The 56,654-nt window shown below is 62.8% G+C and carries 50 protein-coding genes (2 of these 50 only partly in view); 28 read left to right on the top strand and 22 right to left on the bottom strand.

The window, feature by feature from the left end; genetic code table 11:
• The 4 genes from yghU to AC1RT2_RS01505 form a co-directional block, all read right to left on the bottom strand.
• Positions 1 to 839 carry the 5' portion of a glutathione-dependent disulfide-bond oxidoreductase gene (yghU, locus tag AC1RT2_RS01520; RefSeq protein WP_493098813.1) on the bottom strand. It extends 73 nt beyond the left edge of the window, so 839 of the gene's 912 nt are visible here — the first part of the coding sequence; its start codon is at positions 837 to 839; its stop codon lies beyond the left edge, outside the window.
• A gap of 235 nt (positions 840 to 1,074) precedes the next feature.
• A complete protein-coding gene (locus AC1RT2_RS01515; protein ID WP_493098811.1) occupies positions 1,075 to 2,160 on the bottom strand; it encodes an extracellular solute-binding protein in 1,086 nt (361 codons plus the stop codon).
• 26 nt (positions 2,161 to 2,186) lie between these two features.
• Positions 2,187 to 3,185, bottom strand: a complete 999-nt coding sequence (locus AC1RT2_RS01510; protein WP_493098809.1) for an agmatine deiminase family protein — start codon at positions 3,183 to 3,185, stop codon at positions 2,187 to 2,189.
• 104 nt (positions 3,186 to 3,289) lie between these two features.
• Positions 3,290 to 4,312, bottom strand: a complete 1,023-nt coding sequence (locus tag AC1RT2_RS01505; RefSeq protein WP_493098807.1) for an agmatine deiminase family protein — start codon at positions 4,310 to 4,312, stop codon at positions 3,290 to 3,292.
• A gap of 96 nt (positions 4,313 to 4,408) precedes the next feature.
• Here AC1RT2_RS01505 and AC1RT2_RS01500 point away from each other — a divergent pair, with 96 nt between their 5' ends.
• Together AC1RT2_RS01500 and AC1RT2_RS01495 are read left to right on the top strand one after the other, a co-directional pair.
• Positions 4,409 to 5,302, top strand: coding sequence for a LysR substrate-binding domain-containing protein (locus tag AC1RT2_RS01500; RefSeq protein ID WP_493098805.1), 894 nt, complete (start codon positions 4,409 to 4,411; stop codon positions 5,300 to 5,302).
• 147 nt (positions 5,303 to 5,449) lie between these two features.
• A complete protein-coding gene (locus AC1RT2_RS01495) occupies positions 5,450 to 8,593 on the top strand; it encodes a CHAT domain-containing protein (protein WP_493098803.1) in 3,144 nt (1,047 codons plus the stop codon).
• A gap of 59 nt (positions 8,594 to 8,652) precedes the next feature.
• Here the strand turns inward: AC1RT2_RS01495 and AC1RT2_RS01490 are convergent, their stop codons facing one another.
• On the bottom strand, positions 8,653 to 9,234 hold the full coding sequence (locus AC1RT2_RS01490; RefSeq protein WP_493098801.1) for a tyrosine phosphatase family protein: 582 nt from the start codon (positions 9,232 to 9,234) through the stop codon (positions 8,653 to 8,655).
• Positions 9,235 to 9,335: 101 nt separating this feature from the next.
• Positions 9,336 to 10,256 (bottom strand): LysR family transcriptional regulator, encoded by a 921-nt coding sequence (locus AC1RT2_RS01485; protein ID WP_493098799.1) that lies wholly within the window; start codon positions 10,254 to 10,256, stop codon positions 9,336 to 9,338.
• A gap of 140 nt (positions 10,257 to 10,396) precedes the next feature.
• Between AC1RT2_RS01485 and AC1RT2_RS01480 the strand changes: the two genes are divergently transcribed.
• The 9 genes from AC1RT2_RS01480 (at position 10,397) to AC1RT2_RS01440 (ending at position 21,990) form a co-directional block, all read left to right on the top strand.
• Positions 10,397 to 11,170 (top strand): SDR family oxidoreductase, encoded by a 774-nt coding sequence (locus AC1RT2_RS01480; RefSeq protein ID WP_493098797.1) that lies wholly within the window; start codon positions 10,397 to 10,399, stop codon positions 11,168 to 11,170.
• A 301-nt stretch (positions 11,171 to 11,471) separates the two neighbouring features.
• Complete coding sequence (locus AC1RT2_RS01475) at positions 11,472 to 13,049, top strand: adenylate/guanylate cyclase domain-containing protein (protein ID WP_493098795.1); 1,578 nt, start codon at positions 11,472 to 11,474, stop codon at positions 13,047 to 13,049.
• A 372-nt stretch (positions 13,050 to 13,421) separates the two neighbouring features.
• Complete coding sequence (gene kdpF / locus AC1RT2_RS01470) at positions 13,422 to 13,511, top strand: K(+)-transporting ATPase subunit F (protein ID WP_069062776.1); 90 nt, start codon at positions 13,422 to 13,424, stop codon at positions 13,509 to 13,511.
• Between the two features lie 31 nt (positions 13,512 to 13,542).
• Complete coding sequence (gene kdpA, locus AC1RT2_RS01465; protein WP_493098792.1) at positions 13,543 to 15,246, top strand: potassium-transporting ATPase subunit KdpA; 1,704 nt, start codon at positions 13,543 to 13,545, stop codon at positions 15,244 to 15,246.
• Between the two features lie 199 nt (positions 15,247 to 15,445).
• Positions 15,446 to 17,494 (top strand): potassium-transporting ATPase subunit KdpB, encoded by a 2,049-nt coding sequence (gene kdpB / locus AC1RT2_RS01460; RefSeq protein ID WP_493098790.1) that lies wholly within the window; start codon positions 15,446 to 15,448, stop codon positions 17,492 to 17,494.
• 11 nt (positions 17,495 to 17,505) lie between these two features.
• Positions 17,506 to 18,072 (top strand): potassium-transporting ATPase subunit KdpC, encoded by a 567-nt coding sequence (gene kdpC / locus AC1RT2_RS01455; RefSeq protein WP_493098788.1) that lies wholly within the window; start codon positions 17,506 to 17,508, stop codon positions 18,070 to 18,072.
• 59 nt (positions 18,073 to 18,131) lie between these two features.
• Positions 18,132 to 20,837, top strand: coding sequence for a DUF4118 domain-containing protein (locus tag AC1RT2_RS01450; protein ID WP_493098786.1), 2,706 nt, complete (start codon positions 18,132 to 18,134; stop codon positions 20,835 to 20,837).
• Entirely contained in the window at positions 20,834 to 21,526 is a 693-nt protein-coding gene (locus tag AC1RT2_RS01445; RefSeq protein WP_069062781.1) for a response regulator transcription factor, read from the top strand. Before AC1RT2_RS01450 ends, AC1RT2_RS01445 begins: the two co-directional genes overlap by 4 nt.
• A gap of 23 nt (positions 21,527 to 21,549) precedes the next feature.
• Positions 21,550 to 21,990 (top strand): PTS sugar transporter subunit IIA, encoded by a 441-nt coding sequence (locus tag AC1RT2_RS01440; protein ID WP_493098784.1) that lies wholly within the window; start codon positions 21,550 to 21,552, stop codon positions 21,988 to 21,990.
• Positions 21,991 to 22,171: 181 nt separating this feature from the next.
• On the opposite strand, the gene AC1RT2_RS01435 is transcribed toward AC1RT2_RS01440, so the two are convergent.
• On the bottom strand, positions 22,172 to 22,330 hold the full coding sequence (locus AC1RT2_RS01435) for a hypothetical protein (protein WP_493098782.1): 159 nt from the start codon (positions 22,328 to 22,330) through the stop codon (positions 22,172 to 22,174).
• Between AC1RT2_RS01435 and AC1RT2_RS01430 the strand changes: the two genes are divergently transcribed.
• The 4 genes from AC1RT2_RS01430 to AC1RT2_RS01415 are packed head-to-tail and all read left to right on the top strand — an operon-like array spanning position 22,329 to position 24,129.
• Positions 22,329 to 22,748 carry a hypothetical protein gene (locus AC1RT2_RS01430; protein ID WP_493098780.1) on the top strand — a complete coding sequence of 140 codons (420 nt, stop codon included), beginning with the start codon at positions 22,329 to 22,331 and terminating at the stop codon, positions 22,746 to 22,748. The genes AC1RT2_RS01435 and AC1RT2_RS01430 overlap by 2 nt on opposite strands.
• Before the next feature lie 14 nt (positions 22,749 to 22,762).
• The gene (locus AC1RT2_RS01425; RefSeq protein ID WP_493098778.1) at positions 22,763 to 23,683 is read left to right on the top strand and encodes a dihydrodipicolinate synthase family protein; all 921 of its coding nucleotides are present in this window, start codon (positions 22,763 to 22,765) and stop codon (positions 23,681 to 23,683) included.
• An 11-nt stretch (positions 23,684 to 23,694) separates the two neighbouring features.
• Positions 23,695 to 23,847, top strand: a complete 153-nt coding sequence (locus AC1RT2_RS01420; RefSeq protein WP_488718563.1) for a hypothetical protein — start codon at positions 23,695 to 23,697, stop codon at positions 23,845 to 23,847.
• Positions 23,848 to 23,883: 36 nt separating this feature from the next.
• Positions 23,884 to 24,129, top strand: coding sequence for a hypothetical protein (locus AC1RT2_RS01415; protein ID WP_083243134.1), 246 nt, complete (start codon positions 23,884 to 23,886; stop codon positions 24,127 to 24,129).
• A gap of 19 nt (positions 24,130 to 24,148) precedes the next feature.
• Here AC1RT2_RS01415 and AC1RT2_RS01410 read toward each other — a convergent pair whose 3' ends face one another.
• Positions 24,149 to 26,044 carry a potassium transporter Kup gene (locus AC1RT2_RS01410; RefSeq protein ID WP_493098776.1) on the bottom strand — a complete coding sequence of 632 codons (1,896 nt, stop codon included), beginning with the start codon at positions 26,042 to 26,044 and terminating at the stop codon, positions 24,149 to 24,151.
• A gap of 248 nt (positions 26,045 to 26,292) precedes the next feature.
• Between AC1RT2_RS01410 and AC1RT2_RS01405 the strand changes: the two genes are divergently transcribed.
• Positions 26,293 to 26,739: a VOC family protein gene (locus tag AC1RT2_RS01405; RefSeq protein ID WP_493098774.1), complete on the top strand. Its 447-nt coding sequence runs from the start codon at positions 26,293 to 26,295 to the stop codon at positions 26,737 to 26,739.
• 90 nt (positions 26,740 to 26,829) lie between these two features.
• On the opposite strand, the gene AC1RT2_RS01400 is transcribed toward AC1RT2_RS01405, so the two are convergent.
• From AC1RT2_RS01400 to AC1RT2_RS01385, 4 genes are read right to left on the bottom strand one after another with little or no spacing between them, the layout of a single operon-like run.
• A complete protein-coding gene (locus AC1RT2_RS01400; RefSeq protein WP_493098773.1) occupies positions 26,830 to 27,948 on the bottom strand; it encodes an ABC transporter permease in 1,119 nt (372 codons plus the stop codon).
• Complete coding sequence (locus AC1RT2_RS01395; RefSeq protein ID WP_493098771.1) at positions 27,949 to 29,097, bottom strand: ABC transporter permease; 1,149 nt, start codon at positions 29,095 to 29,097, stop codon at positions 27,949 to 27,951.
• Complete coding sequence (locus AC1RT2_RS01390) at positions 29,094 to 30,857, bottom strand: ATP-binding cassette domain-containing protein (RefSeq protein ID WP_493098769.1); 1,764 nt, start codon at positions 30,855 to 30,857, stop codon at positions 29,094 to 29,096. Before AC1RT2_RS01390 ends, AC1RT2_RS01395 begins: the two co-directional genes overlap by 4 nt.
• A gap of 4 nt (positions 30,858 to 30,861) precedes the next feature.
• Positions 30,862 to 31,863 carry an HlyD family secretion protein gene (locus AC1RT2_RS01385; protein ID WP_493098767.1) on the bottom strand — a complete coding sequence of 334 codons (1,002 nt, stop codon included), beginning with the start codon at positions 31,861 to 31,863 and terminating at the stop codon, positions 30,862 to 30,864.
• A gap of 109 nt (positions 31,864 to 31,972) precedes the next feature.
• Here AC1RT2_RS01385 and AC1RT2_RS01380 point away from each other — a divergent pair, with 109 nt between their 5' ends.
• The 4 genes from AC1RT2_RS01380 (at position 31,973) to AC1RT2_RS01365 (ending at position 35,169) form a co-directional block, all read left to right on the top strand.
• On the top strand, positions 31,973 to 32,650 hold the full coding sequence (locus tag AC1RT2_RS01380; protein WP_493098765.1) for a TetR/AcrR family transcriptional regulator: 678 nt from the start codon (positions 31,973 to 31,975) through the stop codon (positions 32,648 to 32,650).
• 146 nt (positions 32,651 to 32,796) lie between these two features.
• Positions 32,797 to 33,030 (top strand): PPC domain-containing DNA-binding protein, encoded by a 234-nt coding sequence (locus AC1RT2_RS01375; protein WP_493098763.1) that lies wholly within the window; start codon positions 32,797 to 32,799, stop codon positions 33,028 to 33,030.
• 444 nt (positions 33,031 to 33,474) lie between these two features.
• The gene (locus AC1RT2_RS01370) at positions 33,475 to 33,693 is read left to right on the top strand and encodes a hypothetical protein (RefSeq protein ID WP_493098761.1); all 219 of its coding nucleotides are present in this window, start codon (positions 33,475 to 33,477) and stop codon (positions 33,691 to 33,693) included.
• A 1,179-nt stretch (positions 33,694 to 34,872) separates the two neighbouring features.
• The gene (locus AC1RT2_RS01365) at positions 34,873 to 35,169 is read left to right on the top strand and encodes a putative quinol monooxygenase (protein WP_493098759.1); all 297 of its coding nucleotides are present in this window, start codon (positions 34,873 to 34,875) and stop codon (positions 35,167 to 35,169) included.
• 13 nt (positions 35,170 to 35,182) lie between these two features.
• Here AC1RT2_RS01365 and recX read toward each other — a convergent pair whose 3' ends face one another.
• Positions 35,183 to 35,737: a recombination regulator RecX gene (gene recX, locus AC1RT2_RS01360; RefSeq protein WP_493099545.1), complete on the bottom strand. Its 555-nt coding sequence runs from the start codon at positions 35,735 to 35,737 to the stop codon at positions 35,183 to 35,185.
• Between the two features lie 213 nt (positions 35,738 to 35,950).
• On the opposite strand from recX, the gene AC1RT2_RS01355 reads away from it, so the two are divergent.
• A complete protein-coding gene (locus AC1RT2_RS01355) occupies positions 35,951 to 36,841 on the top strand; it encodes a dihydrodipicolinate synthase family protein (RefSeq protein ID WP_493098757.1) in 891 nt (296 codons plus the stop codon).
• Positions 36,842 to 37,230: 389 nt separating this feature from the next.
• On the top strand, positions 37,231 to 39,255 hold the full coding sequence (locus tag AC1RT2_RS01350; protein WP_493098755.1) for a methyl-accepting chemotaxis protein: 2,025 nt from the start codon (positions 37,231 to 37,233) through the stop codon (positions 39,253 to 39,255).
• Positions 39,256 to 39,352: 97 nt separating this feature from the next.
• Here AC1RT2_RS01350 and AC1RT2_RS01345 read toward each other — a convergent pair whose 3' ends face one another.
• A complete protein-coding gene (locus AC1RT2_RS01345; protein WP_493098753.1) occupies positions 39,353 to 40,258 on the bottom strand; it encodes a LysR family transcriptional regulator in 906 nt (301 codons plus the stop codon).
• Positions 40,259 to 40,367: 109 nt separating this feature from the next.
• Here AC1RT2_RS01345 and AC1RT2_RS01340 point away from each other — a divergent pair, with 109 nt between their 5' ends.
• Positions 40,368 to 41,117: an SDR family oxidoreductase gene (locus AC1RT2_RS01340; protein ID WP_069062798.1), complete on the top strand. Its 750-nt coding sequence runs from the start codon at positions 40,368 to 40,370 to the stop codon at positions 41,115 to 41,117.
• A 272-nt stretch (positions 41,118 to 41,389) separates the two neighbouring features.
• The gene (locus AC1RT2_RS01335) at positions 41,390 to 43,720 is read left to right on the top strand and encodes a mechanosensitive ion channel family protein (RefSeq protein ID WP_493098751.1); all 2,331 of its coding nucleotides are present in this window, start codon (positions 41,390 to 41,392) and stop codon (positions 43,718 to 43,720) included.
• Positions 43,721 to 43,884: 164 nt separating this feature from the next.
• Here the strand turns inward: AC1RT2_RS01335 and AC1RT2_RS01330 are convergent, their stop codons facing one another.
• From AC1RT2_RS01330 to AC1RT2_RS01315, 4 genes are all read right to left on the bottom strand, one after another.
• Positions 43,885 to 44,163, bottom strand: a complete 279-nt coding sequence (locus tag AC1RT2_RS01330; RefSeq protein WP_493098749.1) for an amphi-Trp domain-containing protein — start codon at positions 44,161 to 44,163, stop codon at positions 43,885 to 43,887.
• Between the two features lie 133 nt (positions 44,164 to 44,296).
• On the bottom strand, positions 44,297 to 45,469 hold the full coding sequence (locus tag AC1RT2_RS01325; RefSeq protein WP_493098746.1) for a patatin-like phospholipase family protein: 1,173 nt from the start codon (positions 45,467 to 45,469) through the stop codon (positions 44,297 to 44,299).
• Positions 45,470 to 45,480: 11 nt separating this feature from the next.
• Positions 45,481 to 46,224 carry an acetoacetate decarboxylase gene (locus AC1RT2_RS01320; RefSeq protein WP_493098744.1) on the bottom strand — a complete coding sequence of 248 codons (744 nt, stop codon included), beginning with the start codon at positions 46,222 to 46,224 and terminating at the stop codon, positions 45,481 to 45,483.
• A 40-nt stretch (positions 46,225 to 46,264) separates the two neighbouring features.
• A complete protein-coding gene (locus AC1RT2_RS01315) occupies positions 46,265 to 47,071 on the bottom strand; it encodes a 3-hydroxybutyrate dehydrogenase (RefSeq protein WP_493098742.1) in 807 nt (268 codons plus the stop codon).
• Positions 47,072 to 47,335: 264 nt separating this feature from the next.
• Here AC1RT2_RS01315 and pstS point away from each other — a divergent pair, with 264 nt between their 5' ends.
• From pstS to AC1RT2_RS01295, 4 genes are all read left to right on the top strand, one after another.
• Positions 47,336 to 48,412 (top strand): phosphate ABC transporter substrate-binding protein PstS, encoded by a 1,077-nt coding sequence (gene pstS, locus AC1RT2_RS01310; RefSeq protein WP_493098740.1) that lies wholly within the window; start codon positions 47,336 to 47,338, stop codon positions 48,410 to 48,412.
• Positions 48,413 to 48,454: 42 nt separating this feature from the next.
• Positions 48,455 to 50,185 (top strand): Na/Pi cotransporter family protein, encoded by a 1,731-nt coding sequence (locus AC1RT2_RS01305; RefSeq protein ID WP_493098738.1) that lies wholly within the window; start codon positions 48,455 to 48,457, stop codon positions 50,183 to 50,185.
• Positions 50,186 to 50,306: 121 nt separating this feature from the next.
• Positions 50,307 to 51,764: a CYTH and CHAD domain-containing protein gene (locus tag AC1RT2_RS01300; protein ID WP_493098736.1), complete on the top strand. Its 1,458-nt coding sequence runs from the start codon at positions 50,307 to 50,309 to the stop codon at positions 51,762 to 51,764.
• A gap of 27 nt (positions 51,765 to 51,791) precedes the next feature.
• Positions 51,792 to 52,757: a magnesium and cobalt transport protein CorA gene (locus AC1RT2_RS01295; RefSeq protein ID WP_493098734.1), complete on the top strand. Its 966-nt coding sequence runs from the start codon at positions 51,792 to 51,794 to the stop codon at positions 52,755 to 52,757.
• A 12-nt stretch (positions 52,758 to 52,769) separates the two neighbouring features.
• Here AC1RT2_RS01295 and AC1RT2_RS01290 read toward each other — a convergent pair whose 3' ends face one another.
• The 4 genes from AC1RT2_RS01290 to AC1RT2_RS01275 form a co-directional block, all read right to left on the bottom strand.
• The gene (locus AC1RT2_RS01290) at positions 52,770 to 54,050 is read right to left on the bottom strand and encodes an ABC transporter permease (protein WP_493098732.1); all 1,281 of its coding nucleotides are present in this window, start codon (positions 54,048 to 54,050) and stop codon (positions 52,770 to 52,772) included.
• Positions 54,047 to 54,733, bottom strand: coding sequence for an ABC transporter ATP-binding protein (locus tag AC1RT2_RS01285; RefSeq protein WP_493098730.1), 687 nt, complete (start codon positions 54,731 to 54,733; stop codon positions 54,047 to 54,049). The genes AC1RT2_RS01290 and AC1RT2_RS01285 overlap by 4 nt, the downstream gene beginning before the upstream one ends.
• Positions 54,734 to 54,735: 2 nt before the next feature.
• Positions 54,736 to 55,200, bottom strand: a complete 465-nt coding sequence (locus AC1RT2_RS01280; RefSeq protein ID WP_493098728.1) for a hypothetical protein — start codon at positions 55,198 to 55,200, stop codon at positions 54,736 to 54,738.
• A gap of 70 nt (positions 55,201 to 55,270) precedes the next feature.
• On the bottom strand, positions 55,271 to 56,654 hold the 3' portion of the coding sequence (locus tag AC1RT2_RS01275) for an alkaline phosphatase (protein WP_493098726.1). The gene runs 371 nt beyond the window's last position; 1,384 of the gene's 1,755 nt are visible here — the last part of the coding sequence; its start codon lies beyond the right edge, outside the window; its stop codon occupies positions 55,271 to 55,273.

Genomic DNA, 56,654 nt, shown 5'->3' with positions numbered 1-56,654 from the left:
TGTTCGGATGGATCGCCGTTCAGCCGGGTGACCATGCGGCCGCGCTTGACGGCCGGTCGGGCGGCGATTTCGGCCGTCCAGCGCTGGACGTTCTTGTAGCTGTCGACATCGAGGAAGGTGCCGGCGTCGCCATATTGCTTGTGTTGCGCAAGGCCACCGTACCAGGGCCAGATCGCCATGTCGGCGATGGTATAGGCAGTACCCGCCATGAACTGGTTTTCGGCCAGATGCCGGTCGAGCACGTCGAGCTGGCGCTTCACCTCCATCGCGTAGCGGTCGATGGCGTATTGGATATGGATCGGCGCATAGGCGTAGAAATGGCCGAAGCCGCCGCCGAGGAAGGGTGCCGAGCCCATCTGCCAGAACAGCCAGTTGAAGGTCTCGGTCCGGGCGCGCAGGTCGTCCGGCAGGAAGGCGCCGAATTTTTCGGAGAGATAGAGCAGTATGGAGGCCGATTCGAAGATGCGCACCGGTGCCCCGCCGCCCTTCGGCGCGTGATCGAACAGCGCCGGGATCTTGGAGTTCGGGTTGACATCGACGAAGCCGGAACCGAACTGGTCGCCGTCCCCGATGCGGATCGGCCAGGCGTCGTACTCGGCGCCCGCGTGTCCCGCCGCCAGAAGCTCCTCCAACAGGATGCCCACCTTCACGCCGTTCGGCGTGGCAAGCGAATAGAGCTGCAGTGGATGTTTCCCGACCGGCAAGGCCTTGTCATGGGTCGGACCGGCGATGGGGCGGTTGATATTGGCGAAGGTGCCGCCATTGCCCTTTTCCCATGTCCAGACTTTCGCAGGTTCGTAGCCGGCGGGGAAATTATCGGCTGGGGATTTCTCAGTCATGCAAATATCCTTGTTCTGAAGGAGCATATCCAATTTGCGAGCGCAGCGTCACCCGGCACGAGGCGGCGCGCTGCATCTCTGCACAGTTCTATCGTGCCCGCATGCCCGGGCATCCTTCAGATGGGGATGGTTTTGACAAACTGCGACAGCCGCCTCCCGACATTGTCAGACAGAAGGCGGCTTTTTACGCGGCTGGCTCGAAGGTGAAGCGAAGCGAATGCGACGCCGCTGAGGGCTATCGCAATCCTTTCGCGCGGTCCCAGGCTTGCGACCACATTTTCAGGGCTTTCTGGCTCAGCGCCTTCGGCAGATGCAGGCGCTTCTGCGCCTCATCGGAAGGATAGAGGTTGGGATTTTCCCGCAGATTTTCGTCGAGCAGGGCGAGTGCTGCCTTGTTCGCTATCGAGAAGCCGGTCTCCGTCGCGGCCGCGGCCGCAATCTCAGGGCGCATGAAGAAGTCGATGAAGGCGTGCGCGGCTTGCGGGTGAGATGCGTCGGCCGGTATGGCGAGCACGTCGGTCCAGACCAGGTTGCCCTCCTTCGACAGGCGATAGGTAACGGTGAACGGCTTGCCGGCTTCCTTGGCGCGGCTGCTGGCGATCAGCATGTCGCCCGAAAAGCCGATGGCGAGGCAGAGGCTACCGTCGGCGAGATCGTTGACATAGCTGGAGCTATGAAACTTGCGCACATAGGGCCGGACCTTGGTGACGACTTCCACTGCCTTTTCGAGTCCGGCTTTGTCGGTCGTGTCCGGGTTGAGCCCGAGATAGATGAGCGCCAGGCCCAGCACCTGTTCGGCATCGTCGAGCATGCCAACGCCGCAGGAGGCGAATTTTTCAACGATCTGCGGATCGAAGACCATGCGGAGCGAATCGACCGGCGCGTCGGGCATGATCGCCGTCACCTTCTCGACATTGTAGCCGACCCCGGTCGTGCCCCACATCCAGGGCACATTGTGGGCATTGCCGGCATCGACGCTTTCGCCGCGGGTCAGAACGGCGGGATCGAGATTGCCGAGGTTGGAAAGACGGGTGCGATCCAGCGGCGCCCAGACCCCGACCGGAAGCTGGCGCAGCAGGTGGGGGGAAAGGTTGACGGTCACAAGGTCGTAACCGGATTTGCCCGTCAGCATCTTGGTCTCGACCATGTCGTTGGAATCGAACAGGTCGTAGGAAACCTTGATGCCTGTCTCCTTCTCGAACTCGGCAATCGATTGGGCGCTGAAGTAGGATTCCCAGGAATAGAGGTAGAGAACCTTCTCTTCGGCCTCGACCGAGGTGGCGAAAAGGCATGCCGTCGCAAGTGCCAGCCAGCGTTTCATCGTCGTTCTCCGTTTCTGATGGCGGGTCATCGGGGTTGCTGCTGCGTGACACAGTGGATGCCGCCGCCGTTTTCGTAGATGCGGTCGGCGTCGATCTGGACGATGCGGCGGCCGGGATGCAGCCGGCCGAGAACATTCTTCGCCAGCGCATCCGCTTTCCTGTCGCCGAATTGCGGCGTGTAGAGTGCGCCGTTGCCGACATAATAGTTCGCGTAGCTGCTCAAAAAGTCCTCGCTCGTCGAACGACCCTCGGTTGCCGAGGGAATGGAAGCGATCTCGAAGGTACGGCCGCGGGCGTCATGCGCTTTCGCCAGGATGGCAAGCGCCTCGTCATGGGCGTGCGCCCATTCCGACGTATCGCCGGGATAGCTGCTGGCCACGATGAGACCCGGTGCCACGAAGCGTAGCGAACCGTCGATATGCCCGTCCGTGATGTCGAGCCCGCGCACGCCCGGAACCCAGATGACGGTTTCGACACCGAGGGCGGCCTTCAGGCGCTGCTCGATGTCGGTGCGCGTCATGCCGGGATTGCGATTGTCGTTCACCCAGCAGCTTTCGGTGAGGAGAAGCGTGCCGTCGCCGTCATATTCGATACCGCCGCCTTCGCCACAGAGGTCCGCATCGTGACGGTCGACGCCCGCCAGCGCTGCAATCCGTGCGGCAAGCTTGCCGTCGCGCGCATGAGCCTGCTTGTTGCCCCAGCCGTTGAAGCCGAAATCGACGGCGGCGACGCCGCCATCTGCCTTGCGGACGAAGACAGGGCCGCTGTCGCGCGCCCACATGTCGTCGGTCGGGATATCGACAAGCTGAACCTTCGGCCCGCAGAGACGGGCAGCCAAACCATGCTGGTCCGCCGGGGTGGCCATGGAAACAGGCTCGTTTTCAGCGATCGCCGCGGCAAGCCGGCCGAGCGTTTCCTGAACGCTTTCGAAATAGGCGCCGGGGCCGCCGTAGAGGCTTGGGGTCGACGGCCAGGCCATCCATGTTCTCTCGTGTGGCTCGGCTTCGGCGGGAACGGCTATCATCCCGATATTCTCCTCTTCGGCACGGCTGCGCGCTGCTGGCATCAATGCCAATCCTGCGGTTGCCAGAACAAAGCTACGGCGTGACAGGGCAGTGTATTGTCCGGTCACAGGGGCTGTTCCTGCGTGATGCAGTGGATCGCGCCGCCGGCGGGCACGACGGCGCCGACATCGACGGTGACGATCCGGCGGTCCGGGAAGGCGACGGAAACGGCTGCCCTGGCCTCCTCGCCGGAGGGGCAGCCAAACGTCGGCATCACCACGCCGCCATTGGTCAGCGCAAAATTGATGTAGGAGCGCGCAAAGATCTCGCTGGTCGCCTCGACGTCGTAGGCTTCCGGTATGGGAATGACCTCGAAGCTGCGGCCGCGCGCATCCGTCTGGCTGCGCAGGGCGGCGAGATTGTCGGCGAGAATGCGTCCGTGCAGATCGGTCGGATCGGGATTGTATTCGAACATCACGACGCCCGGGCGCACGAAACAGCACATGCCGTCGACATGACCATCCGTCTCCAGGTCCAGCGGATCACCCGGCAGCCAGACGACCTTTTCAAGGCCGAGCATGCGCAGGAGTTCCTGCTCCACCCAGGCTTTCGAAAGGCCCGGATTGCGGTTGGGATGAAGCAGGCTCGTTTCCGTGGCGATGAGCGTGCCATCGCCATCGCAGGTCAGCGAACCGCCTTCGCAATGAATGAACGATTGCGCGATCTCCGCCCCTTCATGCGCCAGCACGCGGCCGGCCAAAGCATCGTCGGCGTCGAAAGGCTTGTGTTTGCCGCCCCAGGCATTGAAGCGCCAGGAAACGCCGGCAAGACCGCCATCGTCCCGCTTCATGAAGGTCGGACCGGAATCGCGAATCCAGCAATCGTCGATCGGCATCGGGACCACCTCGATACCGTCACCGAGATAGGCACGGGCATCTGCGGCGTGCGCTGGATGCGCCACCATGCTGACGGGCTCGAAACCAGCGATGGCGTGCGCGACGTCGGCATAGGCCCGCTGCATGGCCGGCAGGCGCTCGCCATAGAGATCCTTGCGGTGCGGCCAGGCCATCCAGGTCTTGGCATGCGGTTCGAATTCACCCGGCCGGCGCAGCTTCACCTGTGGTTGCGGCGATACTCTCGTATCCATTCTTGACTCCTGTTCATTTGCTGCGCTCATTATTCGCCGAACGAATGCGGCGTACAAACGAGAAGCATTCCTGCTTGAAATGAATGGAATTCATGAATGGTGAAGTTCCGGCATATTCCGCCGACCCAGTTCCTGAAGGGGTTCGAGGCTGCTGCCCGCCTTGAAAGTTTCAGCCGAGCGGCAGAAGAAGTAGGCCTCACCCAATCGGCCATCAGCCACCAGATGCGGCTGCTCGAAGGCCAGATCGGACAGCCGCTGTTCCTGCGCATCGGCCGGGAGGTGCGCCTCACGGATGCCGGGCGCGACTATCACCGCACGGTACGGCGCTGCCTTGACATGATGGAGGAGGGCTACCGGCGCCTCGAGCCTTATCGCAAGCCCGGCAGCGTCGTCATCTATGCGCCGCAGGATTTTGCCCGGCGCTGGCTCCTGTCGCGTTTGCCGGCACTGAGGGCGGCTGCGCCGGCCTGCGAACCCTGGCTGGACACGAGCGGCGCGGCTGTCGATTTCGAGACGATGGAAGTGGATATCGCCCTCATCCACGCCCAAGAGCCGCCGCCCGGTTGCGAAAGCCTTCTGATCGCGCGCGACCGCCTGTCGCCCGTTGCCAATCCGGGACTTGCAGTGGGGCTGACCCATCCGTCCGACCTGCTGCACGCGCCCTTGATCCACGAGGAGGGGCCGATCGGTTGGGCCGAGTGGCTGGACCATGTCGGCGCCGAAGCCGGCAAAGTCTGGAAGGGAACGAATTTCAGCGATAGCGACATTGCCCTTGCGGCTGCGGAGTTGGGGCAGGGTATTGCGCTGGCGAGCCTGTTCCTGGCTGGAGACGCTCTTGCCGCCGGTATCCTGGTCCGGCCCTTCGTCGAGACAGTCGATTCGGGCCGCGCCTGGTATGCGTTTTCCAGCCCGGAGCGGCTCAAGGATGGCGACGTGCGGGACGTCTGGTCCTGGTTGGAGAAGCAGGCGATGGAAAGGGAAACGGATTAACCGGCACCGCGTCACGGCGTCGCCGTGCGGGCACCTCTGGTCTTGATTTTTGAATAAGGGTCTTATGTTGACCGTCGAAGCTGTAGCAGTGGCGCTTCTCGATCAGGCGCGCCGATAGATCCTTTCAAAGCCTCGAGAAGTGTCTTTATGTCTTTGTTTTCTCGCTTTCATCGCCTTGCTGTTTCCTTAATTCTTTTCGTTTTCCTGACCGCACCGGGTTTTGCCCATGCGCCGACGCAGGAGGCCATCCGGCAATCGGATGCGATTGCGGTGGAGATGAAGGCGCTCGCCGAGCAGGGCGACACGGACGGTGCCCGCCGCAAGGCGCAGGAGGCGAGCGTGCGGTTCAAGGCGCAAGGCGAGGCCTGGCTTGCCGCCAGCTACGCCGTTTCAGCCGCCGATTACGCCATGCGCGCGGGGGATGCCGCGGGCGTCGACGCGGAATATTACCCCCGAATGCAGGAACTGCTGGCGACCCTCGATCCGGTCGAGGAGACGCGCGCCAATCTGCTGCTCGAACTGCTGATGGATGCCAAGGGCAAGCTTGGCGATAAGGACCGGCAGGATGCGCTCGGGGAACTCTATGAAGAGCGAATCCGCAAGGTGCGTGGCAAAAACAGCGAGCAGGATATCGACGGCCGGGTGCGCACATCCTACAGCCTGCTCGAAAACGGCCGTCTGGAGGATGGCCTAAAGAAGATCCGGGCGGCGCTCGTGACCTCGCAGAAGACCGAACTGCATGCTGTGACGCTGCGGCATTACACGCAGATCGCCCGCAGCCTTCATGCAAGCGGCCTCAACGACGAGGCGGCCGCCTTCTTCCACGAGGCCGAGCAGACGCGGGCGATCCGGGCCGATGCGAAGGAGCTGGCCGATTTCTATCTCGCCTATGCGGAATTCCGCACGGCGGTGCCGGATACCCAGCAGCATTTCGTGCCGCTCTATTCGATGGCGACCAATCTCTACGCCCGTTTCTACGGCCACGAATCCCCCGAACTGATCCACGCCACGGACAAGCTGGCGACAGCCCTGTCGGATGTCGGGCAATACGGCACCGCGATCGACCTCGAACGGCGCAATTACGAGATCGCCCAGAAAGCGCTCGGTGAAGACGACACCGTTACATGGCGCATCGCCAACAATCTGGCCGACATGCTGCGCGGTCTTGGTTCGCCGTCGCGCGCATTGGAATACGACCTCAAGGTGCTGGAAAATCGAACCCGCCACTACGGGCAGAATCACTTCAACACGCTGGTGAGCGCCAACAACACCGCGCAGAACTATCTCGATCTTGGCAACTATGGCGAAGCACGGCGCTATTTCGCTCTCTGCCTCGACATCTCCAAGGCGCTCGGCGATCCCGTGACGATTGCCGGCATGGAGGCCTGGCTTGCCTATACCGATCTCCTTTCGGGTGCTGCGCCGCTGGATGCGGCCGCCATCAGCCGCATGGATGCGCTCATCACCGATTCCAACTACCCGGCCATATTGAGCATGAAAGCGGCCGATCTTCTTGCCGGTCATTTTGGACTGAAAGGCGATACGGAGCGCCAGATCAAACATCTGCAGCAGGCCTACAGCATTGCCGGCGGTGAAATGGGCATGGCCCATCCGCTCGCCTTTGCCGGGCGCATTGCCATCGCGAATGCCAAAGCCGCGACGGACAAGGCGACCGCCGCGCAGGAGTTTGCGGGCATCGACCGCGACATGCTTGGCTGGGTGAATCTCCAGGTCTCGGTCGCCGGCGGGCGCGATGTCGGCGAAGCGGTGCGCGCCATGGCCGATGGCATGCTCTACGACTATGCGCGCTTTGCCGAGCACAATCCCGCGGCGGTGCCGGCCTTTGCCGATGCGACGCGGCGCTGGCCGTCGCTGGCGACCGCCGATGCCGACAATATCCTGAAACTCGCCCGCACGATCGACCCGTCGGATGGTGAAACCGCCCGCCTGCTAGAACGCATCTCGCGCCTTTCACGCATCGCCCGCGAGACGTTTGCGGCGGATGTCGAACAAGACCTCGCCTACGAATACCTGGCGGAGACCAAGACGCTTGAAAAGCAGCTCAACGACCGGATCGTTGCGCGCTATCATCTCGATCGCGAAACGGTGCTGAACCAGGCGCTGCCGACATCGGCGGATCTGCTTGGGCAAGATCAGGCGCTCGTCCAGTATTTCACGACCCGCAAATGGCGGGCGGACAGGGAGGGCGCCGATCCGATCGCGGATACCAGGCTCTACGCCATCATCTGGCGCAAAGGCGCAGGCCCGGTGCTGAAAGCGCTCGGTGATCCGCGGGAACTGTTGTCGAACGACGAGGAGATTGTCGCGGCCCTCCAGACGCGTGAGCGCAGTGGAGATGACAACAGAGGATTGCGCATAGACGCGAGCAAACGTGCCTTCTCAAGCCTGCACGACCGGTTGGTCGCGCCGCTCGAAAAGGAAATATCAAGTGCGAAGACGCTCTTCATAGTGCCGGACGGGCGATTGTTCGCCTTGCCCTTTTCGCTGCTGGAGGATGCCGGCGGCAAATTGCTCGAAGAGCGCTTCACGCTGCGGCTCCTGACGGAGCCGGAAGCGCTCTACCGCGCTGTCGACGATCGTGTGCTGCCCGCAAAGGGCCGGGTCGTGCTGGCGGGTGGCATCGACTATGCCAGGGGAGAGGAGGGCGGTGCCATGCCCTTGCCGGGCACCCTGCGCGAGGTGGAAGCCATCGGCAAGGTCCTGTCCCGCCCCGGCCTGAAAATCGAAACCCTCACGGGAACGGATGTCGGCGAAACAGTGCTCCGCGAGCGCATGACGGGAGCCGCCATTGCCCATCTGGCCACACACGGAGCCTATGGTAGCCCGAAGAACGGCGGCGCCAGCAATGTCGACACGCTCTGGCAGAGCGAGGTCATCCTGGCGCAATCCGGCGACAGTCGTGCCATGCGCCGCGACGAGAAGGACGGGCGGCTCTATGCCTTCGAGCTGATGGGCTGGGACCTTTCCGGCCTCGACCTGCTGGTTCTGTCCGCCTGTGAGACAGGCCGTGGCGACGAGGCCTTCGTGGGCGGCGTGCGAGGTCTGCCGACCGCGGTGGGCCTTGCCGGTGCAAAGCGCTCCCTGCTGACGCTCTGGCCCGTCGCCGACGACGGGACAGCGGATTTCATGGTGCGCTTCTACGAACACCTGAAGGCCGGCCAGACCTATGCAGCCGCGTTGCGCAGCACGCGGCGCGATGCCATCGAAGGGCGGATCCCGACGGCAAGGGATCCGCTGGTCTGGGCCGCGTTCGTGCTGTTCGAGAACTAGAGCAATTCCAGCAAAAGTGGGTGCCGATTTTGCGTCCGGAATTGCGTAAAAGCAAAGCTCTAGGCGTTGTCGAAGATTGCCATGTCGAGTTCGGCCTTGCGGCCCAACGTCGTCATCCATTCGGTGAACTGCGGACGGTTCCGGATCTGGCGACCGTAATGGCGGCCGAGGGCTGCCGTGAGGTCACCCTTTCGGCCGAGCTGTTCGTCGGCAAAGCTCACCATCTGCGAGTTCGGCCAGGCTTGCGGACGAATGCCGACAAGACGGGTGAACAAGGCTTCGCCCGGTTCGTCCGGATTGGCCTGTGCCATCAGCGTCAGCATGGCAGCCGTCGAGCGCGATATGCCCATATGGCAATGCACGAGCAGATGGCTCGCCCCCTGTCGCCCGTGGAAGTCCGCGCCGAATTGCAGGATCGCTTCGACATGGTCGGGATGCGGCATGGTCCGTTCCGGCGCCGCGGCAATGATGTCGTGGAAGCGCAACGTGGTGCGGTGGTGCTGGCCGTAGGTCTGGAACACGTCCAACTCCGGGTATTCCGGGTCGATAATCGACAGCACGTGGGTCACGTTCCGGGCTTGCTGGCCCGGCAGTTCCTCGATCCCGCAAACCGAGAGCTCTGGAGAGAAGACGACGTCCATTTTCGAATCAGTCCTTAGTCGATGGGTGGTTTTCGGGACGATAGAGATACAGCAGGGGGAAACGAAGGCATTTTCGTTTCGCCGGTGACGCGTGCCGGTCCTCAGGGGACGCTTGATGGTTGGGGCAGTACGGCTTGTCTCAGCACATGCTCCAGCCAATCGGCAAAGACCTGCAGGCGGCGAGAAAGATGCTGGCGGTGCGGGTAAAGCAGCGTCATCGGCAACGGTTCGGCGCGTTGCTGCGGCATGACCTCGACGAGGTCGCCCGCGTCGAGATGCTGGCGAACGTCGTAGGCGGGGATCTGGATCAGGCCGAGGCCGGCGAGGCAGCAGGCGATATAGGCTTCGGCGCTGTTGGCGGTGACGCGTCCACGCATCGGCAGGGTGCGCAGCACGCCGTCCTCCAGCCATTCCCAAGGCTCGACCCGGCCGGTGGACGGCGAGGCGTAGTTGACCGCCCAATGCGTGCCGAGATCGTCGGGTGTTTGCGGTGCGCCGTGCCGGGCAATGTAGCCGGTGCTGGCGACATTGATCAGCGGCAGATGCCCGATCGAACGGGCAATCAGCCCGGAATCGGTCAACGGGCCGACGCGCAGCACGCAATCAACGCTATCCTCCACCAGGTTGATCGCCCGGTCCGTCACGCCGAGATCGATGTCAATTGCCGGGAACCGGTCGAGGAAATCCGGCAGCGCAGGCGCGATGATGAGCCGTCCAATCCGCCCCGGCACGTCGATACGCAGCCGACCGGCGGGTGCGGCGCTGTTGTCACCGAACAGTCCTTCCGCTTCCTCGACGGCGGCGACGAGGTGCAGGCAGCGCTGGTAGAAGGCCAAACCATCCTGGGTGGGGGAAACGCGTCGCGTCGTGCGGTGCAGCAGGCGGGCGCCAAGCCTGCCCTCCAGGGTCGCTATCGCCGCCGAGACCGATGAGCGCGGAAGGCCGAGCGTATCCGCCGCCCGGGTGAAGCTCGCGCTTTCGACGACGCGGGTGAAGATGCGAAAGAGGTCGATGCGATCCAAGCGGCCCCGCCATTGTTCGTTGATCCTGACATATGATGTCAGACTGTCCGGCTTTATTGCAACATTCCAGTCGATAAGTTTGCTCCGGCGTCAGGCGGGCACCATGCCCGGCCAAAGGATTGCTCAAGGAGAACCACACCATGACCGACCATTCCATCAAGGGTAAGACCGTCATCATCGCCGGCGGTGCAAAAAACCTCGGCGGCCTGATCGCCCGCGACTTCGCTGCCCATGGCGCCAAGGCCGTTGCCATCCACTACAACAGCGCCGCCACGAAGGCGGATGCCGATGCCACGGTTGCCGCGGTCAAGGCCGCGGGTGCCGAGGCGGCCGCTTTCCAGGCCGATCTGACGACCGCCGGTGCTGTTGAAAAGCTGTTTGCCGATGTCGTGACCGCGCTCGGCCATCCTGACATCGCGATCAACACCGTCGGCAAGGTGCTGAAGAAGCCGATTGTCGACATTTCCGAGGCCGAATATGACGAGATGAGCGCCGTCAACGCGAAGTCCGCCTTCTTTTTCCTCAAGGAGGCCGGCAAGGCGCTGAACGACAACGGCAAGATCTGCACGCTCGTCACATCGCTGCTCGGCGCTTACACGCCGTTCTATTCCAGCTATGCCGGCACCAAGGCGCCGGTCGAACACTTTACGCGCGCGGCATCCAAGGAGTTCGGCGAGCGCGGCATCTCGGTGACGGCGATCGGCCCCGGCCCGATGGATACGCCCTTCTTCTATCCCGCCGAAGGGGCCGATGCGGTCGCCTATCACAAGACAGCGGCCGCGCTGTCGGGTTTCTCAAAGACCGGCCTTACCGATATCGAGGACATCGTTCCCTATATCCGCTTCCTCGTTTCGGAGGGCTGGTGGATGACCGGCCAGACCATTTTGGTCAACGGTGGCTACACCACAAAGTAAACCTGAGAGGAACCGTTCGGGATCGTCAATCCCGAACGGTTCACGACTTCGTGGGTCGATTGCCCTGGAAGCGGCCACGGATTGACGCTGCCCGGTCAAATCATGTTTATCCGGTGGCGTACCGCGATTCCGATCCTGTAAGATGGGGCCGCGCGATGAGAAGCGCGACTGCAGGAGGCCGAACATCACCAGTCCTTCCTTTTCGACGCGGCAGGTTCGGTTGGCGTCGGGGCTTGTGCTCTTTTCCTTCGTTGCGACCCATCTTGCAAACCATGCCCTTGGGCTCGTTTCTCTCGACGCCATGGAAGCCGGGCGAGGCGTTTTTCTTACGATCTGGCGAAGCACACCGGGCACCGTTGCGCTGTATGGCGCTTTTCTCGTTCATTTTGCGCTGGCTCTCCGGGCCATCTATTCGCGCCGGGCGTGGCGCATGCCCCTTGGCGAGTTTGCCCAGATTGCTTTCGGTTTGTTGCTGCCGTTCCTGCTGGTCGATCATGTCTTCGGCACCAGGGTGCTCCATGAAACCACCGGCGTCAGGGACCAGTATGCCCGCGTCATCTACAATCTATGGGTCGTGTCTCCTGTCGGTGGCGTGAAGCAGTCCTTCGTGCTCGTCGTCGCCTGGGCGCACGGCTGTCTCGGGCTGTATTTCTGGCTGCGGCAGCGATCCTGGTTCGCGCGGCACCAGCCCGTCTTCCTTGCCGTCGCGGTGCTGCTTCCGTCCCTGGCATTGCTTGGATTTGTCGATGCCGGCCAGACGATCGCTAGACTGGCTGCGAAAGGCGGCCTTGATCCCTCGGTAACGGCTATGCCGCCCGAGAGTGCGAGCACCGCGTTTGCCGACACCGCGCGCACGATCGTCTATTCGGTTTTGGTGGCGCTGGTCGGCGGCCTCTTCGCCTTTCGTCTCCTTCGCTATCTGCGCCTGCGCCGGAACATGGTGGAAATCCGCTATGGCGCGGGACACACCGTCCGGGTGCCGCGTGGCTTCAGCGTCCTCGAGGCGAGCCGCCGGCACGGCATACCCCATAACTCCACATGTGGCGGCAAGGGGCGGTGCTCGACGTGCCGTGTCCGTGTCACCGAGGGCTTGCACCGATTGTCGCCGCCAACGGAGACCGAGCAGAAGACGCTCGCGAGGATCAATGCCGGCAAGGATGTCAGGCTGGCCTGCCAATTGCGCGCGATGAGCGATCTCACGGTCATTCCGCTGTTGTCGACCGCGGTCACTGCTGCCGAGGTGGTGCCGCGTTTGAGTGTCGCGCCGGGCAGGGAGCAGGAGGTCGTGGTCCTGTTCTGCGATATCCGCGGCTTCACCAAACTCGTCGAGGCGCGCTTGCCCTTTGACGTCGTCTTCCTGCTCAACCGCTATTTTGCCGTGGTTGGGCGCGCCGTAGAGGCGGAAGGGGGCAAGCTGGACAAGTTCGTCGGCGACGGGGTCATGGCACTGTTCGGTGTCACGCCCAGTGCGCTTGATCCCTGCCGTGGCGCGTTTGCGGCGGCCGTTGCAATCGGCGAGGGCATCCGCGAACTCAATCAGGAGCTTGCCGAGGAACTGAGGGCTCCTCTCCGGCTGGCGATCGGCATCCATGTCGGCCCCGCCGTCGTGGGCGCCATCGGCTACGGATCGGCAATCGGCATCACGGCGATTGGCGATACGGTCAATATTGCAAGCAGACTGGAGGGGGCAGCAAAGGAACTCGACGCTTATCTCGTCGCATCCGAACGGGCTGCCCGCCGCGCGGGCCTCGATCTGTCGGCAGCGAGCCAGCGTACGATCGATGTGCGCGGGCGTTCCTTGGCCCTGAACGTCGTTGCGTTCGACGATATGCACGATTTGTCCAGAAGCCTTGATGGCGAGATCGAACCTCTCTCATAAGGGTTTGCCTGTTGCGGACAGGTCTTGATGGTTGGTTTCGCGCGGCGCGCCGGCCGTAGCCTTCGCCCTGTCTTCGAGCGGCATCCGCCAAAATTCCTATAGGATTCCTATTTTTTCGCCGCCCGGTTGCTCTCGAATGCCTATCCGGTTTGGCCACATATCAGAGCGTGAGAGATCGAAGGATGCTCTCCACGCTAGAAAGCTTTCTCGGTGTCGCCCGTCCGGACGGCGCCTTTTGGCTTGTCTCGCTCCGCCCAAACCAAAGGAGTCCGAATGATGATCGACGTCATTCTTATCGGCACAGCGGTCGTCTTCTTCGCCCTCTGCTTTGCCTACACGCAAGCCTGCGACAGGCTGTGAGGAGAGCATACGATGTTGTTCGACTATGTCTTTAGCGGTGCCGTCACCGTCTTTCTCACCATTTACCTGACCTACGCTCTCATTCGGCCAGAACGCTTCTGATGAAGCTGCCGGGTATTGAAAGTTTCCTCCCATGACCCTCAACGGATGGCTACAGATCCTGCTCTTCTGCGGGATCGTCCTTGCCCTCGTCAAACCGCTCGGCGCCTATATGACGCGCGTTTTTGCCGGGGAACGTACATTTCTTTCTCCCGTCCTCGTTCCGATCGAACGGGGGCTATACGCCCTGGCCGGCACCAGCGATCGCGAAGAGCAGCGCTGGACGAGCTACGCCTTCGCCATGCTCGCATTCAACCTTGCCGGCCTGCTGCTGCTTTATGGATTGCAGCGCATGCAGGGCATGCTGCCGCTCAATCCTGCCGGTATGACCGCGGTCGGGCCGGAACTGTCGTTCAACACCGCCATCAGCTTCGTCGCCAATACCAACTGGCAGAACTATGGCGGTGAAAGCACCATGTCCTATCTGACGCAGATGGCCGGGCTGACGGTGCAGAACTTCGTTTCCGCCGCCACCGGCATGGCGATCGCCGTCGCCCTGATCCGCGCGTTCTCGCGCGCCTCGGGCAAGGCGCTCGGCAACTTCTGGGTCGATATGACCCGCGCCACGCTCTACATATTGCTACCGATCTGCATCGTGCTGACGCTTGTCTATGTCGCGCTCGGCGTGCCGCAGACCTTCGGCCCCTATGTGACGGCGACGACCCTAGAAGGGGCGCAGCAGACCATCGCGCTCGGCCCGGTCGCCTCGCAGCTCGCCATCAAGATGCTCGGCACGAATGGCGGCGGCTTCTTCAACGCCAACTCGGCCCATCCGTTCGAGAACCCCGACGCCATCTCGAATATGATCCAGATGGTCTCGATCTTCGCGATCGGCGCGGCCTTCACCAATGTCTTCGGTCGCATGGTTGGCAACCAGCGCCAGGGCTGGGCGATCCTCGCCGCCATGGGCGTGCTGTTCGTCGCCGGTGTCGCCGTTACCTACTGGGCGGAAGCCTCCGGCAACTCGCTGATGCATGCCTTCGGCCTGCAGGGCGGGAACATGGAGGGCAAGGAAGCCCGCTTCGGCATCGTCATGTCCTCGCTCTTCGCAGTGGTCACGACGGCAGCCTCGTGCGGCGCGGTCAATGCCATGCATGGCAGCTTCACGGCGCTCGGCGGCCTCATCCCGCTCATCAACATGCAGCTCGGCGAGGTCATCGTCGGCGGCGTCGGCGCAGGCTTCTACGGCATCGTCCTCTTCATCATCGTCGCCGTCTTCGTGGCAGGCCTGATGGTCGGACGCACGCCGGAATATCTCGGCAAGAAGATCGAGGCGAAGGAGATGAAGATGGCCGTGCTCGCCATCCTTTGCCTGCCGCTCGCCATGCTGGTCTTCACGGCCATCTCGAGCGTCATGCCCTCGGCGGTCGCATCGATCGGTACGGCCGGCCCGCACGGCTTCTCCGAGATCCTCTACGCCTATACGTCGGCTGCGGCCAACAACGGCTCGGCCTTCGGCGGCCTGACCGGCAACACGCCCTGGTACAATGTCACTCTCGGCCTCGGCATGCTGATGGGGCGCTTCCTGGTCATCGTTCCCGCGCTGGCGATTGCCGGTTCGCTGATCGCCAAGAAGACGGTTCCTGCCTCGGCCGGCACCTTCCCGACGGACGGGCCGCTCTTCGTCGGTCTGCTCGTCGGTACGATCCTCATCGTTGGCGGTCTTACCTTCTTCCCGGCGCTGGCGCTCGGCCCGGTCGTCGAACACCTGGCCATGCTGGCCGGGCAGACCTTCTGAGGAGCGGCCACGATGCGTCGCGTGACAAGACCTTCCGTCTCCACCCCGGTTCGCCGGGGTGGAGAAAGCAGCCGGTGGTGTGCGTCCAATGCCATTCTGGCGATGTTGGGCGCCCTCTTCGCCATCGCCTGCATCATCGAATTCCTTCGCGGTTGACCGGTCACCGGTTCCGCATTTTGTTTCAAAGCTGGAGTCTCTTATGAGCCAGGCAAAATCCGCGAGCGTCCTGGATTCTCGCATTCTCATCCCGGCGATCGGCGCTGCGTTCACCAAGCTCAATCCGCGCACGCTTGCCCGCAATCCGGTCATGTTCGTCGTGGCGACCGTCTCGGTCCTCACCACCGTCCTCTTCCTGCGCGACGTTGCTACCGGTGGCGGTGATCTCGGCTTCTCCTTCCAGATCAACCTCTGGCTCTGGTTCACCGTGCTCTTCGCCAACTTCGCAGAAGGCGTCGCCGAAGGCCGTGGCAAGGCCCAGGCCGATTCCCTGCGCAAGGCGCGCAGCGAAACCCAGGCCAAGCTGCTCGCCGCTGGCAGCACCACCGATTATAAGATGGTGCCGGGCACCAGTCTCAAGGTCGGCGACGTCGTGCTCGTCGAGGCGGGCGACATCATCCCGTCCGACGGTGAGGTCATCGAAGGCGTAGCCTCGGTCAACGAGGCGGCGATCACCGGTGAATCCGCGCCCGTCATCCGTGAATCCGGCGGCGACCGCTCGGCCGTCACCGGCGGCACGCAGGTCCTGTCCGACTGGATCCGGGTGCGCATCACGGCGGCTGCCGGTTCCACCTTCCTCGACCGCATGATCTCGCTCGTCGAAGGTGCGGAACGCCAGAAGACGCCGAACGAGATCGCGCTCAACATCCTGCTTGCCGGCATGACGCTGATCTTCGTGCTTGCGACCGCCACCATTCCGAGCTTCGCCTCCTATGCCGGCGGCTCGATCCCGGTCATCGTTCTCGTCGCGCTGTTCGTGACGCTGATCCCGACGACCATCGGTGCGCTGCTTTCGGCCATCGGCATTGCCGGCATGGACCGCCTCGTGCGCTTCAACGTGCTGGCCATGTCGGGGCGTGCGGTAGAAGCTGCCGGTGACGTCGATACGCTGCTGCTCGACAAGACCGGCACGATCACGCTCGGCAACCGCCAGGCGACGGCCTTCAAGCCGGTGCGCGGCGTCACCGTGCAGGAACTTGCCGACGCTGCCCAGCTCGCCTCGCTTGCCGACGAGACGCCGGAAGGCCGCTCTATCGTCGTGCTCGCCAAGGAGAAGTACGACATCCGTGGACGCGACATGGCGAGCCTCAAGGCGTCCTTCGTGCCCTTCACCGCGCAGACCCGCATGAGCGGCGTCGATCTTGAAGGCTCGCAGATCCGCAAGGGCGCGGTCGATGCAGTGCTTGCCTCCGCTGCCAGCGTTGCGCAGTCGGATGTGGTGCGTGAGCTCCAGGCTTCCGCCGACGAGATCGCCAAGGCCGGCGGTACGCCGCTTGCGGTTGCGCGCGATGGCAAGCTGCTCGGCGTCATTCAGCTGAAGGATATCGTCAAGGGCGGCATTCGCGAACGTTTCGCGGAACTGCGCCGCATGGGCATCCGCACCGTGATGATCACCGGCGACAACCCGATGACGGCGGCGGCAATCGCTGCGGAGGCGGGCGTCGATGACTTCCTCGCCCAGGCGACACCGGAAAACAAGCTCCAGCTCATCCGTGAGGAACAGGCCAAGGGCAAGCTGGTCGCCATGTGCGGTGACGGCACCAACGATGCGCCGGCACTTGCCCAGGCGGATGTCGGCGTCGCCATGAACACCGGCACTGTCGCCGCCCGCGAGGCCGGCAACATGGTCGATCTCGACAGCGACCCGACCAAGCTCATCGAGATCGTCGAGATCGGCAAGCAGCTCCTGATGACCCGCGGCGCGCTCACGACCTTCTCCATCGCCAACGACATCGCGAAGTACTTTGCGATCATCCCGGCCATGTTCCTCGCCTTCTATCCGCAGCTTGGCGTGCTGAACATCATGGGCCTCACGAACCCGCAGTCGGCGATCCTCTCGGCGATCATCTTCAACGCGCTGATCATCATCGCGCTGATCCCGCTGTCGCTGAAGGGCGTCAAGTACCGCGCCGTCGGCGCCGGTGCGCTGCTCTCCCGCAACCTCTTGATCTACGGCCTCGGCGGTATCGTCGTGCCCTTCATCGGCATCAAGGCGATCGACATGGCCATTACGGCCCTCGGCCTCGTCTAAGGAGCAAAACCATGTTCAAGCAACTCCGTCCGGCCATCGTCATGATCGTGGCCACCACGGCAATCACCGGCCTTCTGTATCCGGCCGCGATGACCGGCATCGCGCAGGCCGTCTTCCCCGGTCAGGCAAATGGCAGTCTGATCGAGAAGAATGGCCAGGTCGTCGGTTCGACCCTCATCGGCCAGGCCTTCGCCGGTGAGCAATACTTCCACGGTCGTCCCTCGGCAGCGGGCGACGGCTACAACGCCGCCGGCTCCTCCGGTTCCAACCTCGGCCCGACCAGCCAGAAGCTGATCGACCGGGTAAAGACGGACTACGAGGCGGCAAAGGCGACAAATCTGGGTGCCGAAGTGCCGATCGACCTCGTCACGGCCTCGGGCAGTGGTCTCGACCCGCATATCTCGCCGGACGCCGCTTATTTCCAGGTGCCGCGCGTGGCCAAGGCGAGGGCGATGGACGAGGCCGCCGTGCGCGCCCTTGTTGATCGGCAGATCGAGGGCCGAGAGCTTGGTTTCCTTGGCGAACCTGTGGTGAATGTACTGCGCCTCAATATGGCGCTTGACGAGGCCCGTTCGTAAACTGAAATGGGCGTCTCCGACCGGCCTTCCGGCCGGTCGGGGGAAGTGGGTGGATATTCATGCCGGATGACCGTCGCGAGATTGAGAACAGGCCGTCGCCGGACGCCCTGCTGGAGCATGCGCAGCGGGAGACGCGCGGGCGCCTGAAAATCTTCCTCGGTGCGGCGCCGGGCGTCGGCAAGACCTATGAGATGCTGATGTCCGGCCGCGCCCGGCAGGCCGACGGTGTCGATGTCGTCATCGGTGTCGTCGAGACGCACGGTCGCAAGGAAACGGAAGCGCTCGTCGAGGGCTTCGAAGTCATCGCCCGCCGGACGATCGACTATCGCGGCCAGACACTCGAGGAAATGGATCTCGATGCGATCCTCGAACGCCGGCCGGCGCTCGTTCTCGTCGACGAACTCGCCCATACCAATGCCGTTGGCAGCCGTCATCCCAAGCGCTATCTCGACGTGCAGGAGCTGCTTTCGCGCGGCATCGACGTCTATTCAACGCTCAACATCCAGCATGTGGAAAGCCTCAACGACGTGGTGGCGCAGATCACCCGCATCCGCGTGCGTGAAACGGTGCCGGATTCCATCGTCGACCGGGCCGACGACATCGAGATCATCGACATCACGCCGGAAGACCTGATCAAGCGGCTGGCGGACGGTAAGGTCTACGTGCCGAAGACGGCCAAGCGGGCGGTCGAGAACTATTTTTCACCGGGCAACCTGACGGCGCTGCGTGAACTGGCGCTGCGCCGTACCGCCCAGCGCGTCGACGAGCAGCTGCTCAACCACATGCAGGCCCATGCCATTTCGGGGCCGTGGGCGGCCGGCGAGCGCCTGCTGGTTTGCCTCGGCCATGGCAGCAATGGCGCCAGCCTCGTGCGTTACGCCCGGCGCCAGGCCGACCGGTTGCGCGCGCCCTGGGCGGTGCTGCATCTCGACACGCCACAGGCGGTCAGCTTGCCGGAGGAGGACAAGGACCGGCTCGCCGCCAATATGCGGCTTGCCGAACAACTTGGCGCCGAAACCGTGACATTGCCGGCGCTCTCGCTATCACGCGACATCATCGCCTATGCCAATGCCAACAACTTCACGCATATCGTCGTCGGCCGCCCCAGCGGCTCGCGCTGGCGGCAGCTCTGGCAAGGCTCGGTCACCCACGATCTGATCCGCTATGCCGGCAATATCAGCGTCCACGTCATTTCCGGCGATGACAAGGAAGGGCAGCCGACGCGTGGCGTGAAGGCCGCCCAGGCGCCAAAACCCTTTCGCATCAAGCCCTATCTGCTGAGCGTCATTTTCATCCTGCTCGCCATTCTTGCCGGCATCGCGCTTGACCAGACGCTCGACGTGCAGAACCTGGCGCTCGTCTTCCTCATGGCGGTGCTTGCAGCCTCCGTGCAGGGCGGGCTTGGAGCCGGTCTCTTCGCCTCGCTGCTGGGTGCGCTTTCCTTCAACTTCTTCTTCCTCGAGCCGCGATACAATTTCACGGTTCGCGACCCGGAAAGCATCGTCGCGCTGTTCTTCTATCTCGGTGTCGCGGTTGTCGCCTCGAACCTGACGGCCGCGGTACAGCGCCAGGCCGCGGCCGCCCGGCAGCGGGCTCGCACGACGGAAGACCTCTATCTCTTCTCCAAGAAGCTTGCCGGCACCGGCACGCTCGACGACGTGCTCTGGGCGACCGCCTTCCAGATCGCCTCGATGCTCAAGGTGCGGGTCGTCATCCTGCTGCCGGAGGGCAGTTCGGTGGCGGTCAAGGCCGGCTACCCGCCGGATGATACGCTTGTCGATGCCGATATCGCCGCGGCGAAATGGGCCTGGGAGCACAATCGCCCCGCCGGCCGCGGCGCCGATACGCTGCCGGGCGCCAAGCGGCTCTATCTCCCCCTGCGCACCGGCCGCGATGCGGTCGGCGTCATCGGCCTCGACAATGACAAGCAGGGACCGATCCTGACGCCCGAGCAGCAGCGCCTGTTCGATGCCCTGTCGGACCAGGCGGCACTGGCGATCGAGCGCGTGCAGCTCGTTTCCGACGTCGACAAGGCCAGGCTTGCCGTCGAGACGGACCGGCTGCGCTCGGCCTTGTTGACTTCCATCTCGCACGACCTCAAGACGCCGCTTGCTGCGATCATGGGCTCGGCCGACACGCTGAAGGGGCTTGGTGCGCAACTGGACGAGGAGGCGCGGCGCGAGCTGCTATCGACGGTGATCGACGAATCCGAGCGTCTCAACCGCTTCATCGCCAACCTGCTCGACATGACCCGCCTCGGCGCAGGTGCCATGGAACCGAACTACGCCTGGCATTTTGCCGGCGACATCGTCGGCACGGCGCTTTCGCGCGCCGGCAAGATCGTGTCCCATCACAAGGTTGAGGTGCACATTCCGGAAACCCTGCCGATGCTCCGGGTCGATCCCGTGCTTTTCGAGCAGGTGCTCTTCAATCTTATCGACAACGCCGCCAAATATGCACCGGAAGACACGCTGATCGAGATCCGTGGCCGGCAGGACGGCAATGCCCTTCTGTTGTCTGTCGTCGACGAAGGCCCCGGCATTCCGCCGGACGACATCGAGCGCATTTTCGACAGCTTTTACCGCGTGCGCAAAGGCGATCACGTGCGCGCCGGCACGGGGCTCGGGCTTTCGATCTGCCGCGGTTTTGTCGAGGCCATGGGCGGCACGATCACCGCTGCCAACCGCACGGACCGCACCGGCGCCGTCTTTACCATCCGCATGCCGGTGTCGGCCGAAATGCCCGTTCTGGGAGGAAACGAATGACCAATACCGCCGTCCGCATCCTGATCGTCGATGACGAGCCACCGATCCGCAAGCTGCTGCGCGTCGGGCTCTCCACGCAGGACTATGCCATCATCGAGGCGATGAACGCCAAGGTGGCGATCGAACTGGTCAAATCGGAAAAGCCGGATCTGATCGTGCTCGACCTCGGCCTGCCGGACATGCCGGGGCATGACCTGCTGGCCAGGTGGCGCGCGGAGGGGCTCGACCTACCCGTCGTCATCCTGTCGAGCCGCACCGACGAGGCCGGCATCGTGAAAGCGCTGGAGCTTGGCGCCGACGACTACATCACCAAGCCCTTCGGCATGAACGAACTGGTCGCGCGCATCCGCGTGGCGCTGCGTCACCGGCTGCAAACGCAGGGGGAGAAACCCATCTTCCAGACGGGTGATCTCTCGGTGGACCTCGTCAAGCGCATCGTCAAGGTTGCGGGTGAGGAGGTGAAACTCTCGCCGAAGGAATATGATATCCTGCGCATTCTCGTGCAGCATGCCGGCAAGGTGCTGACCCATCGTTTCCTGCTCGAACATGTCTGGGACGGTCTGACCGACGTGCAGTATCTGCGCGTCTATGTCCGCCAGCTCCGGCAGAAGATCGAGCGCACACCGGACCAGCCGCAATATATCCTCACCGAGACCGGTGTCGGCTACAGGCTCGTCGACGCGAGCTGACTATCGCATTCATGGAGTTCATCATGCAGCTCAGCGACCACCTGGCGCTGGAAAACATCGCCGTCGACCTACCGCCCGTTTCGAAGCATAAGCTTCTGCGGCAGCTGGCCGACATGTCCGCGCGGCAGACCGGGATCGAGGCCGGCGTCATCGCCAAGGCCTTGCTTGCCCGCGAAAACCTTGGTTCGACCGGTATCGGGCGGGGGATCGCCATCCCGCATGCGCTCATCGAAGGGCTGCCGAAGAGCCTTGCCATCGTCGCCCGGCTTGCCCGGCCGATCGATTTCGAGGCGGTCGACGATATTCCGGTCGACATTGTCGTGCTGCTTCTCTCTCCTGCCGCAGGGCATGGGCAGAACCTCAACATTCTCTCCTGCATCGCGCGGCAATTGCGGCATGACCACACCGTCGCTGCCATTCGCGCCGCGCGCACTGCTGATGAAATCTTCGTGCTTCTCACATAGCCGTGACGGCGGCAGGGCGTCGTTTATGCAATTCCTATTTTTCCGTCCCCGCCTTCCAATCGAGAAAATATCTGCCAACGCCTAGCTTCAGATCGTCGTGACCGATGCCCTTACGGGTGGGGCACGGCGATCCATCAGCAGAGGTGCCATCATGCGGAGAGATTTTTCGGACCATCATCTTTCACCGCTTTCGACGCGGATGATCTTCCTTCATCATCGCGTGCGCCTGCACGATCAGGCGAGCCATGGAAAGGGGCGGGACGAACCCATGCCGCTCGCCGCGGGGGCCGTCCTCGCAACGATGCTTCTTGTCGCCGCGATTCTGCTCGGGGTTCTCCATGCCTAGGGCCGCATCGTCCGAAACGGTAATGCGCGGTCATCGGGCAGAGGTAGACCTGCCGGCTGCCGAGGTGCTTGCCGAGCGTATCGCCGCCGCCCACCGCCTGCGCGAGCATCACCTGTGGGAAATCCTGCGCACCCTGCCATCGCTCGCCGAGGCGCGCGACGATGCCGACTTCCGGCGTCGCTTCCGCACATTGATGGAGCGCGACGACCTCGTGGGCGCAAGCCGGCTGCTGGTCGATGCCGCGCGCCCGACCTGCCACCTTGACCAATTGGTGTGCCTCGACGGCACCTGGATCGCGCGCATCTGCTCGGACGGCGCCATTCCCCGCGCCGTCGCGGTTCATATCGACCGGGTGGCTGCCGTCATGGCTGCGCTGGTGGCGCTGGATCGCGCCGGTCCGGTCAAACATTGAAAGGAACAGATATCATGCCAGACTTTCGACGCCGTAATCCCGTACAGGGCCTCATCACAGACCTCGTCACGCCCTTCCGCGGCGATGGGGTGGACCACGAGGGGCTTGCTTCCCTCGTCAACTGGCAGATCGCCAGCGGCGTGTCCGGCCTTGCCGCCTGCGGCAGGCTTGGTGAAGCGTCTTCGCTGAGCCGGGAAGAGCGCCGTGCCGTGCTTGCGACGGTGGTGAAAGCCGCCCGTCTCTCCGTGCCGGTTCTTGCTTCCGTCGGCACCTATTCGACCGAGGCGACCATAGCGCTTGCCCTCGATGCGGAAGAGGAGGGGGCGGACGCGTTGATCGTCACCACGCCCTATTACAGCAAGCCGACGCAGAAAGGCATCATCGCCCATATGCGCGCCGTGGCGGAAGCGACCGCGCTGCCGATCCTCGTCCTGGCCGACCCGGCAACGACCCGCTCGGATGTCACGGCCGAAACCCTCTGGGCGCTCAGCGATGTTCCCGGCATCCACGGCTTCATCGACGCATCGGGCGACATGGCGCGCCTCGCCGTGATCGACCGCCGGCTGCGCGAGCGGCTGGTGCTGTACTCCGCACACGATACGACGGCCTTCGCCTTCAACGTGCTCGGCGGAAGCGGAACGTTTTCCGCTGCGGCAAATCTCGCGCCGCGCCTGACGAGCGCAATGCACCAGGCACTGCGCACGCGCAATGTCGATCTCGCCCTCGACCTCAAGGATCGTCTTGCGCCGCTCTTTATGGCGCTCGGCGATACACCGGATCCGGCTGCCATCAAGCACGGGCTCATGCCCGTCCTCGGGCTGTCCGAGGCGGTGCGGCTGCCGCTGGTGCCGACCACGCCCGGGGCTGGCGCGACCGTGCGCCGTGCGCTTGCCGGCTTGCCGGAAAGCGCCGCGCAGCTTGCCAGGGCAAGCTGAGGACAAACGGTATGGCACGCAAGAAGAAAACCCATAAGACGCTGGCGGTCGCCGCCACCATGCGGCAGCCACAGCCGCCGTTGCCGATACCGGCGCTCTTGCTGCGCGTCGGCCTGATCCTGGCCGCCGCCGCCGCCGTCCAGCATTTTCTCCCGCAACTTTGAGCGCAGATCGCGCCATTCCTTCCGAAAGAAACATCCATGCGTAGTCCTGCCCGACACCGTCGCCCACACCGCCCTGCCGCGATAACCGAACCGCCCCGCTTCACGGTCGGGCGCGATCATCACGGCTGGTGGGTCGTCGAGGATCGTCTCGGCCGCGTCGGCGGCCTCTTCGCCAATGAAGACGCCGCCATGCATTATGCCCTGGAAGAGAGCAACCGGGACCGCCGGGCGGTCCGCTGCCAGCGCCGCGGCGCCTCGGTCGAGTTCCGCCTCGCTCGGTGAGCCGCAGTGCCTCTGAAAATCAGATGGCGACCTGCTCGCCGAGTTCGACCACCCGGTTGGCGGGCAGCTTGAAGTAATCGGACGGATCGATGCCGAAATTGGCGAGCGCGATATAGAGGCGCTCCTGCCAGACCGGCAGGCCAACGGTCGGCGAGCGTACGAGGACACGCCGGCCGAGATAGAACGAGGTCTGCATGATCTCGAACTTGAAGCCCTTCTTGCGGCAGATGCTGAGCGCCTTGGTGACGTTCGGTTCATCCATGAAGCCGAAGGTCAGGTCGATGCGCAGGAAGCGGTCGCTGAGCTTCTGCATTTCGATGCGTTCTTCTTCCGGCACGTAGGGCTTGTCCTGCGTCCACACCGTCAGGATGACGTTCCGCTCGTGCAGGACGTGGTTGTGCTTGATGTTGTGCAGGAGGACCGCCGGCGTGCGATCCGGCACGCTGGTCAGGAACACGGCCGTGCCGGGCACGATGGCCGGGGCGTGTTTGGACTTCTTCTCCAGCGCCGCGATGAAATCCGTCAGCGGAATATCGCTCTGCGCGGTCTTGGTCTTGAGATATTTGGTGCCCTTGGTCCAGGTCCACATGATCAGCATGATGGCGATCGCCAAGGCGACCGGCACCCAGCCGCCATCATGGACCTTCAGAAGGTTCGCGGCCAGGAACACAGCCTCGACCAGAAGAAGCGGCAGCAGGAGCAGGGTGGCGGTGAGGGTGGAGTAGCCCCAGATCTGGCGCAGGAACTGGTGCGCCATCAGGGTCGTCACCACCATCGCGCCCGTCACCGAGATACCATAGGCGGTTGCCAGCGATTCCGAATCCCCGAAGGAAAAGATGAGCACGATCACCCCGACGAACAGCACGCCGTTCACCGCCGGCACGTAGATCTGGCCGGTATTGGTTTCCGAGGTGAACTTGATCATCAGGCGCGGCAGGAAGCCGAGATGCACCGCCTGGCGTGCCAGCGAGAAGGCACCGGTGATGACCGCCTGGCTGGCGATGATGGTCGCCATGGTGGCGAGGATGACGATCGGCAACAGCGCCCAGTCGGGATAGAGCAGGTAGAACGGGTTCTCAACGGCCTCGGGATTGGTGAGGACGAGGGCGCCCTGTCCGAGATAGTTGAGCGTGAGTGCCGGGAAGACCAGGATGAACCAGGCCCATTGGATCGGCCGCCGGCCGAAATGGCCGAGGTCGGCATAAAGCGCCTCGGCGCCGGTGACGGTGAGGAAGACAGCGCCGAGCACGATCAGGCCGACGGCGCCGGCATGGGTGATGAACCACAGCGCATTCAGCGGGTTGAGCGCCTGAAGGATCGTCAGGTTGTCACCGATATGGATGGCGCCGCCCCAGGCCATGGCGAGGAACCAGACGACGGTGACCGGCCCGAAGAAATTGGAAACCGCGGCCGTGCCCTTCGATTGCACGAGGAAGAGCCCCACCATGATCGCCGCCGACATGGGCAACACATAGTCGGCGAAGGCTGGCGTCACGAGTTTCAACCCCTCCAGCGCCGACATGACGGAGAGTGCCGGCGTGATCATCGCATCGCCGATGAAGAGCGCGGCGCCGATGACGCCGGCAAAGAACAGCACCGGCAGGTAGCTGCCAGACTTTTTCATGAGCAGCGCGAGCAACGACAACGTTCCGCCTTCGCCGTCATTGTCGGCACGCAGGAGGAACAGCACGTATTTGAAGGTCACGATGATGGTCAGCGTCCAGACCATCAATGAGATGAGGCCGATGACGACGTCCTCGCGGACAACGCCGTCGGCGACGAACGGCCGCAACGCTTCGCGAAAGGCGTAGAGCGGGCTCGTACCGATGTCGCCATATACAACGCCGATAGAACCGAGAAGGAGGACAAGGAATTTGCGCGAATGGATTTTGCCGTCGGCGTCCAGCGATGTCATTCGGTGCGGTGTCCTCGGGTTCGCGCCAGCGGCAATATGGTGCAAAGCAAGATGGCTGGCAATGAGGGGTGATCCCTAATGCAGAAGGGGCGGACGCTGCAAGCATTTCCATTCTGCCCGTGCGCCTGGAAGTTGGCGGGCTATCGGTGATGGCCGTCACAGGTTGACTTGGACCGCAATTTACGTTGATATCAATTCATTCGCGGACTGTAGGCCCGCGGAGGGAGAACAACAACGAGGAGCCAACCATGAAGATCGTGACAAGCCTGAGTTTCCAGGGCCAGTGCCGCGAAGCATTCGAATTCTATGCCAAGGTGCTAGGCGGCAAGATTACCGCAGCGATGCCCTATGGCGACGCCCCGCCGGACATGCCGATCAGCGATGCGAAATACAAGGACTGGCTGATGCATTGCTGGCTGGATGTCGGCGATCAGGCGCTGATGGGGGCCGACATGGATGTCGCCTGGGCGCCGAATGTCGACAAGCCCAAGAACGGTTTCGACGTCACCCTGCATACGACCGACAAGGCCGAAGGCAAGCGCTGGTTCGACCAGCTTTCCGAGGGCGGCAAGCAGGTCATGCCGTTCGCGGAGACGTTCTGGTCCCCCGGTTTCGGCTCCCTCGTCGACAAGTTCGGCGTGCCCTGGATGATCAACAGCATCCCCTCGGGCGACTGGAAACCGTCGCAGGGCTGATTGCGTGGAAATTGGCGGTTTTGCCTTTCTGACGGGGACTGCCGCCGGCGGTCCCCGTTTGCATTCAATTTGACGCGCAAGCCGGGCCGGCTAGTTCAGCCGGTGCTTGAACATCCATGCGGAGACCGGCATCGTCACGGCCGCGATGGCGATGAGCGCCAGCATGTCGGGCAGGAGTTCGGCGAACTGGCCGCCTTCGAGATAGACCGTGCGGGTGATGCGGATGGCGTAGGTCAGCGGATTGATCATCGTCAGGTATTGCAGGGCGGCGGGCATGTTGTCGGTTGGCGACACGAGGCCCGACAGCAGCATGAACGGCATGAGAAAGACGAAGCACAGGATCATCGCCTGTTGCATGTTTCCCGCAAGCGACGAGAGGAAGAGGCCGAAGCCGATGGCGGCGGCGAGGAAGAGGGCCAGGCCGACATAGAGCGTGAAGAGGGATCCCGCGAAGGGGATCTGGAACCAGAAGAGCGCAACCAGCAGGATCGCCGAGGCCTGGGTGATGCCGACGATCATCGAGGGCACGGCCTTGCCGATCATGATCTCCGTCGGTGTGATGGGAGCGACGAGAAGCTGGTCGAACGTGCCTTCCTCCCGTTCGCGTGCCACGGACATCGCAGTCAGCATCATCGTCATCATCATGGTGATGGTACCGATGAGTGACGGGACCATGCTCCAGCGGGTTTCCAGTTGCGGATTGAACCAGGCGCGCGTCGATACCTTGACGCCTGCACTCCTGGCACCCGTTTCCGCCTGCCGAGCGGCCGCAAAATCGCCGATGATCGTGCTTGCATACCCCTGGGCGATGCCGCTGGTGTTTGAATTCCGGCCATCGGCAATCACCTGAACGGGCGCCGCCGCGCCCGCTTCGAGGTCGCGTTCGAAGCGGGGCCCGATCACCACGATCACCATGGCGCGCCCGGCATCGAGCAGCGGTGCGGCCTGCGCCGTCTGCGTGAACGTGCCCTGTCGCTGAAAAAGGCCCGAGCCTTCGAGCTTGGCGACGAGGGCGATCGACGCGGTGCTGCGATCCTGGTCCACCAGGGCATATGGCACGCTGTTAAGGTCGTAGGTGGCCGCGTAGCCGAAGATCAGGCATTGCAGGATCGGCGGCACGACAAGGCTGGCGCGGCTTTTCGGATCCTTCAGGATGACGAGAAGCTCCTTGCGGATGAGTGTCAGGATGCGAAGAAAAGAGGTCAGCATCTAGGCAATCCTCTTGCGGGTGAGGCGTGCGGCAAGTGTCAGGAGCACGATTGCCATGCCGGCAAGAACGGCGGCATTGGGAAGGATGACACTCCAGTTGTTGCCCGAAAGGAAAAGCGACTGCAGCAGCGTCACGAAGTAGCGTGCCGGAAACACATAGGTGATCACCTGGACGGCAAAGGGCATGCTGCGCGGATCGTACATGAAACCGGACAGCATCATCGCCGGCAGGAAGGTGAGCAGCACCGTCACCTGGCTTGCGACGAACTGGCTCTTGGTCGCCGAAGAGATGACGAGGCCAAGGCCGAGGGCGACGAGCAGGTAGAGCATCGACACGACGGTCAGGATGACGAGCGACCCGCGCAGCGGTACACCGAACAACAGTTTGCTGCCGATGACGCAGAGCGCAAGGCCGATCAGGCCGAGTAGGAAATAGGGCACGGTCTTGCCGAGAAGAATTTCGATTGAGCGGACCGGCGTCACGAACAGCGCCTCAAACGTGCCGCGTTCCCATTCGCGCGCCATCACCAGCGCCGTCAGCAGGGCGCCGATCAGGGTCATCACAAGAACGATCAGGCCGGGCACGAGAAAGTAGCTGCTGTCATTGGCTTCGTTGAACCAGAGGCGAGGCTCGATGACGATGCCACCGCTCACGATGCCGCCAGTGCGCGCGGCCTCCTTTGCCGCCCAGATGCCGACGGCCCCCTGTGCATAGCCGAGGGAGATGCGCGCGGTATTGGCATCGGCGCCGTTGATGATCAACTGAACCTCTGCTGCGCCAAGATCGATGCTACGGGCGAAATCTGAGGGGATGCGGACGATGGCGCGCACGTCGGCGGCCATCAGCATCCTTTCGGCTTCGTTCATCGTGTGGACGGTTCGCGTGGAAAAATAGGGCGACAGCTCGAAGGCGGCGGCGACGCCGCGCGCCTCGGCGGAACTGTCCTCCATCAGGATCGCGACGGGCACGTTCTTGACATCCAGATTGATGCCGTAGCCGAACAGGATGAGCAGCGTGACGGGCATGATGATGCCGATCGTGATGCTGCTGATGTCGCGCAGGAGCTGTCGCGTTTCCTTGCGGATCAGGGCGCGCGTCCGGCGCAGCGACGCGGCAAGGCCGCTGGACTGGTCGGAACGCCCGCTCATGCCGCCTTCTCCGTTCGCTTCAGCCGCTCCCGCTCGACGATTGTGATGAAGGCTTCCTCCATGGACGGCGCGGCGTCATCCGGCGTCGCCGCCCGCTCGCGAATTTCGAGAGGTGTTCCCTCCGCAAGGTTCCGGCCGGCATCGAGGATGATGATCCGGTCGCAATACTCTGCCTCTTCCATGAAGTGGGTCGTCACGATGACGGTGACGCCCTGTTCCGAAAGCGCGGTGATCCGGCCCCAGAACTGCCGCCGGGCGATCGGATCGGCGCCGCTCGTCGCCTCGTCGAGGAAAAGGATATCCGGTTCATGCAGGAGGGCTGCGGCAAGGGCGAGGCGCTGCTTGAAGCCACCGGGAAGCTGGCCGCTCGGCAGATCGGAGAGGCTTTCAAGCGCGAATTCGTTCTTCAGCGCGCGGATTCTGTCTTTCTTGCCGCTGCCGCGCAGGCCATAGGCGCTGGCGAAGAATTCCAGGTTCTCGTCGACCGTCAGCTGGCCGTAGAGCGAGAATTTCTGGGCGACATAGCCGAGCCGCTCGCGGGCCTTCGCGCCCGCCCGCAGCAGGTCGGCGCCCGCCACCTTCAGCGTGCCGCCGGTCGCCGACAGCAGGCCACAGAGCATGCGAAAGGTCGTGCTCTTGCCAGCACCATTGGGCCCGAGAAGCCCGTAGACCTCGCCGCGGCGGACGCTGAAACTGACATGATCGACGGCCGTGAAATCGCCGAACATGCGCACGAGGTCACGCACTTCGACGACCGTTTCGTCACCCGGGCCGCTGCCACCTGCGGCAATCGCCGTGTGGTTGACACGGTCCCGTTCTCCCGCGACGCTGTCGAAGAGCATCATGAAGGCATCCTCGAAGCGGGGCTCGACCGGCTCCATGTCGAGCGAAAGCCCCTCGATCTGCAGGGCGGCGTCCTGCTGGCCGGGCCGGCGCACCACCCGGACCCGACCGGCCTCCGGCACGGCATCCACGACGCCGGGCAGCGCAAACAGGCGGGCTTGCAGGGAGCGGGCGGGTAGGCCTTGCGGTCCGTTGACGAGGAAGCAGCAGCCTTCCGCCTTGGCGGTGATCTCCGCTGGCGGCCCTTCGGCGAGTATCTTGCCCGCATGCATCAGCACCGCATGATCACAGCGTTCCGCCTCGTCGAGATAGGAGGTGGCGACGACAACCGACAGGCCGTCCTCGCGGATCAGCTTGAAGACGATGTCCCACAATTCGCGCCGCGACAGCGGATCGACGCCGACCGTCGGCTCATCGAGCAGCAGCAGTTCGGGTGCGCGCACCAGCGTACAGGCAAGGCCGAGCTTCTGCTTCATGCCGCCGGAAAGCTTCCCGGCTGGCCGCTCCCTGAACCGCCCGAGCTGCGTCATTTCGAAAAGGCGTGGATAGATTTCCGCACGTTGCACGCCGGTGACGCCGTGCAGGTCGGCATAGAGGTCGAGGTTTTCCTGCACGCTCAGGTCTTCATAGAGGCCGAAACGCTGCGGCATGTAGCCGATCCGGTTCTGAACGGCCTGCGGCACGGCGCTCACATCGAGCCCGACGACCTCCAGATTGCCGGAATCCGGGGCGACCAGTCCGCTCGCCAAGCGGAGAAGGGTCGTTTTGCCGGCTCCGTCCGGGCCGACAAGGGCGGTCAGCGCACCCCTGCGCACAGCCAGCGAAATGCCGGCAAGCGCTTCGACCGGTTCGCCGGTATTCCGGCGGAAGGTCTTGTGTACATCCCTCGCGATAAGGCAGAGCGGCCGCTCGTCCATGGTCTCATCCACCGTTTTTCTGCGGCGTCTCGTCGAGACGCGGCCGAATGGTGGCCGGCATTCCGAGGCGCAGCACGTTGTCTGGATCTTCGACGAAGACGCGGACTTCGAAGACGAGGCTGGTGCGCAATTCCTCGGTCTGCACCGTCTTCGGGGTGAATTCGGCGACCGACGAGATGAAGCCGATCCAGCCCGCAATCGCGCGGCCGGGCATAGAATCGACGCTAACCTCTGCCCTCATCCCGGGGCGGATTTGCCCGAGCTGGGTTTCCGAAACATAGGCGCGCACCCATTTCGGGCTGATGGTTACGAGCGAAAAGGCGGCGCGCGTCGGCGATGCCATCTCGCCAGGCTCGATCAGGCGGGAACGGACGACGGCATCGACCGGCGCCCGGAGGTCGGTATCGGCAAGCTGCGCCCGCAGAAAGGCCGCTTGCGCCTCGGCGGCGCGCAATTGAGCATCAGCCTGCTGGATTTCCTCGATCCGCGTTCCGGCGACGAGAAGATCCAGCGCCTTGCGCGTCGCAACGACCTTGGCGTCCGCCACCGCCGCCGACGACCGGGCATTGTCGAGCGTTTGCTGGCTGGCGGCGGCGCGGGGGACGAGCGCACTTTGTCGCTCGAATTGCAGGCGTGCATTGGCGGCCTCCGCCTCCACAGCCACGAGATTGGCGCGCGCCTGGGCGATCTCCTCCGGCCGGGTGCCGTTCTTCAGGCGTGTCAGGCTCGCTTGCTGGGCATCCACCTGGGCCACCGCCTGGTCGATCTGCGGTACGATGCGGCTGGTGTCCAGCCGGGCGATGACCTGGCCTTTTTTCACCTGCGCGCCCTCTTCGACAAACACCTCGGTCACCGGCCCGTTGCCGTTGAAGGCAAGGGTCACCTGCCGGAAGTCGATGTTTCCGTAAAGGGCAAGTTCGGCCGGCACTTGTGTGCGCTGCCGGTACCACCAAGCGCCAGCGGCGAGGATCGCCAGAAGGAGGGCAATGATGAAGAGGCGTTTCATTCTGTTGATCCCTGAAATGCGCCCGTAGACGTCGGTCAGGAACGACCAAGTGGGGTTGTCAAATCATAATTTTAAATCTAAATTTGAATTTGGTCAATGAGGAGCAGGAATGGCGAAAGGTTCAAGGCGGTCGTCGACGGTTGGCGGACGGCCTGACGGCGCCGCGACGCGGGCAAGTCTGCTCGAGGCGGCAGGGGCGGTCTTTGCAGAATCGGGCTTTGACCGCGCGACGGCGAAGGAGATTGCTCATCGCGCTGGCGCGAATGCCGCCGCCGTCAACTACCATTTCGGCGGGATCGAACCGCTCTATGAGGAGGTGCTGGCCGAGGCGCATCGCCGGCTCGTCAACTATCAGGTTCTCGCCCGGGTGGTTTCCGCCGACCAGGACCCGAAGGACAGGCTGCGCCGGCTGATCGGCCTTCTCGTCAGCGTGGTTCGCTCTGAAAGCAGCGCGTCATGGCCGGCCAAGGTGATCGTGCGCGAACTGATCGCGCCGACGCCCCATTTCGAAAAGCTTCGCCGCGAGGAACTGGAGCCGAAGAAAGCCCTGATTTTCTGCGTCCTTTCCCAGATCATGGGCGTGGCGCCGGATCACCCGCTCGTCGCCCAGGCCGCCCTGTCGATCATGGCGCCCTGCTTCATGCTGCTGATTGCCGAGAAACGCCTGACGGAGGTGTTGAGACCCCTCGACCGCGTAAACGTCAGCAACGAGACACTGGCAGACAGGCTGGCGAACTTTACGCTCGGCGGCATCGCCCAACTGATGGCGACGGAGCTTGGTGGGTAGGCGAGTGACTTGCCTGGCCCCGCCGATAGCTCTTCGCCCCATGGATTCGGGCGGTACGAGGATGGGGGCTTCTATATCTGCGTTCCTGAGCGTTCCGAATAGAAAGGGCCCTTGCCCCGTTCCCTTTCCATGGAATGGGGCAGGTGATGAGACATAAACTTCTGGCAGAAGACATCGATGAACGCAGCGTCATCCTTGCTCTCGACAAGGGCGATGAGGCCTTCAAGGATATTTCGAATTTCGCGAAGAGGGCGGGCGCGGCGGTGCAGTCTATAGCGGCGAGCGGGCCCTTCCGTGGCCCGACCGTAGCCTTCTTTGAGCTCGGCACACGAAACGGTACGACTATCCCCGTCGAAGCGCAATCGGAAGTGTTGGCATGATCGGTCGCGGCGAATCTCCGACGCCATCGTATCAGCGAAAATGGACCGGCTCGGTCAGGCCACAAAAGCGCCCCAATGAACTGACGATTGTCATGCCCGTTGCGTCAAGGAGGCGTTGGCTTCGCCAGACAATGCGGATTTATGTTCTCTCTTTGGTGCCTGCCGATACAAGGCAATCAACTCATAACTTGAATCACGATCCCCGCTTCGTATGAATCCTCTATCTCATCAAGATTTTGGTGGGTATAGGCGGAAATTTTTACGTTATATTCTCCGCTTGAAAGCCGCTTACGAGTTTCTATTCTCACACGTGTTTCGCTCTTGGTAGAAGGTTCTTTTACAGCCAATTTTCTAACGCTATAAGACACCAATCGATCCGACACTGAACCTCTATCTGGCATGAACCATGATCTGTCGAGAAAGAGAAAACGGGAGATGCATTAGATGGCATGGCTTCAATTGACGACAGAGGACAACCGTCCAATATTGCTCGATTCTGAAAAAGTACTTTTTGTGAAGCCGCATACTTTGGGTGCGCACGTCACCTTCACGGTTAGCGCGCAGAACAAAGAGGGCAATTTGGCGCTCAAAACAGCAACGGTGCAGGAGGATGTTATGTACATTGGCAAATTATTGAGGGCATCCTTCTCAAGAATTAAATAGAATTGCTGTGTAAATCTCGTATCAATCACTCATTGATTATCGCAGCGTGCCTGAAATGTTGCCAGCCGCCGGTTTGAGATTGTAAAATCGTAGTAGATCATGAATGGGCTTGCGCGAAAAGATGGGCTGAAGATAGTGCAGGCCATCACGGGTTTATCTAAAGCGTGTTGCAGCTTTTCTGGTGCAGAGCTCCAAAACCCCGAGATGTGATTCCTTACCGTGAACGGAGGATGACCGTCGGCATGTGAATCTTAGATTAGAAGCCATAGGCCCCGAAGTCCGGAAACCCACAACGCATGGTAACGTCATCCGTCTTTGAAGGTTCGTCAGGGACCTGTTCATTGCCGCCACCCGGCTGAGTTCAGAGTAGCGCCTTGATTTTCAAGATTTCAGGGAAATCGCAAATCCCTGCTTCAGCGCGAGAGGCTGGTGAATAGGCATGTAGGCGCTCGTCTTTAGTGTGTTGCTTTTATTGCATTACCTACGCCGACGCGATGCCGCTTCGACAGGAAATGAAACGTGGCTCGGCTTGTTTGAGCAGTTTCGGGGATTCGGAGGTAGATTTCCTCCTCGCTTCCGCTGCGGTCAGGATTGGCAACCCTGCGTTAAAGTAGGCTTGAGCTGACGTCTGCCGGTCAAGAAATGAGTGAGAGCGTCGGTATTCGGGCACACTGTAGAGGGTCAGATACGGTCGATGCCCGCCGCAATCCTCGGATGCGGTTTTGTCGAGGAAAAGATAGACCTCGTTCTATTGATTGACTGCGGCTCGACGAATACATCATTTCGCTGCGCGCATTTGCCGTCCGTCGTGATGAGGCCTTTCAGCACCGATGTGCAGCCGCGCTTGCAGAACGGCGAGCCCGAGAGGGTAGGGCGGCGTTCAACAAGACGGTGTGCGACATGACGGGTTTGTTGGGGCGCTCCGCGTCAGCCGCGAGGGTGACAGAGCCGAGATCAAGGAGGATTTGCGCACGCTCAGCGTCGTGGTTCCGACAATCTTCGGCTCCAACGAACGAGTGAAGATCGGAAACCGCGAACGTGAGCCGGGTATCGAGCGGCTCGTTCCTTCTGTCGAGGTGGCCATTGCGGCTCTCGCACAATCCCCTATTTTGCGAGGGCGCGAAAATCGGATGAAAGCCGCGTTTTCGTGGGGAATTTCGAGAATTGGAAGGCAGCGGCATGCTCAAGGTCATCGCACAGGATTTCATTCGAGCCGAGGCAATCGGCATCGTGACGCCTCTCTATCGCGAGCTTGTGGAGCTCACCCGTCGGGAGCCGCTGTGCGTTAGCTACGACCTTTTTACGGACCAGAAGAACCCGGGCCACTTCATCTTCATCGAAACCTGGCCTGATCGTGCAGCGCTGGATAGTCACTGCGCGACGGAGCACTTCCGCCGCCTCGTCCCCCAGATTGATGCCCACCAGCGGGAGAAGGGGACCTATATCCTAATGGACGCTTTTACCGCTGCGACCTGAGCCTTCCCCGTTGTCAGAAGTGACGGCCCGCGTCCAGGGCTTCTTCGGCCTCCTCGATCGGCATCGACAGGATGGTTTTGCCGATGTCGAAACCGAAGCCCGCCCTGGCGAAGGCGGAAAGCTCCTTGGCTTTCCGTTTGTCATCCAGGGGCACTTTGCGGAAAGGTCCGAAAGCGCGCTTGCGCGCAAGGACGACCGCTGCATAAAAATCGTCGATCTCGGCGACGGCCGCGGCTGCCATATCCTTCGCAACGCCCTTTTGTGACAGCTTTTGCGACACCGCGCGCCGGGATTTTCCGCTGCGCATGCCGGAGCGGCTGCTTGTCTCGGCATAGGTGCGGTCATCGAGGGCGCTGATGTCGTAACCGAATTTCACCGCCGAGTCGGCGAGCGCCTTGACCTGGGCATCGCTAATGTCTTCGAACTTCTCGCGCGCCTTGCGCGAAATGGCGTCGAACAGCTGCTTTTCCGTATGCATGCTGCGTCCGAGGCGGTAGATCGCCGAATTGCGCGCCCACGAAAGCATGCGCGGAGACGGCGTGTCGGGTGGTGTCGTATCGTCCTGCACGTCTGAATCGGGTCCGGCCATTCGTCGCTGCGATCGCGTCTGTCCGCGTTGTGATTTGCGGCAATGGTAGTCTGATCGTCCGGTGAAACACAAGGTTCGGACGACGACGTTGCAACCCGATGTGTGCTGGAGGGACTTGTCGCGGTGACAATGTGGTCGATCGCCTTCAAGATCGCCGGCGGGCTATATGATTTGCGGCAGGAGACCCACACAATGACTCTTTTCAGCGGCCTTTCGGCCTTTTCCATCACTCCGACGGACACCGCAGGACGCGTCGATACGGCAACGCTTGCCCGCCTGCTCGAACGCATCGTTGTGGCTGGCGTCCATTCTATCGGCCTTCTAGGCAGTACGGGCGGGTATGCCTTTCTCTCGCGGGAGGAGCGACGTCGCGCGGTGGCCGCCGCGGTGGAGAGCGTCGGCGGCCGGGTTCCGCTCATCGTCGGCGTCGGCGCGTTGCGCACGGACGAAGCCGAGATGCTGGCGCACGACGCCAGCAAGGCCGGCGCGGACGGGCTACTGCTGGCGCCCATGTCCTATACGCCGCTCACGGAAGAAGAAGTTTTCCAGCACATGTCCGCCGTCGCGACGGCGGGCGGCCTGCCGCTCTGCATCTACAACAATCCCGGCACCACGCGTTTCGTCTTCAGCGACGATCTGATCATGCGGCTTGCCGAGGTGCCGAACATCGCCGCCATCAAGATGCCGCTGTCGGCCGATGGCGATTTTCGTGGCGAGCTCGTCCGGCTGCGCGCGCGGCTGCCGGCGGATTTCGCCATTGGCTACAGCGGCGATTGGGGTGCGGCGGGCTCTCTGCTTTCGGGCGGCGATGCCTGGTACAGCGTTGTCGCCGGCCTCCTGCCGGCCGAAGCGCTGGCGCTCACGCAGGCGGCTATGGCCGGCGATGGGGTTGAAGCCGAGCGGCTCGACCGGGCGTTCCAGCCGCTCTGGAGCCTGTTCAAGGAGTTCGGCAGTTTCCGCGTGATGTTTGCCATCGCGGAAATCCTCGACCTCTGCCGGGTCGACCCGCCACGGCCCGTTTTGCCCTTGCAGCCCGGCGACGTCGCACGGGTGAGAGCAGCGGTTGATCACCTTCGGATGTGACGTTCAGGTAAGCGCTGGCGCCGCTGGTGTGGCTCGGGCTACAGAAAAGACCAACGGACCAACAACAAAAAAGAGCATTTTCGCGATGATAGTAAACCGTGGGTATGTTTGCGAAACTTATGCTTGTCTTGGCGTAATTTCTTGAAGGAAAAGTACTTACGGTTGAAAATTAGCCGGAATATTGGGATTTTCCGAAATCATGGTTGGGGCGTGCAGTAAAAATCGCCGATGATGGCGGAATTAGCGATTCCATAACCAATTTAAAGTACCAGTTCATAGTATTCCGACGATGAGGTCGGATATTGCACTCATGTGCGGCATGACTTCATGACGTCAGAAATGAGTTCGGCGCGGCAGAAGAGGCATGTCCGCGCCAGGAAATGTCCATCATGAGAATCAAGACGCAATTCATCGTCCTCGCATCGGCAACGGGCGTCGCGATCGCGGGGCTTGTCGGCAGCCTGTGGGGTTATGCCGGCGCGGCCGGCGACGTCACCAGCGCGTATGACCAGAAATACAAATCCTATCTGCTGGCCGACGGCTTCCGTCAGTCTTCCGACGATCTGACCCGCCTTGTGCGAACCTACGCCGAGACCGGTGATCCGTCGTTCAAGGACCAGTACAACGCCGTCATCGAAATCCGCAACGGAACGCGCGCGCGCCCGCAGGACTATCACCGGATCTACTGGGATTTCGTTGCAGGTGGCGAAGCCAAGCCCCGTCCTGACGATGCTGCCGTTTCCATGCACGACCTGATGAAACAGGCCGGCTTCACCGACGAGGAATTCGCCCTGCTGGACGAAGCCAGCAAGCGTTCCGATGCACTGGTCAAGATCGAGACCGAGGCGATGGCCCTCGTGGACAATATCGCTACGCTTGGCCCGGAGGCCAAGGCGAAGGCAACGGCGATGTTGAATTCGCCCGATTACCACGCCTTCAAGGCGCAGATCATGAAGCCTGTCGACGGCTTCTTCGTGAAGCTGGAGCAGCGCACCCAGGGTGCCGTCGACGAGGCAAACGTGCGCGCCTCGTTCTACTGGACTCTCATCACCATCGCCATGTCCGCGCTTGTGCTGATGCTCGCCATCGTCGGCATCGTCACCTTCAAACGCATCATTGGCGGCATGGATATGCTGCGCAAGTCGATGGGGCTGGTCGCAAACGGGGAGCTGGACACGCAAATTGGCCTTGCGAAGAACGACGACGAAATCGGCGACATGGGCAAGGCACTTGAGGTGTTCCGCCAGGGCGCCATTGCCAACAGGCGGCTGGAGCAGGAAGCCGAAGAGAGCCGCAAACGGGTGGAAGCCGAACGCATTGCCGTGCAGGAGAAAGCCGAGGCCGACGCGGCCGAGCGGCTGCGCATTGCGACGTCGGGTCTCGCCGCCGGCCTGAAGCGCCTGGCGGGCGGGGATCTTGCCTTCCAGCTCAACGAGGCCTTCGCGCAGGATTTCGAGGCGCTGCGGCACGATTTCAACCGGTCGGTCGGCCAGCTCGGCACGACGCTCGGGGAGATTTCCGGCTCCATCGCGACGCTCGACAGCGGCACGCGCGAGATTGCCTCCGGTACGGACGATCTTTCCCGGCGCACCGAGCAGCAGGCAGCCTCACTGGAGGAAACGGCGGCGGCCCTCGATGAAATCACCGTCAACGTGGCCAATTCCTCGAAGCGGACCGAGGAGGCGAAGAACGTCGCAAGCCGTGCGAACCATTCGGCCGCCGAATCCGCTGAAGTGGTTTCCCATGCGGAAGAAGCGATGCGCAAGATTGAGGAAAGCTCGCAGCAGATTTCCAACATCATCGGCGTCATCGACGAAATCGCCTTCCAGACCAATCTTCTCGCGCTGAATGCCGGCGTGGAAGCCGCGCGTGCGGGCGAGGCCGGCAAGGGCTTTGCCGTCGTTGCCCAGGAAGTGCGCGAGCTTGCCCAACGCTCTGCCCAGGCGGCCAAGGAGATCAAGGGACTGATCCACAACTCTTCTACGGAAGTCGGGAACGGCGTGAAGTTGGTGCGGGATGCCGGTTCGGCGCTGAAGACCATCAGCGCCTTCATCGTCGAGATCAATGCGCATATGGAATCGATCGCGACGTCGGCGAAAGAACAGTCCGTCGGGCTGGCCGAGGTCAATGTCGCGGTCAACGCCATGGACCAGACGACACAGCAGAATGCCGCGATGGTGGAGCAGTCGAACGCTGCCTCCAACACGCTTGCCAACGAAGCGGTCCGCCTGCGGGAACTCGTCAGCCAGTTCCGTGTGGAGGGTGCTGCCTCGCCCCAGGCCGCTTCAGTCCGGTCTGCCCGGCCGGCGGATGCCGCCTACGCCTCTCCCGCGCGCGCCCTTGGCCGCAAGGTCGCCTCCGCCTTCAACGGCAACGCGGCCCTTGCCGCGAAGAACGACTGGGAGGAATTCTGAGGCGAAAATCCTTTCCTTCGGGAAACGGCAGGTTCTTGAAAGAGGAACCCACCCGCGGCATTCGCGGGTGGGTTTTTTGCATGTGTTGACGCGAGCGTCAGACGATCCCCTCTTCCCAATAGGGCGGATCGCCGAAGGCCGCCTTGAGGTGGTCCGCCAGGGCGCGCAGCTTGGCGGGTGGCCGGCGGCCTTCCGGATGGGCGAGGTAGATGAATTCCGGCGTGGGGCGGACGCCAACATCAACCACCGTCAGGTTTCCGGCCCGAATGTCCGGCCCGGCGATGAAGAGGGGGAGCAGGGCGATGCCAAGGCCGGCAATCGCTGCATCCCGCAGCATGTCGCCGTTGTTGACCCGAAGTCCTACATGTGCGCGAATGATCTCGACCCCGGTGGGGGTAGCGAAACGCCAGTCCGCAATGCCCCTGTTCGTGTAGAAAATGCCCTTGTGCGCGTCGAGTTCGGCTGTCGTTGTCGGCATGCCGTGACGGGCGAGGTAGTCGTTCGAGGCCACGAGCATGCGGCGGCTGGGCGCGAGGCGCCACACCATCAGCCGGGAGTCCTCGATCACCCCGTGGCGCACCACTCCGTCATAGACGCCGGAGGCGATATCGACACGGCGGTCGTCGACATCGAGCGACATCTCGATCTTGGGATTGGCGGCAAGGAATGGATACAGTGCCGGCCCCAGATGCAGCCGGCCGAAGGTGACGGGTGCCGAAATGCGCATCGGGCCGGCGAGGGTCCCGCGCCGCTCGGCAAGATCCGTCGCCGCTTCCGCCACTTCGCGCAGGATCCGCCGGGCGCGTTCGAGAAAGGCGGCGCCGTCCTCCGTCACCGACATGCGGCGGGTTGTTCGGTGGAGCAGCGTCGCGCCGAGGCTGCGCTCCAGTTCAGCCAGCCGCTCGCTCACCACCGACTTCGACAGCCGTAATGTCCGCGCCGCCTCGCTGATGGAGCCCGCTTCGGCAACCGCCACAAAACTTGTTATGCCGTCGAGTTTCATTATTCGGCTTTTCCGGAAGACAGGTTCTCATTCTGCATTGTAGTGCGAACGTTCGGCCTGCGCCATAGTCCGCTTCAACAACCCAACCCCCACGACAAGGAACACCACCATGGACAGGCTCAAAGGCAAACGCGCTCTCATCACTGGCGGCACCAGCGGCATCGGCCTGGAGACGGCGCGTCAGTTTCTCGCTGAAGGCGCGCGTGTCGCTGTCACCGGCACCAATCCGGAGACATTGGAGGCCGCTCGCAAGGAACTCGGCGACGGCGTGCTGGTCATCAAGTCCGATGCCGCCGATGTCATCGGCCAGAAACAGGTGGCGACAGCCATCGAGGAGGCCTTCGGTGGCCTCGACATCCTCTTCGTCAACGCCGGCATTGCCCTGCTGAAGCCGCTCGATGCCTGGGATGAGGCGGGCTTCGACCGCGTCTTCGACATCAATGTCAAAGGCCCGTATTTCCTGATCCAGGCACTTCTGCCGATCCTCGCCAATCCCGCGTCGATCGTGCTCAACACTTCGGTCAATGCCCATATAGGCATGCCCAATTCCAGCGTCTACGGGGCCTCGAAGGCGGCGCTGCAATCGCTCATCCGCACGCTGTCGGGCGAATTGATCAGCCGCGGCATCCGCGTCAATGCGGTTTCCCCGGGGCCTGTCTCGACGCCGCTCTACGGCAAACTCGGTTTCAGCGAGACGGACTTGAAGACCGTCGCCGAAAATATCAAGGGTCTCGTCCCGGCCGGCCGGTTCGGCACGCCGTCCGAAATCGCCAAGACCGTGGTCTTTCTCGCATCCGACGAGGCGGCCTACACCGTCGGCAGCGAGATCATGATCGATGGCGGCATGGGCACGCTGTAGGCGGGTCAGGCTGGCATGCCGATGGCAGGCAGTTTCATTCGCTTACCATCGGCACAATGCGGGCTTGCGCGGCCAGTCAACATGATGAAATAATTGGATGGCGGTCGCGCAGGGGAGGCGTGATGGCTTTTAGAATTCTACCCAAAAGAGCTGAAACAAAACCCCCTGCGCCAACGTAACATCGACGTCGCATATCCATGACACGTTCATGAAGTCGTCGGACCATCTTCCGCCCGGCTTCGCAGGTTGCAGGTGGGGAGGTTTCGAAAGCCATGACGACAGTCCGCACCATCCTGCATTGCAAGGCCGCTTGCATTGCGATCATCCTGATTCTCATCGGCTTTGCCTTTCCTGCACAAGCGCAGGAGGTCGGGACACCACCGGCCGACAAGCTGCGCGAGATTTCGCGGCTGCTTGCCGATCCTGATGTCGCTGCCTGGCTCAACAGTGCCCAGGCAGGGGAAACCAAGGCGAACGAAAGCAAGACCGACCAGACGCCGGTCGCTGGCGCCGAAGCTGATATGCAGTCGGGCTATGTTGCGGAAAAGCTCGGCCTGATCCAGGAAAGGATCGACACTGCCATGCAAGGCGGCATGGAGTTCGGGCCTGGCGCAAAGACGGCCATGACCAGGCTTGAGGCCGAAGTCACCCAGCGCGGCCCGTTGCGTTTCTTCCTGCTGCTGCTTCTCGTGCCCTTGCTTGCCATCGGCGCGGAGCGGTTGTTCAACCATCTGTCGGCCCGCCACTGGCGCCGTCAGGCGGCGGGACCGATGGCCGACCCGGTCGGCGTGGTGCCAATCGGCCTTCATGCCTGTGGCCAGGCCATCTGTTTTGCGCTCGGCGCCTTGCTGCCGCTTGCCCTCGTTGCCTGGCCGCCGCTTTTGGCGCGTACCGCGCTCATTCTGGCCATAGCGGCCATTGTCATCCGGTTTTCCGGTCTTCTCGGGGCTTACATCGTCTGGCTACTCGAACAACCGGTTGGGCGTGTGCTGCCGGCGGCGGAGGCGCCGCCAGAGGTGTCGCCTGTCTCAGCGGAGATCGCGCCGGCAGGTGAGATGCCCCCCGAACTGGCCGTTGCTTCCGAAAGCAAGGCTGCGTCGGTCGTGCCTGAAGGAACCGCTTCAGTGCAGGCAGCGATGCCCGAGCCGGATGGTGACGTCAGTGTGCAGCCGCGCGTGACGCCGGAGCGCGTCCGTTACTGGTTCTCCCGTTTCCAGCGGGGCTTGCGTGTCTTCATCGCCGGCTGGACGGTGGTGGAACTCATGCGGCTGTTCGGCTTCTCGCAGGGCGCGTTGCTGCTCGTCATCTTCGCCTTCGATCTGGCCCTCTTCGTCATCGCCGTCGATGCGTTCTGGCGCCGACCGTATCGAGCCGACCACAGCGAAACCGCCCGCAAGATCTGGTCCTGGCTGGCGACAGTGGCTTTCATCCTGCTCCTGGTCGTGTGGATAGCGGGGCTGCGCCTGTTGTTCTGGGGCGGCGTGGTCGCCCTCCTGTTGCCACCCGCCCTGCGGCTGACGACGGCGGTCGTCGCCCGCCTGCATGGCGGAAGCGAGACCATGCGCCCGACCAGCATGGGCTTCGTCATCGGTGAACGAGGGGCGCGCGCGCTCGTGATTATCCTCTCCGCCTGGTGGGTCGCGTCCGTCGCGGGTGTCGATGCCGCCGGCATGATGATGGGGTCCGGCGATACGGTGGTCAGCCGCGTCGCCCATGCCGTCACCCAGGCGATTGCCGTTCTTCTGGTCGCCGACATCCTCTGGCAGTTCGTCAAGTCCGACATTTCCGCACGCATGGCCAACGAGCCGGTTGGTCGCCGCGTGAGCGATGAGGAGCGTAGCCGCAACGCCCGCATCCGTACGCTGCTGCCGATCCTGCGCAACATGCTTTCGATAACCCTCGCCATCGTGGCCGTCATGATGGCTTTGACCAGCCTTGGCGTCGACATCGGCCCGCTGATCGCCGGTGCCGGCGTGGCGGGCGTCGCCATCGGCTTCGGCGCCCAGACCATCGTCAAGGACCTGATCTCGGGCATTTTCTATCTGTGGGACGACGCCTTCCGCATCGGCGAATATATCGAGACCGGCAAATATAAGGGCGTGGTCGAGAGCTTCTCGCTGCGTTCGGTCAAGCTGCGCCATCACCGCGGACCGCTTACCACCGTGCCCTTCGGCGAGCTCGGCGCAGTGCAGAACATGAGCCGCGACTGGTCGGTGACCAAGTTCAACATCTCCGTTCCCTATGACACCGACCTTGAGAAACTGCGCAAGGTCATCAAGCGTATCGGGACGGATATCGCCGAGAAGCCCGAATACAAGGAAAGCCTGCTGGAGCCGCTGAAGATGAAAGGCGTGGGGGAGTTCGGCGAATACGCTATCATCGTGCGCGTCGGCTTCACTACAAAGCCGGGCGAGCAGTTCATGATCCGCCGCGAGATCATGAACCGCATCAAGCTGGACTTCAAAGCGAACGGCATCCAGTTCGCGTCTCCGACCGTTCAGGTCGGCGGGCACCATAGCGATGCCGATGCCGACGCGGCTGTCGCCGAAGCCCATCGCCGGCGCCAGGAGGCGCTAGCGGCTGCCAATGGGGCGAGCGCCTGATTGGTAGAAACCGGACCGGTCGCCCACACATGTACGCGTTTCCAGGGCAGGTCGCCCCGCAACCGCGCTTGCGTCAATGGTCGATCTGGATGGAAAAACCCTGCGGCGGTGTCGCCACAGGGTTCGGCAGTCTTCAATGCTGTCCGTGTGAAGCTCGACCGGCCTTAGGCTGCGGCTTCTTCGCTCTCGTCTTCGTCCTTGTCATTCTCGACCTCGCCTTCGGCTTCACCGGCTTCCCAGGTCAGCTGGAATTCGATTTCGGCGCGCCCGTCTTCGATCTCGTAGGCGATCGAAGCGATGGCGTGCTCGGGGACCTGGACGTCTTCTTCGTCGATCTGGATCGAGAAGCGCTCGTTCGATTCCAGCGTGTCTGCCAGACGGCGGAGTTCAGCAACAAATTCCGTCAGCGAATAGTCTTTTTCGATTTCGCGATTGGCATCCATGTTCTCTCTCCTGTTTAAGAGTTGGCATTTTAATAAGAACATGGATTTGTAATGCGGTTATGACCGTATAAATTTAAGTTCGTGACAAACTATTCTTTATATTTATCTTTCATTCAGGATTTATATTGCTGATTTATCTTGGGTCATCTCGGTGCACGTCGTGGACGGTCATACCGATGGATTCCGGTGGTTTTTCCAGCCAGCGGGGGTGCTTCAGGGTCTTGCGAGTGTCTTCGTAGCCGGAATCCCAATGTTCGCGCATCGAGGTGCCGGAAAACTCATAGTCCTTGGCGTCGCTCTCGTAGATCTTCTGCTGGTAGATAAGGTGGACGATGTTGATCTGCGGCACGTCCTCCATCGCGGCGAGGAAGGCCCGGTCGTCGTCCGTCAAGGCTTCCGGGGGCACACGCAGCAGCGCCTGGTGCAGCTTCAGGCGTAGGTTGTGGATACGGCGGAACGTGTCCGTGTTGTTACGCGTACGGCTGGAATAGAGGATGTCCTTATGCCGGGCGAGCACATCCGCCATGTCGCGGGGCAGGATGCCGCGCGCGCTGAAAAGGTCGACCTGAAAGACAAGCGTATCGCGCACGTCCTCCTGCTCGAGCAGGTATTGCAGCGGCGTGTTGGAGACGATGCCGCCGTCCCAGTAATATTCGTTCTCGATCAGCACGGCGGGGAAGGCGGGTGGCAGCGCTCCGGACGCCATGACATGCTCGGGGCCGAGCCCCTCGATATGACTGTCGAAATAGCGGTAGTTGCCGGTCTGCACATTGACGGCACCGACACTGAGCCGCTGGCGGCGGTCGTTCAGGACGTCCCAGTCGATCAGGCGGTTCAACGTGGTTTTCAGTTCGGATGCATCGTAGAAGCTGGTCGCCGTGGAGGCACCCGGCGGCTGGAACCAGGGATTGATCTGGTGGGGGGAAAAGAAACCGGGCAGGCCCGATGTCATCGTCATCATGGCGCTGGCCTGGTTGCGCATCTTGCGGAAGACATCGCCTTCCGGCGTGAAGTGCCAGATCTTGCGGGCGGAAATCGTCTCCCAGAAGTCGCGCAGCCGATCGAGCCGGTTGCCCTTGATGTTGCCGGCGATGATCGCGGCATTCACCGCGCCGATCGAGACGCCGGACAGCCAGTTCGCCTCGATACCGGCTTCATCGAGCGCCTGAAAGACGCCGGCCTGATAGGCGCCAAGCGCGCCACCGCCCTGAAAGACGAGGCCCACCGCCGGATAGCCGCCGACGACATCGGCGATATCGGGCGTTTCGGATTTGCGCTTCGGCTGCAATCTGACCTGCTTGTCCATGATCTCGTCCTTCAACCTGGTTCGCCCATGTAGTCGTGCACCACCTCGCCGAGCCCCAATGTGAGGTCGGCGACGAAATGCACCGCCGAGACAACCTCCAGCACGGGCAGGCGGGCGACGTCGGCGATGACGTGGCGGAAGAGCTGCAGGTCGGCCGGTCCCATCCAGGCGCCCTTCACCGCGATGTCCTCGAGATGATAGCGCACCAGTTCGCAGATGCGAGGTGTCGCGTCGACATGCGGGATGATCTTGACGAGGAAATTCGGTTTGGCGAGCGAATGGGCAACCTCGGCGACGTCGAGCGTACGGTGCTTGTAGCCCATGGTGGCGCTGGCGCAGAGCACGGAGCCGTAGTGCAACGTACCGACGATCACCTCGCCCTCGTGCACGAGCTTGGGAAAAGCGAGCTTCTTGGGAAAGCCCCAGATTTCCCGCCCGCCGGCGATGGGCGCGTCGTCGTCGAGATACATGGCGTGCACGTAGACGCCTTCTTCACCCTCGAAGCGAACCGGGATGACCTGGCCGGATTCCGTGTAGTCGCCAAAACCGGTGGAGTCCGGCATCTTGATGAACTCGTATTTGACGATGGGATCGATGATCTCCAGCGGCTCCGGCACCACGGCGCGCAGCGCATCGGGATCCGTCCGGTAGCTGATGATGACATATTCCCGATCGATGAAGCGGTAGGGACCCGGCGGATAGGCGGGGTTCGTCAGCGGCATGGCGTAGGCGTTGCGGACGTCGGTGGCCTTCATGTCATTGATTCCTACAGGAGAAAAATAGGGTGGGCGACGATCAGTGCGCCGTCCAGCCGCCGTCGAGCGAAAGGATCGCACCGGTCATCGAGGCCGCCTCCTCGCTGGCGAGGTAGAGGGCGAGGCCGGCGACTTGCTCGACCGTGACGAACTGCTTCGTCGGCTGGGCCTCGAGCAGCACGTCATGGATGACCTGCTCCTTGGTAAGCCCGCGTGCGGCCATCGTGTCGGGGATCTGTTTTTCGACGAGCGGCGTCCAGACATAGCCGGGGCAAATGGCGTTGACCGTGACGCCATTGGTGGCGGCTTCCAGCGCGACGGTTTTTGTCAGGCCGGCAATGCCGTGCTTGGCTGCCACATAGGCGGATTTGTACGGCGAGGCGACGAGCGCATGGGCAGAGGCGACATTGATGATACGGCCGAAGCCATGCTCTTTCATCGCCGGCAGTGCAGCCTTGATGGTATGGAACGCGGCGACGAGGTTGATCTGGATGATCGCCTGCCATTTATCATCGGGAAATTCCTCGATCGGCGCGACATGCTGGATGCCCGCATTGTTGACGAGGATGTCGCAGCGTCCAAATGTGTTGAGTGCGAGTTTCACCATCTCGCCGATTTCGCTGCCGGAAAGCATGTTGGCCGGCGAATACAGGCAGCGCACGCCATAATCCGCCTCGATGCCGGCGCGCTCTGCCTCGATTGCGGCCGCATCACCCAGCCCGTTGATGACGATGTTCGCCCCCGCAGCGGCGAAACGGCGGGCGATGGCAAGGCCAATGCCGCTGGTCGAGCCGGTGACGATGGCCGTTCGGTTGCTGAGGGTTTTCGGCTGGGATGCGTCGTTCATCGGGATCTCCATCGGACGTGGCGCGTGGCGTGGTTTGGAGCACGCCGACATTTCACGCAGATGACAGTCGTCTCGGAGCGATTGTGGCGATGCCGCTAATATTGTCATGTGCCCGTCAAGCAAACTTAATAGTAAAGAATGGCTGAAAACGCAGTTTGCTAATTTACGTCTTATGGTCATGCGCATTTTCGCGCCTGGCAGTCGGTGATGACTGTCGGGGCGGCTTCCCGTTGTCTGAAGGTGCGCATTGACGAGGGGAGATTCATGATGAATGCATTCCAACCCCTTGCCCGCAATGTGTGGAGCAGGTTTGCGCTGTTGCTTGGCGCTGTAATTTTTTCCGCCGCGAGCGTCCATGCGGAGCCCATTCTTGGTGCCGGATCGACCTTTGCCGCGCCGATCATCCAGCTCTGGTCGCATGATTACGAGGCGACGCGCACGGATGGCGGCGACTTCACGTCACCGGACTGGCGCGTCGACTACGAGCCGGTCGGCTCGCTCGCCGGCGTGATGCGCCTCGGTCAGATCGAGACGGATTTTGCCGCAACGGATGCCCCGCTGCCGGCCGAGGAACTGAAGGCGCGCGACCTCCTCCAGTTCCCCGTCGTCATGGGGGGCATCGTCGTCGTCGCCAATGTCGATGGCATAGGTGCCGGGGCGCTTCGCCTGTCCGGCCCCTTGATTGCTGATATCTATCTCGGCAAGGTCACCAAATGGTCCGACCCCTCCATCAAGGCGTTGAACCCGGATCTCGCCCTACCGGATGCGGCGATCGAGGTTCTGCATCGTGAGGACGGATCAGGCTCGACCCTGGCCTTCACGGGGTTCCTCTCCAAAAGCAGCCCGGAATGGGCGCAAAAGCCGGGCGCCGGCACGCTGATCGAGTGGCCGCTCGGCAAGGGCGAGAAGGGTACCGGCGGGCTCGCGAGCCTGGCGACCACGACGAAGAACAGCATTTCCTATCTCGAATATGGCCAGGTCGTGCGCCTCGGCCTGCCCTTTGTTTCGCTGCAAAACCAGGCCGGCACGTTCATCCGGCCAAGCCCGGAGGCCTTCCAGGCGGGCCTGGAGACGGCCACCTGGGACGGCACGACGGGTTCTGCCGCCGATGCCGCCGAAGCTGCGGGTGAAAAGGCCTATCCGATGACGGTCGTCACCTATGCGGTCGTGCCGAAGGACCGCGGAGAAGGGCGTATCAACCGCGTGCTCGATCTCTTCCGCGTCGCCTTCAGCCGTGGCGGCGATGAGGCGAGCGCGCTCGGCTACATCCCCGTGTCGCCGGCGCTGGCCGGCAAGATCGAAGCGTACTGGACCGCGAATCTGGGCTTCGTGAACAACTAGGCGCCAGAACCTGCATTTGCTCCAATAGAAACGAGTTTTCCCATGGAAATAAATATCTTCAAGGACATCCTCGTGCCGGTCATCGGCGGCCTGGGCATCTTCATGCTCGGCCTTGAATTCATGGCCAACGGCATCCAGGCCCTCTCCGTCAACAAGATGCGCGCGTTCCTCGCGAGAGCCGCCGGCACGCCGGTCAAGGGCGTGCTCGCCGGCACCTTCATCACGGGCGTCATCCAGTCCTCGACGGCGATGACCGTCATGGTGGTCGGTCTCGTTAATGCCGGTGTCGTCGGGCTCCGGCCAGCGATCAGCGTCATCATGGGCGCCAATATCGGCACGACGCTCGGCAATGGCCTCATCGCCTTGCCGCTCGGGCCGCTCGGCCTCATTCTTGGCGGTATCTTCGCGCTCATCTATTGCTTCGCCAAGAGCGAGAAGGTGCGCAACATCGCGCTCGCCTGCATGGGTTTCGCGCTGATCTTCTACGGTCTCAACCTGATGACGGGCGGCCTGCGCCCGCTGCGCAACCTGCCGGAAGTCATGGAATTGCTCCAGACGCTGAAGGCTGACTCCTACTTCAACCTGATCAAATGCGTGCTGATCGCCGCTGGCGTCACCGCGATGATCCACTCGTCCTCGGCGACGATCGGTATCGTCATGGGCCTCGGCGCCGCCGGCATTCTCGACTGGACGACGGCCGTTGCCTTCTCGCTCGGTGCCGACCTCGGCACGACCATCACCTCGTGGATGGCCTCGCTCAATCTTTCCAAGAATGCCAAGCGTGCCGCCTACGCCCATATCTCCTTCAACATCATCGGCGTGTGCATCACCGTGCCGCTGTTCTTCGTCTCCATCGGCGTCCTGGAATGGGCGATGCAGTGGTTCGGCGGTGATCCGGCCGTGGCCGTGATGGTCGATGGCAAGGAGACGTTCCCGCTGGTGCCGGTTGCCGTGGGTCTCTATTCGACCTTCTTCAACATCTTCAACACGCTGTTGCTCTTCCCCTTCATCGGCGTGTTCGAGCGCGTGCTGTCGCGTGTCGGCCGCACCGACGCGGAAGACATCGAGGATTATTCGACCCCGCGATTCCTCGACGGCAAGCTCTCCAACGATTTCGCGCGTGCCGTTCCCGCGATCCAGCAGGAAACCCAGCGCCACCTCCAGGCCGGCGCCATGTTCCTCGGCATCGCGCGTGGCGACAAGAAAGCGCCGTCGGACCCTGGCGAGCACTATCTCGCGACCGATATTCTCAGCCGCGACATCCGCGCCTATACCGCCAACCTGATGAAGGAAGACCTGCCCTACGACCAGCTCGACCTCATCGCGAGCCTGATCGAGGAGGCCGACTTTACCGCGGCACTGACGGAATCGATGCATCAGGTCGCCCGCCGCGTGAAGCGTGAAAAATTCGGCAGCCAGGCCCAGCCGATCGTCGATACCGCGCTCGACAAGCTCGATGCGTCGCTGCGCGCCATCCTGCCGACATATGGCCTTGCCGATCCGCAGATGCCGGCCGGTCACGCCAACTACCCGGAGGTCGAGGAACTGCGTGCCCGCACGCTGTCACTCGGCCCGAATGCGGGTGCTGCCGAACGCGGTACGATCCTCGCTTTGCTCGGCTCCATCGAGCGCGCGGAAATTCTCATCCGCCGCATCGATGCCGAGCGCAAGTCGGTCAATCGCCAGAGCGTGCTCGCCCGCGCCACCAACCGCAAGGAAAGCCGCGAGCAGCAGATGGACGAAGGCGGGATGAGCCCGGTTCCGGCCGAATAGGATTTGCGACGAGGCGTCGCGGCTTTATCGCCGCGGCGCCTCTTGTATTGTGTGGCTTCCGGGTTGATCTTGTCTAACGGTGCGGTAGCTCTGGCGTGTCGGTAAGTCTGGAGAACGGCGTTTGGGACAGGAAATCGAACTGAAGCTCGACCTTGCGCCGCAGGCAGCAGCGGACTTTCTCGCCTCGGACCTCGCCGCAAGCGAACCCTTCATCCTCGAACGGCGTGCAACCTATTTCGACACGCCGAACGCGGACCTGCGCGCTGCCGGCTTTTCCCTTAGAATTCGTAACGATGCGCAGGGGCGCGTCCAGATCGTCAAGGCCGTCGGTGCCAGCGCCGCCAGCCTTTTTGCGCGCCCGAAATGGGAGCAAAATGTCGATGGCGACAAGCCCGTCCTCGACGACACCACGCCGGTCAAGGCCTTTCTCGGCCGGCGTGTCGACGCGTTGGAACCGCTTTTCGAGGTGGTTGTCGAGCGGCGGCGTTGGTCTGTGGCCTGGGAGGATGCGCGCATCGAGGTGGCGCTCGACCGTGGCGACATCGTTGTCGGCGAGCGGCGTACGCCGGTCTGCGAAATCGAGCTGGAGCTGGTGGACGGTCCGCCATCCGCACTGTTTTCCTATGCCCGTACGCTGGACGGGGTCGCGCCGTTGCGGCTCGGCGTGCTGAGCAAGGCGGAGCGAGGCTACCGCCTGCTCGGTGCCGCGGTCCGCGCCGTCAAGGCCGAGCCGGTCGCGCTGACGCCCGACATGAGCGTTCCCGGCGCTTTCCGCATCATCGCCGACGGCTGTCTGAAGCAGTTCCGCCTCAACGAGATGCTGCTTGAGGGCGGGGGCGAGGAGGCGGTGCATCAGGCGCGTGTTGCGCTACGCCGGCTGCGTTCTGCGCTTTGGGTGTTCAAGGCCATACTGGAAGACGATGCCTTCGGGCACATGAAGGACGAGCTGAAATGGCTGGCCGGTGCTCTCGCCGGCGTGCGCGACCTCGACGTGCTGATCCGCCGTTGCAAGGATGAAGCGCTGCGGAAGGTGCTTGCGGATGCGCGCGAGACGGCCTTCCGGGCCGCGGCCGCCGACCTTGAATCGCCTCGCGCCCGTGCCTTGATGCTGGATTTTGCCGACTGGCTCTCCTGCGGCGCCTGGCACGGTCTTGTGTCCGCGCGGGAAACGCGCGAACAGCCGGTCAGCGATTTCGCGGCTTCAGCCCTCGACCGGCTGCGCCGCAAGGTCAAGAAGGGTGGCCGTGACCTCGTCGATCTCGACGACGACGCCCGCCATGAGGTGCGCAAGGATGCCAAGAAGCTGCGATACGCGGCGGAGTTCTTTGGTTCACTCTTCGATCGCAAGCGCCAGAAGCGCCGCCATGGCCGGTTCCTTGCCGCCTTGGAACCCTTGCAGGATCAACTCGGTGCGCTGAACGATGCCGCCGCAATGCCGGAGCTTTTGGCACGACTCGGCCTGGAGGACGACGCTCGAAAGGCCTTCCCTTCCAATGCCATCGACAGTAGACGGGATGTGATCAAGGCGGCGGCGGATGCTCATGACGCCTTGGTCGATACGAAACGCTTCTGGCGCTAGTTCGCCTGTCTCCCGCAAGGACTTTCCATGACGGTCGTCGCCTCTTATCTCTACCGTGACGGACGACGATTCCAGGAGGTTCCGCTCGAATCCGTGGCGATTCCGACGGAAAAGACGGATTTCATCTGGATCGGCCTGCATGAGCCGACCGCCGAGGAACTCGCCATCCTGAAGGTGCGTTTCAATCTGCACGAACTGTCCGTCAGCGACGCGGCGAACCCCTTGCAGACGCCAAAACTCAGCGCCTATGACGACCAGATCTTCGTGCTCGCCCAGACCGCCAAGCTCGACGGCGATGGCATCACCTATGGACGCACGGCGATCTTCGTCGGCGAGCGCTACATCATCACCGTCCGCCACGGTTCCGAACGTGGCCATGGCGAACTGCGTGGCCGGTTGGAAACCTCGCCGCATACGATGCGCCATGGCACGGACTATATCCTGCACGCCATCCTCGATTTCATCGTCGACGGCTACCTGCCGATCGTGCGCACGATCGAGGATTCCGTGCTCGACATGGAACGCAAGATGCTCGATTCCTTCCTCGACCGCGCCCAGATCAAGCGAATCTTCCGGCTGCGGCGTGAGGTCATCCTGTTTCAGCGCGTGCTGGATGCCATGCTGGACCTCTGCGGCAAGCTCGTGCATCTCGACCTGCCGTGCCTCGATGTCGAGGCCAAGCCCTATTTCCGCGATGCGCTCCAGCACATGCACCGCATCGAGCAGATGGTGGGAGGCCTGCGTGACGTCATTACCTCGGTCTTCGAGGCGAGCAACCTGCTTGAACAGCAGCGCCAGGGCGTGATTACCCGCCAGCTCGCTTCCTGGGCGGCCATCCTTGCGGTGCCGACGGCGATTGCCGGCATCTACGGCATGAATTTCGAGAACATGCCGGAGCTGAAGACACAGTACGGCTATTTCGCCGTGCTCGCCGTCATCGTCGTCTTCTGCGGTACGCTCTACTGGCGCTTCAAGCGCGCCAAATGGCTGTGACCTAGCTGGTGCTCAGGCGCGAAGCGCTCTCGCCGGGCTAAGACGAAGCGCCGAAAGCGCCGGTATGATCGATATCAGCACGGCGAGAATGCCGAACCAGACGGCCAGCGAGATATCTTCGCGGGCGAACTCCACGGGCATACGCACGGCCGTCGTTGCCGTGAGCGACGCGGAGATGAGTTGGGCGGCGCCGTAACCGAGCACGATGCCCAGCCCGAAGCCGGCGAGGAACAGCAGGAACAATTCGCCCCAGACGATGGCGACGACCGCGCGTGCCGGTGCGCCGAAGGCTCTCAGCGCGCCGATCTGCTTCTGGCGCGAGCCGATATGCATGATCGTGACAAGCAGGATGGCGGCAATGACGATCACCTGCGTGCCGATGGCGATGGCCAGGAGCAGGCTGCGCGCATCACCAAGGGTCGCGTAGAGGCGCGTCAGCACCTCCGCCGGGAAGACGGCGAGCGTCGTCTCGCCGCGATATTCCTGACGCAGGCGATAGGCATCGGCAACCGTCTTCGGCTTGACGAGAACGGCGGGGAGGCCAGGCGTCTCGGCGTCGAAATGCTCGTCAATCGCGGCGGCAGGATCGATATGCGCCTCGTGCTCCCGTTCTTCGGTGTGCTCATGCTCGGCTGCAGCAACCGTCGCGAGCCCCCCGGCGGCGTGGTCGTGATCATGCGCGGCCTCACCTTCCATGCCATGCAGCTGCCAGACGGCGCGGATCGGCACGAGGATGGCGCGGTCCCAGGCGGTACCCGTTGGGGCCATGCGACCGCTCACCGTGTAGATGAGCTCGGTGTGCGTATGACCACCCTCGTCAGCGCCGCCATGCATCGGCTTGATCTCCGCGCCGATGGGTTTTCGCACGTCCGCGCCGATGACCGCCTCGCCGAGACGGGCGAACGTCGCTCCCTCGGCGAGCGTCGGAGAGAGTGCGGAAACAAGCTTGCTCGTCGTGCCGACGACCGGATGGCCATCCGCGGAATCGCCGAAGCCGACCGGGGCGGCGAATTCGACGCGGGAATCCTCGGAGAGTTTTGCCAGCACGCTGCCGGACATCAGCGGCAGCGGCGAGGGCTGCAGGAAGACCGCCGATAGCGCGAGTTGTGTTTCGCTGCCGGCCGCGCCAACGAGAAGGTCGAATTTTTCCGCCGCGCGGGCGCTGCCAAGCCGGACGGCGCGCTCCTGCAACGTGACGGTGACGCTGAGCGCAACGGAAAGCGCAATCAGCACGATGACGGCAAGTGCGCCGCCCTTGAAGCGGCGAAGATCGGCAAGGATGAAGCGTATCATGCCGCAAGCACCTCGTTGCTGTCTTCGACGATGCGTCCGCCATCGAGGCCGACACGTCGGTCGAGCAGTTCCATGAGCGCCGGATCGTGGGTAACGACGATAAGCGTTGTCCCCTCATCGCGGGCGAGCCGGACGATCAGCTCGGCCACTTCGCTGCTAGTACGACGGTCAAGGCTGGCGGTCGGCTCGTCGGCAACGATCACGCCGGGCTTCGACAACAGCGCGCGCGCCACAGCCACGCGCTGCATCTCGCCGCGCGACAGCGTCTCGATGGCCTGGTCAGGGCGGGCAATGCCCGTTGTTTCGAGGAGATGCAGCGCGCGTTCGCGCTCGGCCGGCTTGAGGCGCCGGGAAAGGCGGACCGGCAAGACGACGTTCTCGAAAGCCGAAAGGCCGGGAAACAGATGGAAGTCCTGCATGACGAGGCCGATATTGGCTGCGCGGAACGCATCGCGTTTGCCTGCGGCAAGGGCGGTGATATCGGTGCCGCCCCAGGACACGGAACCGCTTGTTACGGTATCGAGCCCGGTCATCGCGTTGATGAGCGTGCTCTTGCCGGAACCCGATGCGCCGGTGATCGCGAGGCGTCCGCCGGCGGGAAGGTGAAGCTGGTCGATGGACAGCACCGGCGTGTCGAGGCCGGGAAAGCGCATGGTGAGACCGGAAATAGCGAGAGCCAGCATCGTCAGGCCGTGTCGAACGCGGCTTCGCGAAGACGCAATTGGCTGACGAAACCGGTATCCGGATCGGTCCATGAGCCGTATTCGAGCACGCCCTGCGCCTTGATCGGCGCATTGAACTGCACGAAGGTCTGCTTGCGGGCGAGATAGACGACGAGAATGTTGTCCGGCCAGTCCGCATCCGAGGAGCAGAAGGGGCAGAGCGACATCGGGATTTCGGTGAGCACGAAGAAATTCGCCTCGGCCTTCAGCGGCGGCGCCATGAAGCCCTTGATGGTGATTTCCTGGCCGGTCAGCTGCTTCACCTTGTCGGAGAATTCGAGCCCCAGCACGCCAAAGCTCTTGTAGAGCTCGCCGAAGCCGAGCGTCTCTGCAGCCAGCGCCGGGCGGGCAAGAGGCAGGATCGGCAGCGTAGCCAATGCACAGAGCATCCGCCGCCTGTCGAAAAACATACGGGAATCGTCCGTCATGGCCATGCTTCCTTCTTCATCGACGAGAATGCGGACAGGCGGCGCGGGGCCGCCTGTCCTTATGGGTAGCTCAGTCCTTCGCTACGCCGAGCGCGAAGGCATCGGCCAGCACGCGGTACACGTCGCTCTGCTCCATGTAGCCACGGAAGCCTTCCGAGCCGGGGCCGATCGCCTGAAGCACCACGTCGTCGACGGCGTGAACGCCGGTATCGCCATCCTTCGGAATGTTACCCTGCACGAAGACGGCGCCGGGCACGTCCTTGTACTCTTCGTTGGCGACATATTCCTTCGCCTCGTTCTGCACGGCCGGAACGAACGGGCCGTCGAGCTTCGGACGGAAGGTCTCGTAGTGGTCCGGACCGTTATTGGCCGCCAGGAACAGGCGACGCGAAACGTCGATACGATCCGGATAACCATCGCCATTCGCATCTTCATAGTTCGGGAAGCCGGCGTCGTCATAGGTGCCAACCTTGGCGCGCATTTCGTCGCCCGGCTTCTCGTCATCGACGGTGCCGATGATGCCGACGCCATGGGTGTGGTCGCCGGTGACGACGATCAGCGTATCCGGGTTCTTGTCGGCAAATTCACGGGCGACGGCGATAGCCTTGTCGAACTCGATCGTCTCGACGAGCGCACGGTCCCAATCGAGCGGGTGGCTCATCTTGTCGACCGAGGCAGCTTCGACCATGAGGAAGAAGCCCTCCGGGTTCTTCGAGAGCTTGTCGAGTGCGACCTTGGTCATTTCGACGAGGCCGGGCTGGTTCGGGAATTTTTCGACGGTGCCCTTCTTGAGGAATTCACGGTCGAGCGTCACGTCCAGGTTGCCGGTGTGGAAGAGGCCGAGCAGCTTGTCCTGGTTCGAGCCGGCAGCAGCGGCAAGTTCCGTCTTGTCGATCGCCAGGGCATAGCCAGCGTTCTTGAACTCGGCGATATAGTCCTTGTCGTCCTTGCGCTTGGAGCCCGGCACGTCCTTGCCGAGGAAGTAGGCCGAACCGCCGCCGAGAAGCACATCCGGCTTGACGTCGAGCAGCATGCCGACGATTTCCGCCTTGTCGGCGCGCTTGCGGGTGTGGGAAACGAGGGCAGCCGGCGTCGCATCCTGGAGTTCCGAGGTGGAAACGATGCCGATCGACTTCTGCGTGGTGCGGCGGAGCGCTTCTGCAATGGTCTCGACCTTCGGGTCGTCGAGGCTTGCCGGCGTGCGGTCGGCATAGACGCCGAGCGCGTTGACGCGCGACTTGTGGCCGGTCATGTAGGCCGACATGGTGTTGGCGCTGTCGGTGGCGATCGAGTGCGTGGACGACGTACCGATGAAGGCGACCGGCGGGATATCGTCCATCGCGAGGCGGCCGTTGGCCTTGCCCTCGGTCATGCCCTTGGACATGATGCGCGCACCGGTGCGGTGGGCGACGGACAGGCCGTCGGCGATCAGGAAGATGATGTTCTTGGCCCTC

It is taken from the genome of Shinella sp. GW821-FHT11G07, assembly GCF_058808115.1.
This window is presented reverse-complemented; position numbering and strand designations above follow the sequence as displayed.

Coding starts and splice junctions, on each gene's coding strand:
- kdpF (WP_069062776.1), top strand. CDS start 13,422: ATGTTGTTCGACTATGTCTTTAGCGGTGCCGTCACCGTCTTTCTCACC.
- AC1RT2_RS01515 (WP_493098811.1), bottom strand. CDS start 2,160: ATGAAACGCTGGCTGGCACTTGCGACGGCATGCCTTTTCGCCACCTCG.
- AC1RT2_RS01495 (WP_493098803.1), top strand. CDS start 5,450: ATGTCTTTGTTTTCTCGCTTTCATCGCCTTGCTGTTTCCTTAATTCTT.
- AC1RT2_RS01315 (WP_493098742.1), bottom strand. CDS start 47,071: ATGAACGACGCATCCCAGCCGAAAACCCTCAGCAACCGAACGGCCATC.
- AC1RT2_RS01450 (WP_493098786.1), top strand. CDS start 18,132: ATGCCGGATGACCGTCGCGAGATTGAGAACAGGCCGTCGCCGGACGCC.
- AC1RT2_RS01340 (WP_069062798.1), top strand. CDS start 40,368: ATGGACAGGCTCAAAGGCAAACGCGCTCTCATCACTGGCGGCACCAGC.
- AC1RT2_RS01280 (WP_493098728.1), bottom strand. CDS start 55,200: ATGACGGACGATTCCCGTATGTTTTTCGACAGGCGGCGGATGCTCTGT.
- AC1RT2_RS01445 (WP_069062781.1), top strand. CDS start 20,834: ATGACCAATACCGCCGTCCGCATCCTGATCGTCGATGACGAGCCACCG.
- AC1RT2_RS01490 (WP_493098801.1), bottom strand. CDS start 9,234: ATGGACGTCGTCTTCTCTCCAGAGCTCTCGGTTTGCGGGATCGAGGAA.
- AC1RT2_RS01435 (WP_493098782.1), bottom strand. CDS start 22,330: ATGGAGAACCCCGAGCAGAATCGCGGCGACAAGAAGCATCGTTGCGAG.
- AC1RT2_RS01415 (WP_083243134.1), top strand. CDS start 23,884: ATGCGTAGTCCTGCCCGACACCGTCGCCCACACCGCCCTGCCGCGATA.
- AC1RT2_RS01295 (WP_493098734.1), top strand. CDS start 51,792: ATGACGGTCGTCGCCTCTTATCTCTACCGTGACGGACGACGATTCCAG.
- AC1RT2_RS01350 (WP_493098755.1), top strand. CDS start 37,231: ATGAGAATCAAGACGCAATTCATCGTCCTCGCATCGGCAACGGGCGTC.
- AC1RT2_RS01510 (WP_493098809.1), bottom strand. CDS start 3,185: ATGATAGCCGTTCCCGCCGAAGCCGAGCCACACGAGAGAACATGGATG.
- AC1RT2_RS01355 (WP_493098757.1), top strand. CDS start 35,951: ATGACTCTTTTCAGCGGCCTTTCGGCCTTTTCCATCACTCCGACGGAC.
- AC1RT2_RS01385 (WP_493098767.1), bottom strand. CDS start 31,863: ATGAAACGCCTCTTCATCATTGCCCTCCTTCTGGCGATCCTCGCCGCT.
- AC1RT2_RS01440 (WP_493098784.1), top strand. CDS start 21,550: ATGCAGCTCAGCGACCACCTGGCGCTGGAAAACATCGCCGTCGACCTA.
- AC1RT2_RS01290 (WP_493098732.1), bottom strand. CDS start 54,050: ATGATACGCTTCATCCTTGCCGATCTTCGCCGCTTCAAGGGCGGCGCA.
- AC1RT2_RS01380 (WP_493098765.1), top strand. CDS start 31,973: ATGGCGAAAGGTTCAAGGCGGTCGTCGACGGTTGGCGGACGGCCTGAC.
- AC1RT2_RS01285 (WP_493098730.1), bottom strand. CDS start 54,733: ATGCTGGCTCTCGCTATTTCCGGTCTCACCATGCGCTTTCCCGGCCTC.
- AC1RT2_RS01410 (WP_493098776.1), bottom strand. CDS start 26,044: ATGACATCGCTGGACGCCGACGGCAAAATCCATTCGCGCAAATTCCTT.
- AC1RT2_RS01330 (WP_493098749.1), bottom strand. CDS start 44,163: ATGGATGCCAATCGCGAAATCGAAAAAGACTATTCGCTGACGGAATTT.
- kdpA (WP_493098792.1), top strand. CDS start 13,543: ATGACCCTCAACGGATGGCTACAGATCCTGCTCTTCTGCGGGATCGTC.
- kdpC (WP_493098788.1), top strand. CDS start 17,506: ATGTTCAAGCAACTCCGTCCGGCCATCGTCATGATCGTGGCCACCACG.
- AC1RT2_RS01400 (WP_493098773.1), bottom strand. CDS start 27,948: ATGCTGACCTCTTTTCTTCGCATCCTGACACTCATCCGCAAGGAGCTT.
- AC1RT2_RS01395 (WP_493098771.1), bottom strand. CDS start 29,097: ATGAGCGGGCGTTCCGACCAGTCCAGCGGCCTTGCCGCGTCGCTGCGC.
- AC1RT2_RS01480 (WP_493098797.1), top strand. CDS start 10,397: ATGACCGACCATTCCATCAAGGGTAAGACCGTCATCATCGCCGGCGGT.
- AC1RT2_RS01500 (WP_493098805.1), top strand. CDS start 4,409: ATGGTGAAGTTCCGGCATATTCCGCCGACCCAGTTCCTGAAGGGGTTC.
- pstS (WP_493098740.1), top strand. CDS start 47,336: ATGATGAATGCATTCCAACCCCTTGCCCGCAATGTGTGGAGCAGGTTT.
- AC1RT2_RS01420 (WP_488718563.1), top strand. CDS start 23,695: ATGGCACGCAAGAAGAAAACCCATAAGACGCTGGCGGTCGCCGCCACC.
- AC1RT2_RS01375 (WP_493098763.1), top strand. CDS start 32,797: ATGAGACATAAACTTCTGGCAGAAGACATCGATGAACGCAGCGTCATC.
- kdpB (WP_493098790.1), top strand. CDS start 15,446: ATGAGCCAGGCAAAATCCGCGAGCGTCCTGGATTCTCGCATTCTCATC.
- AC1RT2_RS01335 (WP_493098751.1), top strand. CDS start 41,390: ATGACGACAGTCCGCACCATCCTGCATTGCAAGGCCGCTTGCATTGCG.
- AC1RT2_RS01405 (WP_493098774.1), top strand. CDS start 26,293: ATGAAGATCGTGACAAGCCTGAGTTTCCAGGGCCAGTGCCGCGAAGCA.
- AC1RT2_RS01370 (WP_493098761.1), top strand. CDS start 33,475: ATGGCATGGCTTCAATTGACGACAGAGGACAACCGTCCAATATTGCTC.
- AC1RT2_RS01320 (WP_493098744.1), bottom strand. CDS start 46,224: ATGAAGGCCACCGACGTCCGCAACGCCTACGCCATGCCGCTGACGAAC.
- AC1RT2_RS01305 (WP_493098738.1), top strand. CDS start 48,455: ATGGAAATAAATATCTTCAAGGACATCCTCGTGCCGGTCATCGGCGGC.
- AC1RT2_RS01365 (WP_493098759.1), top strand. CDS start 34,873: ATGCTCAAGGTCATCGCACAGGATTTCATTCGAGCCGAGGCAATCGGC.
- AC1RT2_RS01425 (WP_493098778.1), top strand. CDS start 22,763: ATGCCAGACTTTCGACGCCGTAATCCCGTACAGGGCCTCATCACAGAC.
- AC1RT2_RS01475 (WP_493098795.1), top strand. CDS start 11,472: ATGGAAGCCGGGCGAGGCGTTTTTCTTACGATCTGGCGAAGCACACCG.
- AC1RT2_RS01325 (WP_493098746.1), bottom strand. CDS start 45,469: ATGGACAAGCAGGTCAGATTGCAGCCGAAGCGCAAATCCGAAACGCCC.
- AC1RT2_RS01345 (WP_493098753.1), bottom strand. CDS start 40,258: ATGAAACTCGACGGCATAACAAGTTTTGTGGCGGTTGCCGAAGCGGGC.
- AC1RT2_RS01505 (WP_493098807.1), bottom strand. CDS start 4,312: ATGGATACGAGAGTATCGCCGCAACCACAGGTGAAGCTGCGCCGGCCG.
- AC1RT2_RS01430 (WP_493098780.1), top strand. CDS start 22,329: ATGCCTAGGGCCGCATCGTCCGAAACGGTAATGCGCGGTCATCGGGCA.
- AC1RT2_RS01390 (WP_493098769.1), bottom strand. CDS start 30,857: ATGGACGAGCGGCCGCTCTGCCTTATCGCGAGGGATGTACACAAGACC.